This is a genomic window from Pseudocitrobacter sp. RIT415, assembly GCF_003057695.2.
GTDB lineage: Bacteria > Pseudomonadota > Gammaproteobacteria > Enterobacterales > Enterobacteriaceae > Pseudocitrobacter > Pseudocitrobacter faecalis.
In genome coordinates this window covers 173,015-230,685 of sequence record NZ_QBJC02000004.1, presented here as the reverse complement: position 1 = coordinate 230,685, position 57,671 = coordinate 173,015, and the positions used below count along the sequence as shown (strand labels likewise).

The window sequence follows — 57,671 nt, the reverse complement described above, 5'->3', positions numbered from 1 at the left end:
GCGTCGGTGCTGGTTTCTGTAGTACTTATTGTGATGGTAGCGGCTCTCTTTTATAAAGACTACGCCTCACTGTTCCGCAACAATAAGGAGCTGGTGAAGTCACTTAATCCTTCTAACAGCATCACCGCGATCAACTCCTGGTATACCCACAATAAAATGGATAACCTACCGCTGGTACGCATCGGCGAAGACGCAAAACAAAAAACGTCGATGCAAAACGGGCCGCGTAAGAACCTGACCATTTTGATTGTCGGCGAAACTTCACGCGCAGACGATTTCTCCCTCGGCGGCTATTCACGCGAAACCAATCCACGACTCGCGCAGGATAACGTCGTCTATTTTCCCAGAACCACGTCCTGCGGTACCGCCACCGCCGTTTCAGTTCCGTGCATGTTTTCTAATATGCCGCGGGCCCATTATAACGAGCAACTGGCTCATCATCAGGAAGGCCTGTTGGATATCGCGCAACGCGCAGGTATTCAGGTACAGTGGAATGAGAATGATGGCGGATGCAAAGGCGCATGCGATCGTGTACCGCATCAGAATATGAACGCACTAAACTTACCTGGTCAGTGTATTGACGGTGAATGTTATGATGAAGTGCTATTCCACGATCTTGCTAACGATATTGATAAATTAAACGGTGATGGGCTAATTGTGTTACACACTATTGGCAGCCATGGCCCAACCTATTACAACCGTTATCCAAAGGAATTTCGTAAATTCACGCCAACCTGCGATACCAATGAAATTCAGTCCTGCACTCAGGAACAACTGGTTAACACGTACGATAACACCGTGCTGTACGTGGATTATATCGTCGATAAAGCGATTAAATTATTGCAATCTAAACAGGATAAATTCACCACCAGCCTGGTTTATCTCTCAGATCACGGGGAATCACTGGGTGAAAATGGCATTTACCTGCACGGACTGCCCTATTCCATTGCGCCGGATACGCAAAAACATGTGCCAATGCTGGTGTGGCTGTCAGATGATTATCAGAAACGTTATGGCGTGAATTACGACTGTCTGAAAAAAGAATCGACACAAAATGAATATTCTCAGGACAATCTCTTCTCTACGATGTTGGGTATACTGGGCGTAGAGACCACTGAATATCGCGCGGCTGATGACATACTTAAGACGTGCAGAGGATAACGAAATGAAAATTTTAGTCGTGGAAGATGACGCGCTGTTATTACAGGGTTTAATTCTGGCGATGCAAAGTGAAGGTTACGCCTGTGATGGCGTAACCACCGCACGTCAGGCGGAGCTTAGCCTGCAATCCGGGCTCTACAGTTTGATTGTGCTGGATTTAGGCCTGCCAGACGAAGACGGGCTGCATTTCCTCTCGCGTATTCGCCAGCAAAAATGCAGCCTGCCGGTATTGATTCTTACCGCTCGCGATACCCTCGACGATCGTATCAGCGGCCTCGATACCGGCGCGGACGATTATCTGGTGAAACCCTTTGCGCTTGAAGAGCTCAACGCCCGCATTCGCGCCCTGTTACGTCGTCATTATAATCAGGGCGAAAACGAAATCACGGTGGCGAACATACGTCTTAACACCACGCGCCGTCAGGTCTGGCTGGACGAACAACTGCTGGAACTGACCCCAAAAGAGTTTGCCCTGCTCTCGCGCCTGATGCAGAAAGCCGGTAGCCCGGTACATCGCGAAATTCTCTACAACGATATTTATAACTGGGATAACGAGCCATCGACCAATACGCTGGAAGTCCATATTCACAATCTGCGCGATAAAGTCGGCAAGTCACGAATTCGCACGGTCAGGGGTTTCGGTTATCTTTTGGAAAACAGCGAGGTGACAGATTAACGTATGCCTCTTTTCGCAATCCGAAAATGGCCGATGCGCCATCAGCTTTTACTGACCGTCGGTATCATTCTGCTGGTTTTTCAGGTTATCAGCGTTTTCTGGCTCTGGCATGAAAGCAAGGAGCAGATTGACCTGGAGGTTGCCAGCATCCTGAAAGGCCACAACAACGCCAAACATATTCAGCATGAAGTTCGCGAAGCGGTTGCCAGCTTGCTGGTACCGAGCCTGGTGATTATTGGCCTGGCGCTGTTTGTCTGTTTGAAAGCGGTAAAACGCATTACCCGCCCGCTGTCTGACCTGCAAAAAGAGCTCGATGCGCGTACTCCGGATAATTTACAACCTATCCATCTGGAAAAAAACGTTCTGGAGGTGGATGCGGTAACATCCGCCATCAACCAACTGGTGGCGCGACTGACGCAAACACTCGATCGCGAACGATTGTTCACCGCTGATGTGGCCCATGAACTGCGCACTCCGCTGGCTGGGTTACGCCTGCATCTTGAACTCATCGAAAAAGCACATGCCATAAACATTGGGCCACTGATTCAACGTCTGGATCAAATGACTAACAGCGTCACGCAGTTACTGCAACTTGCGCGCGTCGGCCAGTCATTTTCTGCCGGGAGCTATCAGCGCGTTGAGTTAATGGCGGATGTCATTTTGCCGCTGAAGGATGAGCTTGAATCGATGCTGAAAGGACGCGAACAGACGCTGGTAATAACCGAAAACGTCCCCCCCACTGTGGTTGCAGGCGACGCCACATTGATAAAGGTGATGGTGCGTAACCTCGTCGAAAACGCGTATCGCTACAGCCCCACCCATTCAACCATTACCCTGTCGGCTGCCGCATCACCGACGCCAATGTTAGTTGTCGAAGATGAAGGTCCAGGCATTGATGAATCGAAAGTGGGCGAACTAAGCCAGGCGTTTGTACGCATGGACAGCCGCTATGGCGGAATTGGGCTGGGGTTAAGTATTGTCACGCGTATTGCACAACTGCACGAAGCAGCATTTTATTTGCAAAATCGCGAAGAGAGAAGCGGCACGCGGGCGTGGATTGCCTTCACACCCGCGAACCTGAAACCGAAGTTAAAAAGTCAGAACCCAGTGGCAGAGAAAACCAACGACAATCAGGCCGGAAAGTAACACAGTTAGAGATTGCTGAACGTTTAGATTTGACATGGAACTCTCCTCTTATTGATGAGGAAATTATCCATGTTGCATATTAAGCAAACATTAAGGCTGGCATTGCTCCATGTGATGCCAGCCTCAGTTTTTGAGGTTATGACGCAGCGATAAACAATTCACGTAGCTGATGAAGTTTATCGCGGATCTCGGCGGCTTCTTCAAATTCCAGATTCTGCGCGTGCTGCAACATTTGCGCCTCCAGAGACTGAATTTGCTGCTGTAATGCTTTCGGCGTCAGCACCTGATCCGCTTCAACAATTTGCGCACTGCCGCGAGACTTGCCACGACCTTTGGTTTTGGTTTTCGCCAGCCCCTCACCCAGCGCCAGAATATCGACCACTTTCTTGTTCAGACCCTGCGGAACAATACCGTGCTCGTCGTTGTAACGCTGCTGCTTCTCACGACGACGTTCTGTTTCACCGATAGCCTTCGCCATCGATGGTGTGATTTTATCGCCATACAGAATGGCTTTACCGTTGATGTTACGCGCGGCGCGCCCAATGGTCTGGATAAGCGAGCGTTCGGAACGCAGGAAGCCCTCTTTATCGGCATCCAGAATCGCCACCAGCGACACCTCTGGCATATCGAGACCTTCTCGCAACAGGTTGATGCCCACCAGCACATCGAACTCGCCAAGCCGCAAATCACGAATAATTTCCATACGCTCGACGGTGTCGATATCTGAGTGCAGGTAGCGCACACGTTCACCGTGTTCTTCAAGATATTCGGTGAGATCTTCCGCCATCCGCTTGGTCAACGTCGTGACCAGCACGCGCTCGTTAATCGCCGTGCGCAGGCGAATTTCCGATAGCAGGTCATCGACCTGCGTCGCCACCGGACGCACTTCAATCACGGGATCCAATAGGCCAGTAGGACGCACCACCTGATCGATAACGTCGCCGCCGGATTTCTCCAGCTCATAGTTCCCCGGTGTCGCAGACACGTAAATCGTTTGCGGCGCGAGGGCTTCAAACTCTTCAAACTTCAGCGGGCGGTTATCGAGTGCTGACGGCAGACGAAAACCATACTCTACCAGCGTCTCTTTACGCGCCCGGTCGCCGCGATACATGCCGCCAATTTGCGGAATGGTCACGTGGGATTCATCAATGACCAGAAGGCCGTCCGCCGGAAGGTAGTCAAACAGCGTCGGCGGCGGTTCACCCGGCCCGCGTCCCGAGAGATAACGCGAGTAGTTTTCAATGCCCGAGCAGTAGCCCAGTTCATTCATCATTTCGAGGTCAAACTGCGTGCGCTGGCTGAGCCGCTGCTCTTCAAGCAGTTTGTTGTTTTCCAATAACACTTTACGGCGATCCACCAGTTCGTCTTTGATCTCTTCCATCGCCTGTACGATGCGCTCACGCGGGGTGACGTAGTGCGTTTTGGGATAGACCGTAAAACGTTGAATGGTGCCCTCTACGTGGCCCGTCAGTGGGTCAAACAGCGACAGGCGCTCGACTTCTTCATCAAACAGTTCAACGCGCAGCGCCAGGTCTTCTGATTCCGCCGGGAAAATATCGATAACCTCGCCGCGTACGCGGAAGGTACCACGCTGGAAGGCCTGGTCGTTGCGCGCGTATTGAAGCTCGGCCAGCCGCCGCAGAATAGCGCGCTGGTCGATAATCATGCCGACCGTCAGGTGCAGCATCATTTTCAGGTAGAGATCCGGATCGCCCAACCCGTAAATAGCCGATACGGAAGCCACCACAATGACATCACGACGTTCAAGCAAAGCTTTGGTGGCCGACAAACGCATCTGTTCAATGTGTTCGTTCACCGACGCATCTTTCTCGATGAAGGTGTCTGAACTGGGAACGTAGGCTTCCGGCTGGTAGTAATCGTAGTAGGAGACGAAAAACTCAACGGCGTTTTCAGGGAAAAACTCTTTCATCTCGCCATAAAGCTGCGCCGCCAGCGTTTTGTTTGGCGCCAGCACCATCGTTGGGCGCTGGAGATCGGCAATAACGTTAGCCACGGTGAACGTTTTCCCCGAGCCGGTTACCCCCAACAGCGTTTGATGTGCGAGACCATCTTCCAGCCCCTCTTTCAGGCGCGCGATGGCATCAGGCTGGTCGCCAGAGGGTTGAAAGGCCGAATGCAATTTGAACGGTTTACTCATTAACAAGGCTACCTGGTGGCGGGTTGATCGGGCAGGTGATTAATTTTACTCCTCAGCGCAAAATTTGCCAACAAAAAACACTGGATATAAAAACAGTAACACATTATGGTATTGCTGTTACGCCGTCCTGAACCCACGTTTAGCGGCTGAAATTTGCGCTCTGGCAGGATAAAAAAACTCCCTGCCGAGGTTATCCCCAGAACTTTTTCTGTTTTAACATTTGTCAATATGTGTCATGAAACTTTTATGTCAGTGAGCCACGCTTTCAACCGGGCCATTGCTTTTATTCATCTTACTGATAATAAAAGAGAAGATTGAAAAGCCGCGTTTCGCATCAATTTACTGGCAAGCCGCGTATTCTCTCGTCTGCCGAAGGTTTTCTAACTCTAATACACAAGGTTATCCACAGGAATAGTGGATAAGTGTCTGGAGCCCCTATCCCCTGTCACTCGGGCGTTTTCGTCGATCGCCGCAAAAGCGAGGGGTAAAAATTTTTTATCGTTAAATTTTGATTTTTATCAGCGAAAATCATCATGTGCTTTCTGCGTGACGGCCTTCACATTTTCGTATAAATTTTGCACAGCATTTGCGGGTTATTGCGCCAGTGCTATGCAGTTCCCTCTCTCCAACTCATTCCTCTTTCTTAAGTTAATTCTTAAAAATCAGCCGTTATGCTGAGGAATATCCGTTCTGGCAAGAGAATTGCAATCTTCTTTCGTGACCCCGTCTTTTGGCTTGAGGAGAACACGATGTTGAGTTTGCATGCAGTCAATCATTTCTACGGAAACCAGCACACACTCTGGAACATCGATCTCGAATTGGCTTCCGGCGAGTGCACCTGCTTAATCGGCCTTCCCGGCACGGGGAAAACCACACTGGTGAACTGTATTACCGGTCATCAGCCCATTGAAAGCGGCAGCATGATTTGGCAGCAAACCGGTTCGCCCCCCTGCGATTTAATGCCCCTATCGCCCGTGCGGCGCACAACGCTTGGGATCGGGTACGTGCCTCAGGATAAACGCATTTTTTCGCAGCTTAGCGTGGAAGAGAATTTGCTGATTGCTCTCAAAGCGGCGGGGGAAAACAGCGGAACAGTGAGTCCGGAAATTTACGCACTCTTCCCCTCTCTGTATGCGCTCAGGCAACTTAAGGGCTCTGCTCTCACGGAGGATGACCGTTATCAATTAGCCCTGGCCTGCGCGATGGTCACACGGCCACGGCTGCTGATCCTGGATGAGCCGACGCGCGGCGTGGGCCACGCGTTTATCCATCGGCTGGGGGATTTGCTGCTGCGCCTGAATCGGGAGATTGGGCTGACGATATTGCTCGCAGAACAGCAGCTTCCGTTTATTCAGCGCGTGGCAGACCGTTTCTGCCTGTTACATCGCGGCAGAAACGTGGCCCAGGGCGGCGTGGCGCAGCTTGATGAGCAGTTGATTAAAACGTGGATGACGCCCGGGACAGGGCACTGAGGTCAAGATACTGACCCAGGTCGTGCTCTGCCAGCGTCGCGCCCAGCCAGGGGATTTCGCCCAGCATCGGCGCATCAATCATCCGTTGCAGCGTCGCCAGATAGGGCTGGTGACGCTTCCCTGGCTGCTCGACATCATTGGCTATCCAGCCCGCCAGCTTCAGGCCAGCCTGCTTGACGGCCTGCACGGTCAGGAGCGCATGGTTGATACAGCCCAGCTTCATGCCGACCACCAGAATCACCGGCAATTGCTCGCGCTGCACCCAATCCGCAAACGTCAGATGGGGCGAAAGCGGCGTATACCAGCCACCCGCGCCTTCCACTAATACCCAATCCGCCTGCGCTTCCAGCGTGCGCAGACCCGCCGACAGAACATCCGCTTCGATCGGGCGCTGTTCCACCTCGCTGATAATGTGCGGCGACGTGGGTTCAGCGAAGGTGTAGGGATTCACCACGTCATAGGCCAACGGCAGCACGCTATTGCGCTGCAATGCCAGCGCATCACTGTTACGCAGTCCGTCAGGCGTTTCATCGCTGCCAGAAGCGACAGGTTTGTAGCCTGCTGTCCGGTATCCGAGTGCCCGCGCGGCCTGTAGCAGTGCTGTGCTGGCCACCGTTTTCCCCACTTCCGTGTCAGTGCCGCTAACAAAATAACGTTTAATCACGCGTAATCACTCCAGAAAAAAGATGGTAGGTCAGCGGGCATTGCCCCTCAACTTTTGGCCACGCCAGCTGCAGCTGCTGAAGTTTGCTGCGGGTTAACGGCTCGCGCGCCCGGCCTTCATGCAGATGCGTCGCGCCAATGCCTTTCAAAGAGCGCATCGCGCTCAGCGCATCAGGGAAGAGCAGCGTTATTGAGCGGGCACTACTGTGCTGCTGCCAGCCCGCCTGCGCCTGTCGAAGTGTCTCCTCCGGCAGAAAACGGTTCGCATGGGGGTGCGCATCCACCGCCTGCCAGGCCTGATTCAGCTCGGGCAACGATCCAGCGGTCAGCGTGGTGAAGGCCAGTACGCCACCGGGACGCAACTGGCGATAAAGCTCGGCCAGCGCAATGCGGATATCGCTGCACCACTGCACAGCAAGATTGCTCCACACCAGGTCAAACCCGGCGTCGGGCAACGGAATGGCTTCAATATCCGCCTGCAAGTAGTGCTGTGCCGCCTGCTGCTGGCGCGCCTGCACAAGCATTTCAGCGCAGAGATCCAGCGCGGTGACTTCACAGCCCTGTTCACGCCAGTAGCGGCTATAGCTACCGGGGCCGCAGCCGGCGTCCAGTACACGGGCAAACGTGCGCACCGGGAGTTGTTCAAGCAGATGTGACGCGCTCTGGCGCTGAAGTTCGTTAAACTGGTGATAGTGCGTCGCCGCGCGGCCAAAGGCCGCCGCCACCGCCTGTTTATTCACGGACGCCATGCAGCACCTCCAGCAATGTGTCGATATCTTCTCGTGTATGTGCCGCCGTGAGGGTTAAACGCAAACGCGCGGTTCCGGCGGGTACGGTCGGTGGGCGGATTGCCGTCACCCAACAGCCTTTTTCGCGCAGCGTTTTCGCCAGGGCAAGCGTACGCGCGTTCTCGCCGACAATCAGCGGCTGAATAGCGCTATCCGATGGCGTGAGTTGATAGTCCAGCCCCTGCGCGCCCGCGCGAAAATGTGCGATATGCTGCGCCAGGACTTCCCGCCGCTCGTCGCCCTCACTGCTGCGAATCACGTCAAGAGACGCACGCAGCGCCACCGCTTGTGCCGGGGGCATCGAGGTGCTGTAAATCAGATGACGGGCAAACTGCAGCAGATAATCAGCCAGCGATTCATTACACAGCACCGCCGCACCGCTCAGGCCAAAGGCTTTACCGAAGGTCACCACCAGCAACTCAGGACGCACGCCCTGTTGCCAGCAACTTCCCCGCCCCTGCGGGCCCTTCACGCCGATACCGTGCGCGTCATCCACCATCAGCCATGCGCCTGCCTGCGTGGTCTCCTCAGCGACGTTCGCCAACGGCGCGCTATCGCCGTCCATGCTGAAGACACCTTCGGTCACCACTAGTTGCTGCCCCTCGACAGCACTGCTCAGCAAACGCGCCAGATGCTGGCTATCGTTGTGCTGAAAACGGCGTAGCGCCGCCGGGTTTAGCGCCGCAGCTTCCAGCAGCGAGGCATGGCTTAAACGATCGGCGACGATCCGGTCTTTTTCACTCATCAGCGCGGCGATCACCGCCTGATTGGCGGCGAAACCAGAGATAAACAGCAACGCGCGCGGATAGCCCAGCCACTGGGCGAGTTCATTTTCCAGATCGCGATGGGCGTGACTGAACCCGGTGACGTGACCAGAACCGCCGCTGCCTGTGCCGTACTGTTCCGCGCCCTGTTGCCAGGCGCGGATCACCTTAGGGTGCTGGCTCATCCCCAGATAGTCATTACTGGAGAAATTGCGGTAGCGCTGACCTTCACACTCCAGCCAGCGCCCGGCGCCCTGAGCCAGCGGCACACGACGACGCAAGGCATCTGCCTCTCGCCGTTGCGCTAAGGCGCTATCGATGCGTTGCTGCCAGCTCATACCGCCGCCGCGTTGTAATACGTTTCGGTATCCGGCGTCATCAACGCCTGCTCCAGGCGCTGCTGCTGTTCGTTATCGCCCGCGGTAACGGTGGTTTGTTCCGGGTTCAGGCCCAGCTTGCGGAACAGTTGCAGGTCTTTATCTTCTTCCGGGTTCGGCGTCGTCAGCAGTTTGCAGCCGTAGAAAATCGAGTTCGCCCCGGCCATAAAGCACATCGCCTGCGTTTGCTCGTTCATCTGCTCACGTCCGGCAGAAAGGCGCACGTGCGAGGTCGGCATCATGATGCGCGCCACGGCGATAGTGCGAATAAAATCAAAAGCATCAACATCTTCGTTATCCGCAAGCGGCGTGCCCTTCACCTTCACCAGCATGTTGATAGGCACGCTTTCCGGCGGCGTCGGCAGATTCGCCAGTTGCAGCAGCAGGCCCGCGCGATCGGTAACCGTTTCGCCAAGACCCACAATCCCGCCGGAACAGACTTTGATACCGGCATCGCGCACTTTATCCAGCGTATCGAGGCGCTCCTGATAGCTGCGGGTAGTGATGATATTGCCGTAGAATTCCGGCGAGGTGTCCAGGTTGTGGTTGTAGTAGTCGAGCCCCGCCGATGCCAGGCGCTGCGCCTGCGAATCGGACAACGTTCCGAGCGTCATACAGGCTTCCAGGCCCATCTCTTTCACGCCCTGCACCATTTGTTCAAGGTAAGGCATATCGCGCTCGTGCGGGTTTTTCCACGCCGCGCCCATGCAGAAACGGGTGGAACCGGCGAGCTTCGCCTTGCGGGCCGAATCCAGCACCTGCTCCACTTCCATCAGGCGCTCGCTCTCCAGCCCGGTTTTATAGCGCGAGCTTTGCGGGCAATATTTGCAATCTTCCGGGCATGCGCCGGTTTTAATCGACAACAGGGTGCTGACCTGCACCTGGCGCGGGTCAAAATGCTGACGATGGATCTGCTGCGCTTCAAACAGCAAATCAAGCAACGGTTTCTCAAAAAGTTCGGTGACCTGCGACATTGTCCAGCGTAAAGGGTTAGCCATTGGCTTCTCCGGGGGTTTTGTTAATTTTCGGATCGGTTTATACTCGTAAACCTAAAACTTTTCAAAATGGTTTACAAGTCGATTATGACAACGGACGATCTCGCCTTCGATCAACAGCATATCTGGCACCCCTACACCTCGATGAGCGCCCCGCTTCCCGTATACCCGGTGGTTTCCGCACACGGCTGCGAGCTACAACTGGCGAGCGGCGAACAACTGGTTGACGGCATGTCATCGTGGTGGGCCGCAATTCACGGCTACAATCACCCGCGTCTGAATGCGGCGATGAAAGCGCAGATTGACCAGATGTCGCATGTGATGTTTGGTGGCATTACCCATCCCAGCGCGGTGGCGTTGTGCCGCAAGCTGGTGGCGATGACGCCAGAATCGCTGGAATGCGTTTTCCTGGCGGATTCCGGATCCGTGGCGGTGGAAGTGGCGATGAAAATGGCATTGCAGTTCTGGCAGGCCAAAGGCGAACCACGCCAGCGTTTCCTGACCTTTCGCAACGGTTATCACGGCGATACCTTTGGCGCGATGTCGGTCTGCGACCCGGACAACTCCATGCACAGCCTGTGGAAAGGCTACCTGCCGGAAAACCTGTTCGCGCCAGCCCCCGCCAGCCGCTTTGACGGTGAATGGGATGAACGCGATATGGTGGCATTTGCCCGCCTGATGGCCGCGCATCGTCATGAAATTGCGGCGGTGATCCTCGAACCCATTGTGCAGGGCGCGGGCGGGATGCGTATGTATCATCCTGAGTGGCTCAAACGTATTCGTAAGATGTGCGACCGGGAAGGCATTCTCCTGATTGCCGATGAAATCGCGACCGGATTTGGCCGCACCGGAAAACTGTTTGCCTGTGAACATGCGGGTATCACGCCTGATATTCTCTGCCTGGGGAAAGCGATCACTGGCGGCACCATGACCCTTTCCGCCGCGCTCACCACCCGGCTGGTGGCTGAAACCATCAGCAACGGCGAAGCGGGCTGCTTTATGCATGGCCCAACCTTTATGGGTAATCCGCTGGCTTGCGCGGTAGCGACGGAAAGCCTGGCAATTCTGGAGAGCGGGGAATGGCAGCAGCAGGTTGCAGCGATTGAAGAACAGTTATGTCGTGAACTTGCCCCGGCGAAAAGCCTGGCGCAGGTGGCGGATGTTCGCGTGCTGGGGGCGATTGGCGTCGTGGAAACTCGCAAACCGGTGAACATGGCCGCCTTGCAACGCTTCTTTGTCGAACAGGGCGTGTGGATCCGCCCGTTTGGTAAGCTTATCTACCTGATGCCGCCGTATATCATTTCCACAGACCAATTAAGTCGCCTCACCCGCGCGATGTGTGAAGCGCTGGATACTGACACATTTTTTATCGATTAATGCCCGGTAAATGTGCCTCTCTAAGGCTACACTGCTTTATTAATCAGTAGATTAAGGAGGCAATGATGATTTTAGTCAGTCATGACCTGCGTGAGGGCGAAAAACTGCCGCAACGTCAGGTGTTTAATGGCATGGGCTATGAAGGTGACAATCTCTCTCCGCATCTGGCGTGGGATGAAGTTCCGCCAGGCACCAAAAGCTTTGTGGTGACCTGTTTCGACCCTGATGCGCCGACCGGTTCCGGCTGGTGGCACTGGGTCGTGGCAAACCTGCCTGCCGATACGCGCGTGCTGCCGCAGGGCGCGGGTTCCGGCATTGCCGCTCTGCCGGAAGGTGCCGTTCAGACGCGCACCGACTTCGGTAAAGCGGGCTACGGCGGTGCCGCGCCGCCGAAAGGGGAAACGCACCGCTATATCTTTACCGTCCACGCGCTGGATGTGGAACGCATCGACGTTGACGAAAACGCCAGCGGCGCGATGGTTGGCTTTAACGTCCATTTCCATACGCTCGGCAGCGCTTCAATTACGGCCCTGTTCAGCTAATCGGATTGCCGGAATGTATTGCTACATTCCGGCCCTAATCCTGTCTAAAAAACCTTTTACATCAGTCACTGCGCTTTTTTGTGCAGCACATCTTCCCGTTTCGCTCAACTTAGTATAAAAAGGCTGGTTTAAATGGAACCCTTTTACTCAACTAGCCTGGAGCAACATGAACACTTTATCGGTTTCCCGTCTGGCGCTGGCATTGGCTTTCGGCGTGACACTGACTGCTTGCAGCTCAACCCCTGCGGATCAACGCCCGTCTGAACAGGCCGCACCGGGGACGTCATCCCGTCCGGTTTTATCCGCAGATGAAGCGCAAAACTTCGTTGCCGCACGTTACTTCACTGCCCTCGATCCTAATGGCGCGGCCTGGTCGCCGTCTTCTATTAGCACCCCGGCTCAACCTGATTTCGTTGTCGGCGCAGCGGGCCAGCAGGGCGTAACGCACACCTCCATCCAGGCCGCCGTCGATGCCGCCATTGCGCGTCACAGCAGCAAGCGCCAGTACATTGCGATTATGCCGGGCGAGTATCAGGGTACCGTCTATGTTCCAGCGGCTCCGGGCAGCATCACGCTGTACGGTACGGGCGAAAAACCGCTCGACGTGAAAATTGGCCTGGCAATCGACTCCGAAATGGCGCCTGCCGCCTGGCGTCATCTGGTCAACCCGGCCGGAAAATACATGCCGGGCAAACCGTCCTGGTATATGTATGACAACTGCCAGAGCAAACGTAGCGCAACCATCGGCGTGATGTGTTCAGCGGTCTTCTGGTCACAGAACAACGGCCTGCAACTGCAGAATCTGACCATTGAAAATAACCTTGGCGACAGCGTCGATGCCGGTACGCATCAGGCAGTGGCTCTGCGCACCGATGGTGATAAGGTACAAATCAATAAGGTGAACATTCTGGGCCGCCAGAATACCTTCTTTGTGACCAACAGCAGCGTCAACAACCGCCTGCAAAACGACCGTCAGACCCGCACACTGGTGAGCAACAGCTACCTCGAAGGGGATGTGGACATCGTTTCTGGCCGTGGCGCCGTGGTATTCGATAACACCGACTTCCGCGTGGTGAACTCGCGCACTCAGCAGGAAGGCTACGTCTTCGCACCGGCGACTCAGTCAAATATCTATTACGGTTTCCTGGCTATCAACAGTCGCTTTACCGCGTCCGGCGATAACGTTGCACAACTGGGCCGCTCTCTGGACGTTGATGGCAACACCAACGGTCAGGTCGTTATTCGCGACAGCGTAATCAACGAAGGCTTTAACATGGCCAAACCGTGGGCCGACGCGGCAATCTCCAAACGTCCATTCGCAGGTAACACCGGCGCGAAAGACGATAAAGGGAATGTGCAGCGTGACCTGAACGACCGTAACTTCAACCGCATGTGGGAATTCAACAACCGCGGCGTGGGAAGCACGCTCCTGGCAGAGCCGAAGCAGTAAGCTTTACGGTTAGCAAAATTGCCTGATGCGCTACGCTTATCAGGCCTACTATCGGTGTATTTGTAGGCCGGATAAGGCGAAGCCGCATCCGGCATGAACAAAGCGCACTTTGTTAACGAAAAAACCTCGCCGCGGCGAGGTTTTTTATTATCAGCATAAGCTCAACGCTTAATACGCGTTAACCACCACCCACATTGGCCCCTGCCCGACAGCATAACGGCCCTTCTCTTCCAGTAAACCTTGTTCACCTTTGATTTCATACACCGCGATATGATGCGATTTCTGCCCGGCGGCAATCACATATTTACCACTGTGGTCGATGTTGAAACCGCGCGGCTGGGTTTCCGTCGGCTGGAAACCTTCTACTGCCAGCACGCTGCCATCTTCAGAGACGCTGAAAACAGTAATCAGACTGGAAGTACGGTCGCAGGCGTAGAGATGACGACCGTCCGGCGTAATGTGGATATCTGCCGCCCAGCGGGTATCGGAGAAATCAGGCGGCATCATATCCAGCGTCTGTACGCACTCGATTTTGCCGTAGGGATCTTTCAGCTCCCACACATCAACCGAGCTGTTAAGCTCGTTCACGCAATACGCGTACTGCTGATTCGGATGGAACACCAGATGACGCGGGCCCGCCCCTTCAACGGTGGTGACTTCAGCAGGCTCCTGCGCAACCAGATGCCCGTCGTCGCTCAGGGTAAACAGGCAGATGCGATCCTGCTTCAGCGCCGGAACCCACAGGGTACGGTTATCCGGGGAGATGTTCGCCGAGTGACAGCCTTCCAGCCCTTCAACAACATCTACTGTTTCGCGCGGAATACCGTCTTCCAGACGCGTCACGCTGACGCACCCGGCATTATAAGAACCACTGAAGACGAAGTTACCCTGGCGATCGGTTGAAATATGCGTCGGGCTGCCCGGTAGCGGCGCTTCGGCGGCAAATGTCAGTGCACCATCGTCCGGGGCAATACGATAGGCCAGCACGCGAAATTCCGGGCGTACGCCCACATACAGATAACGTTTATCAGGACTTACCACCATCGGCTGCACCTGACCCGGTACATCCACCACCTGAACCAACGTCAGGTTGCCATCATGGCCCAGCGACCAGACGTGGATCTGCTGGCTTTCGGGGCTGGCGGTATAAACGGTTTGTTTCATGACTACACCTCAGAAAATGGAAATCCATTCTACTCCAATAGGTTAACGAATATTGAAGCATAACGTTCAAACGACAATCAGCGATACAACACACCATAACGCGACAAGGAAATCAATAATTTAGCACATCATTTCTTCTGCTTTATGCAAGATTAAAAGTATAGACCCTGCATCTCCACAAGCGTGGACAGGCCCGGTCACAGGCGCTGAAGCGTCGTAAGGAACTTTTTTAGCACTTCCGAGCGAACAATCCGGTGGCACACCAACGTCAGCTCGCTCTCGTTGAGCCTATCAATAATGTCAATATAGGCCACATTTTCCAGGCGTACGGCGGTTGCAGAGATCGGTAGCAGCGCAATACCCAATCCTGCTGAAACCAGGCTGATGACCATAGAGACTTCAGTCGCGTATTGTACGACTCTCGGATGAAAACCCGCCTGACGACACGCATCATGAAAATATTGCTCCAGACCGATACCCTCAGGATCGCGCAGCGTTATCCACTCATCGTCCTTGAGAGAAGCGAGCGTTAGCGCCGCCGAACCGGCAAGAGGATGCTGACAAGGCAGCGCGAGGACGGTTTTCTCTGAGGCGAAGGTTTTACATTGCAACTCTTCAGGTAATAAAGGTAATGGCGCACGAATAATAGCCGCATCCAGTTGGTTTCTTTGTAGCGAGGCGTACAGCGTTTGTACATTCCCCGTGGTCAGCGAAAGCGTAATATTCGGCCACTGCGCATGTAACGTGCGTAAAACTGCAGGCAGTTTTTCATCGAGCATCGCGCTTGAGACACAGCCCAGATTCAATACCCCTTGCTCGCCACGTGCGGTTTGGCGGGCATCAAGGATGGCCTCGTCAACCATATGCAGCGCGACTTTCGATTTCTGCAGAAAGGCTTCACCCGCCGGAGTCAGCGTTAAACGGCGGTGCGCGCGATGAAAGAGCGTAACCCCGAGACGTTCTTCCAGCGTTTTGATCTGCTGGCTCAGCGCAGGCTGCGCCATATTCAGGCGCTCAGCAGCCCGGTGCATGTGCAGCTCTTCGGCAACGGTAATAAAGTGGCGCATGAGTCGAAATTGCATCAGCCACTACCTCATAAAATTGATATGAATTTTATTATCAATTTAGCATTAATGATGCAATTGATGACATTCCTCTTTCGCATAAAAATAGGGTTATTCATTTTAAGGAGGATGTATGGAACAGCAGATTAACGATTTGAGAAGCGCCATTGCCGTGTTACAACAGCATGAAGGCCAATACAGAGAAACAGACCATCCGGTTGATCCTAAAGCAGAACTCGCCGGCGTTTATCGCTACATCGGCGCGGGCGGTACGGTAAAACGCCCTACCCGAACTGGCCCGGCGATGATGTTTAATAGCATTAAAGGCTACCCTGATTCGCGTATTCTGGTCGGGATGCACGCCAGCCGTGAACGCGCAGCGCTGCTTCTCGGCTGCAAGCCTTCCGAACTGGCACAGCATGTGGGTCAGGCGGTAAAAAATCCCATCGCGCCGGTCGTGGTTCCTGCCGAACACGCACCATGCCAGGAGCAAGTCTGGTACGCTGATGACCCTGACTTTGACCTGCGCAAACTGCTTCCCGCCCCCACCAACACGCCCATTGATGCCGGGCCTTTTTTCTGCCTGGGCCTGGTTTTAGCCAGCGATCCGCAGGACGCGTCGCTGACGGATGTCACTATCCATCGCCTGTGTGTACAGGAACGGGATGAACTGTCGATGTTCCTGGCCGCAGGACGGCATATCGAAGTCTTCAGAAAAAAAGCAGAAGAGGCCGGTAAGCCTTTACCGGTGACCATTAATATGGGGCTCGATCCAGCAATTTATATCGGTGCCTGCTTTGAAGCGCCGACCACGCCGTTTGGTTATAACGAATTGGGCGTTGCGGGTTCGCTTCGTCAATCTCCGGTCGAACTGGTGCAGGGCGTGGCGGTAAATGAAAAAGCGATCGCCCGCGCGGAAATTATTATTGAAGGGGAATTACTGCCAGGCGTTCGCGTTCGTGAAGATCAGCACACGGATTCCGGACACGCGATGCCGGAGTTTCCCGGTTATTGTGGTGAAGCTAACCCTTCCCTGCCGGTCATCAAAGTGAAAGCGGTCACCATGCGTCGTCAGGCTATCCTGCAAACACTGGTCGGGCCCGGAGAAGAGCATACAACGCTTGCCGGTCTGCCCACGGAAGCCAGCATCCGAAATGCCGTGGAAGAGGCCATTCCTGGTTTCCTGCAAAATGTCTATGCGCATACGGCAGGCGGCGGTAAATTCCTGGGGATTTTGCAGGTCAAAAAACGTCAGGCTTCCGATGAAGGACGCCAGGGGCAAGCCGCGCTCATTGCACTTGCCACCTATTCCGAGCTCAAAAATATTATTCTCGTCGACGAAGATGTCGATATCTTTGATAGCGATGACATCCTTTGGGCGATGACGACACGCATGCAGGGCGATGTCAGCATTACGAACTTACCGGGGCTCAGGGGTCATCAGTTGGATCCTTCCCAGTCACCTGAATACAGTCACTCTATTCGCGGTAACGGCATTACCTGCAAAACCGTGTTTGACTGCACGGTACCCTGGGCGCTGAAATCAAAATTTGAACGCGCACCCTTTATGGAACTGGATCCCACCCCCTGGGCACCGGACTTATTTGAGAAATAATGGACGGGTCGTCATTTTAGCGGGCAATGCGGAATTTGCCCGCGCCATTTTGCTGCACAGGCGAGTCGGTGTACCATCCTGGGCAGTGATTTTAATCTGACTTGAGACCCTACTATGACTGCACGTGTGATTGCCCTGGATCTGGACGGTACCCTACTCACTCCGAAAAAAACGCTCCTGCCTTCCTCGCTGGAAGCGCTGAAGCGCGCGCAAGAGGCGGGATACCAATTGCTCATCGTCACCGGGCGCCATCACGTTGCCATTCACCCGTTTTATCAGGCGCTGGCGTTAGAAACACCGGCAATTTGCTGTAACGGCACCTATTTGTATGATTATCATGCGAAAAAAGTGTTAGAAGCCGATCCTATGCCGGTCGACAAAGCACAGCAGCTTATCGCGATGCTGGATGAATATCACATCCATGGCCTGATGTATGTGGATGACACCATGATGTATCAGTATCCCACCGGGCATGTCGTACGTACCAGCAACTGGGCGCAGTCTTTGCCGGAAGCACAGCGTCCGTCCTTCACCCAGGTCGATTCTCTGGCACGGGCCGCGAGCGAGGTGAAAAACGTCTGGAAATTTGCCCTGACCGATGAAGACCTGCCGAAACTGAGAAAATTCGGCGAGCAGGTTGAAGAGACGTTACAGCTTGAGTGCGAATGGTCATGGCACGATCAAGTGGACATCGCTCGCCAGGGAAACAGCAAAGGCAAGCGTCTAACCCAGTGGGTGGAATCACAAGGGTTGTCGATGAAAGACGTCATCGCGTTTGGCGATAACTTCAACGATATCAGCATGCTGGAGGCGGCTGGAATGGGGGTAGCGATGGGAAATGCCGACGACGCGGTGAAAGCGCGCGCCAACGTGGTGATTGGCGATAACACCACCGATACCATCGCCGAATTTATCTATACCCGCTTGCTGTGATCAGGCAGTAATCGACACGCTCTTGATTTGCGCATAGAGCCATTGGCCTGGCTTCACCGCCAGGTCATCCCTCGCCCACGGGCTAATCCGCGCCCACAGCGTTCTGCCGCTGACGTCTAACTGCACTTCCACTTGGCCATTATTATCGTAACATTGCATCACTTTGGCGTGCAGCACGTTGCGGATACTGGTATGCGGTGAGGGTTGCAGTACCAGCGAAACATCCGTTGCCTGAATACGTACGCGCACGGCAGAGTGAAGCGGGCGCTCAAGTTTATTCACCCACACATGCTGATCGCCCAGCGCCAGAGCGGTCATCGCGTAATGCGGATGATGCTCCAGCACCGTGACGCGTAAAATCGAACTTTGCTGATCCTGCGGCAGCCAGGGATGCATCACGCTGCTGCCCCAGACTTCCTCCAGATTACCGAAGGCTTTAACCTGACCGGCTTCCAGTACCAGCACTTTGTCCGCCAGATGAAGAATTTCATCCAGCGAGTGGCTGACATAAAGCATCGGAATATTAATCTCACGCGCCAGGCGTTGCAGATACGGCAGCAGCTCGCGTTTACGCGGAATATCCAGCGAGGCGAGCGGTTCATCGAGTAGCAGAAGTTCTGGCGCGGTGAGCAGCGCCCGACCAATCGCCACGCGCTGTTTCTCGCCACCGGACAGGCTTCCGGGCAGACGCTCGAGCAGTGCTTCAATCCCCAGCAGCGCCACCAGTTTATCAAACTGGCTCTCCATGCTTTTAGCCATGCCATACCGCAGATTGCCGCGCACTTTATAGTGAGGAAAAAGACGCGCATCCTGGAAGACATAGCCCACGCGGCGTTTTTCCGGGGCCAGGCAGATGCCTTTTTCGGCATCATTCAGCACACGATCGTTAAGCACTATGCGCCCTTTCTCGGGGCGAGTCAGACCGCTGATGGCATTAATTAGCGACGTTTTCCCCGCGCCGGATACGCCAAATACGGCGGTGATCCCACTGGCAGGCAGCGATTCATGAATAGTCAGGCAGTGCGAGCCCAGCGTTTGGCTAAAGTTCAGTTCGAGCATGCGTTACGCCCCAATCCGTTGACGGCTCACGCGCGCCAGCCATTCTGAAATCATCAGAGAAATCAGCGCCAGCGCAATCGAGATAAGACACAGCCTTGCCGCCGCGCTTTCACCACCAGGCGTTTGAATCAGGGTGTACATGGCGGAAGGAATGGTGCGGGTTTCGCCAGGGATATTGGAGACAAAGGTAATGGTTGCCCCGAACTCGCCCAGCGAGCGGGCAAACGCCAGTACGGTGCCGACGATGATTCCGGGTAGCATCAGCGGCAACGTAATGGTGCAAAACACCCGCCAGCGCCCCGCGCCCAGCGTTCTTGCTGCCTGTTCCAGTTTGATGTCCACCCCTTCCAGCGCCAGACGAATCGCGCGTACCATTAGCGGAAAAGACATCACCGCTGCGGCCATCACGGCCCCGCGCCAACTGAAAGCAAAGGTCAGGCCGAACCAGTCATAAAGCCAGGCACCGATAAAACCGCGTCGCCCCATCGCCACCAGCAATAAATAACCCACCACCACCGGCGGCAACACCAGCGGAAGATGGATGAATCCATCGAGTAAGGCTTTACCGGGGAAATTACGCCTCACCAGCAGCCAGGCAAAGAAGATACCAAAGGGCAAACTGAATAACACCGCGAGAGTTGATACTTTCAGGCTCAGCAACACCGCCTGCCATTCGGGATCCGTCAATATCATTGTTGTGTGGTAAATCCGTAACGTTTAAAGATGGCTGAAGCCTGCGGCCCTTGCAGATAGTCGTAGAACGCGGTCACGGTAGCCTTTTTATGACCGTCGATAATCGCCAGCGGGTATTCCACTCTCTTATGGGAATCTTCCGGGAACGTACCGACCACTTTCACGCCTTTGCTGGCCACAGCGTCAGAGCCGTAGACGATACCCAGCGGTGCTTCGCTGCGCTCTACCAGCGCCAGTGCGCCACGCACATCTTCCGCCGGGGCCAGTTTTGGTGACAGGGTATCCCAGGCACCCAGTTTTTGCAGCGCTTCTTTCGCATAAATGCCCGCCGGCACGTGATCCGGATCGCCTACCGCCAGACGTCCGTCCTTCAACAGGTTCGTCCAATCGGTTTTGGCATTAATGGTTATATCGCCCTGCGCGCTGGCCTTAGGCGCGACCACCACCAGACTATTGCCGAGCAGCGTTTTGCGCGTCGCCGTGTCGATAGACTTTTTATCTACCGCGTAATCCATCCATTTCTGGTCGGCAGAAATAAAGAGATCCGCAGGTGCCCCCGCTTCAATCTGACGCGCAAGCGTAGAAGAAGAGGCAAACGAAGAGACGACATCCACGTTCTTCTCTTTCTTATACGCTTTGGCAATATCCTGCATTGCATTCGTCAGCGATGCTGCAGCGAAAACGGTGATTTTGCCGTCATCCGCCAGGGCGTGGCCCGCCACTGAGAGCGCAAGCGTAGTCCCTGCAACCAAACGTAACCATGAACCTGCCATTTGAAACTCCTGTGAATATCGTTGTATATCGACAAATATAGCGACAAGCCAGACCGTTTCCTAGCGTTAATTCATTACTTTTAAGGGGTATTATCGGCAAAAATGCGGGGAGCTTGAAAGCAAAACGCCCGGTATAGACCGGGCGTTGGGGGAAATCAGTGGTTCTGCGGGCGATTATCTTTGTGACCAACGCCAGAAAAGACGTTGAACACTTCACCGAGTCCGTAAATCGCCCCCATAATGATTGCCATTACGATAGGTACCATGATTACGGCAAAAACCAGACTTTTCAGCAGTTCTAACATGGTTTACTCCAGACATTACGTTTACCTTATTGTAACCATCTTCAGGAGAAAAACACTCCCTTTTGTGCGATGCGCTTTGCCCTTGCCATCATTTCAGTCACAATAACCCCTTTTTCAGGACGCTCTTTATGCAGGCAGAAATTCTCCTCACCCTCAAGCTTCAGCAACGTCTGTTTGCCGACCCGCGTCGCATCTCGCTGTTGAAACAAATTGCGCAAACCGGCTCCATCAGCCAGGGCGCGAAGAACGCCGGCATCAGCTATAAAAGCGCCTGGGATGCCATCAATGAAATGAATACGTTGAGCGAACAGTCTCTGGTGGATCGCGCAACGGGCGGGAAAGGCGGCGGCGGCGCGGTGCTGACGCGTTATGGCCAGCGTCTTATTCAGCTTTACGACCTGCTGGCACAAATTCAGCAAAAAGCGTTCGACGTGCTGAGCGATGATGACGCCCTGCCCCTCGATAGTCTGCTGGCCGCCATTTCCCGTTTTTCCCTGCAAACCAGCGCCCGCAACCAGTGGTTTGGTACCGTCACCCGTCGCGACCACCAGCAGGTGCAGCAGCATGTGGATATTTTATTGGCCGACGGTGAAACCCGTCTGAAAGTTGCCATCACCGCGCAAAGCGGCGAACGCCTTGGTCTGGATGAAGGCCAGGAAGTACTGGTGCTGTTGAAGGCGCCTTGGGTCAGCGTTACGCGCGATCCGTCGCAAGCCCGCGATGCGGACAACCAGCTTGCCTGTCGTATCAGCCATATCCAGCGCGGCACCGAACAGTGCGAGGTACTAATGACGCTGCCGGACGGGCAGACTCTGTGTGCGACATTGCCGCTAAAGAAAGCCGAAGAACTGGAAGAAGGTGCCGAGGTCACAGCATATTTTAATGCTGACCGCATCATTCTCGCCACGTTGTGCTGATGCCATTGACATCATGATGTGAAAGACGTATCCCTGATAAAAATCGCTGCAAAAAATGGGATACACAATGTCATCATTGCAAATTTCGCAAGGCACGTTTCGTCTTAGCGACACCAAAACGCTAAAAATTGAGCAACTGACCCTGCGCGCCGGTGAAAGCTGGGCGTTTGTCGGGAGCAACGGTAGCGGCAAATCAGCACTCGCCCGTGCGCTGGCGGGAGAACTGCCGCTCCTTTCCGGAACCCGCACGTGTCAGTTTACACGTATCACCCGCCTCTCCTTCGAGCAATTGCAGAAACTAGTGAGCGAGGAATGGCAGCGCAACAACACGGATTTGCTCAGCCCCGGCGAGGATGACACTGGCCGCACTACCGCAGAAATCATTCAGGATGAGGTCAAAAACGCGACACGTTGCGCAGCGCTCGCCGACCGTTTTGGCATCAGCCATTTACTGGAAAGGCGCTTTAAATATCTCTCTACCGGCGAAACGCGCAAAACCCTGCTGTGTCAGGCGCTGATGGCGGAACCCGATTTATTGATCCTCGATGAGCCGTTTGACGGGCTCGACGTTGCCTCCCGCCAGCAACTGGCAGAGCATCTCGCCAGCCTCAGTGAGGCCGGTTATACGCTGGTGCTGGTTCTCAACCGCTTTGATGATATCCCCGATTTTGTGCCCTTTGCCGGGGTGCTGGCCGAATGTTCACTCATCGAAACTGGCGAAAAAAATGCGCTGCTGGCGCAAACGCTCGTCGCCCAACTGGCACACAGTGAAAAACTGAGCGGCATGACTTTGCCCGAGCCTGACGCCCCTTCTGCACGTTTGCTGCTTGCCGACGATGAAGCACGCATTGTGCTGCGTGACGGCGTCGTCTCCTATAACGATCGGCCCATTATCAATCACCTGAGCTGGACAGTTGGGCCCAACGAGCACTGGCAGATTGTCGGCCCTAACGGTGCGGGGAAATCGACGCTGTTAAGCCTGGTGACAGGCGACCATCCGCAGGGTTACAGCAACGACCTGACGCTGTTTGGCCGCCGTCGCGGCAGCGGCGAAACCATCTGGGATATCAAGAAACATATCGGCTACGTCAGCAGTAGTCTGCATCTGGATTACCGCGTTAGCACCACGGTACGTAACGTCATTCTTTCCGGTTATTTTGACTCCATCGGCATTTACCAGGCGGTGTCGGATAAACAACGTAAGCTGGTCGATCGGTGGCTCGCGATTCTCGGTATGAATGCGCGTACCGCCGATGCGCCGTTTCACAGTCTGTCATGGGGACAGCAGCGGCTGGCGCTTATCGTTCGTGCGCTGGTCAAACACCCGACGTTGCTGATTCTTGATGAACCACTGCAAGGGCTGGATCCGCTCAACCGCCAGCTGGTGCGCCGCTTTATTGATGTGTTGATCAGCGAGGGGAAAACGCAGTTACTGTTTGTCTCACACCATGCGGAAGATGCGCCAGACTGTATTACCCATCGATTGGAATTTATTGCCGAGGGTGAGGGATATCGCTACCAGGTAGGTAAAATATAAATATCAGGGTTCCCTTTGAGGAGCCCTGATTATATATAAAGGCAACCTTAATCCTGTATTAACAAAATCTAAAAAGTGAAAACAGAGCGTCAGGAATAGAATCCCAACGCTCTTTTAATTTTAGCGCTGACAATGACGTCGGCTGTGTTATTTACAGGAAAATACATGAATCTGTCGTTTAGGTTTCCCCACGCACATTGCATTTTTTTCAGTTTCCTTTTTGCATTATCTTTTCAGGTTTTTGCGGCGAATCAACCAGAACCGCAGCAAGCCGAAGACCCCGCCGAGATTGCCTTTGCCGCCATGCAGCGTGTAGCGGTTCCCGGCCCGGCGACCATCCCATTGGGCAAAAAAGCCTCCATTCAATTACCCAAAGATTATGTCTATTTCCCGCCGAAAGAATCGTCCGTATTTATGACGGAGCTGGGAAATTACGTCGACGATGAGAATTTTTATGGTTTGGTGTTCCATAAAAATATCGATGGCTTTATTTCTATTGATTATGACAATTCCGGTTATATCAAAGATGATGATGCAAAAGACTGGGATGCCGATGAATTACTCAAAAGCCTGCGTGAAGGAACAAAAGAGGGCAATAAAGATCGCGTGAAAAAAGGAATTCCGGCAATAGAGGTCATTGGCTGGGTCGAAAAACCCACCTATGATGCTACAACTCACCGTTTAATCTGGTCTGCCGCGCTGCAAGACATTGGCAGCAATGTGCCCGTGAACGAACAAGGCGTTAACTACAATACTTATTTGCTGGGTCGTGAGGGTTACTTCGAGCTGAATCTGATTACCGATCGCGGCAGCGTGGAAGCCGCCAAACCGTTGACGAAAACGCTGCTTAATACGGTCAGCTTTAACCAGGGTCAGCGTTACAGCGACTACAACGCTAAAACCGATAAACTGGCTGAATATGGTTTGGCCGCACTCATTGGAGGTATTGCCGCGAAAAAAGTTGGCCTGTTGGCGATGATTGGCATCACGCTGCTTAAATTCTGGAAAATTGCTATGTTTGGCCTGATTGCCGCAGGGGCAGGGCTGAAACACTTGCTGTTCCGTAAAAAATCTGACGACTAATCACCCCCTCCCCGGTTGCGCCAGTGCGGCTTGACTGCGCGGGCGCAACGTCAGACGTTACACAAAAAATCAGTGCCCATTTTTAAGATTTATACGATAAGACGTAACCAACTGATAAATAAAAAATATTAACTAACATCGCGTTGATTTATTCAGTGTAAACGATTCCACTAATTTATCCCATGTCACACTTTTTCCTTCTCTGGTATGCTATCTTCATTACATACCATATGCCTAATGGAGCGAAAAATGAGAGTACTGGTTACGGGTGGTAGCGGTTACATTGGAAGTCATACCTGCGTGCAACTGCTGCAACAGGGCCATGATGTCATCATTCTTGACAACCTGTGTAACAGCAAACGCAGCGTCCTACCGGTGATCGAACGTCTGGGCGGCAAAAAAGCCACGTTCGTGGAAGGCGATATTCGCGATGAAGCATTGATGACCACGATCTTAACCGATCATGCCATCGAGGCGGTGATCCACTTCGCGGGTCTGAAGGCTGTTGGCGAGTCGGTACAAAAACCGTTGGAGTATTATGACAATAACGTCAACGGAACACTACGACTGGTTTCTGCCATGCGTACCGCGAATGTCAAAAACTTCATTTTCAGCTCCTCTGCGACCGTTTACGGCGACCAGCCTAAAATCCCTTACGTTGAAAGCTTCCCTACCGGCACGCCGCAAAGCCCGTATGGCAAAAGCAAACTGATGGTTGAACAAATTCTGACCGACCTGCAAAAAGCGCAGCCGGACTGGAGCATTTCGTTGCTGCGCTACTTTAACCCGGTGGGCGCACATGCGTCTGGCGATATGGGTGAAGATCCGCAGGGCATCCCGAATAATCTGATGCCGTATATCGCGCAGGTTGCCGTTGGCCGCCGCGAATCGCTGGCCATTTTCGGTAACGACTACCCCACGCCTGACGGCACGGGTGTACGCGACTACATCCACGTGATGGACCTCGCCGATGGCCACGTCGCCGCGATGGAAAAACTGGCGAACAAAGCCGGTGTGCATATCTATAACCTCGGTGCCGGCGTAGGCAGCAGCGTGCTTGACGTGGTGAACGCCTTTAGCAAAGCCTGCGGCAAACCGATTAACTACCATTTCGCTCCGCGTCGCGATGGCGACCTCCCGGCCTACTGGGCCGATGCCTCCAAAGCTGACAAGGATCTGAACTGGCGCGTAACCCGTAATCTCGATGAAATGGCGCAGGACACCTGGCACTGGCAGTCCCGTCATCCTCAGGGATATCCAGACTAAGGATTTGTGATGACGCAATTTAACCCCGTCGATCATCCCCACCGCCGTTATAACCCTTTAACGGGGCAGTGGATTTTAGTTTCACCGCATCGCGCAAAACGCCCCTGGCAAGGGGCGCAAGAGACACCGTCAAAACAGACGCTGCCCGCGCACGATCCGGACTGTTTTTTATGCCCGGGCAACACCCGGGTGACGGGTGACAAAAACCCCGACTACACCAGCACTTACGTCTTTACTAATGATTTCGCCGCGCTGATGACCGACACGCCGGATGCGCCGGAAAGCGACGATCCGCTGATGCGCTGCATGAGCGCGCGCGGCACCAGCCGCGTAATCTGCTTCTCGCCAGATCACAGCAAAACGCTGCCGGAATTAACGCTACCCGCATTGCAAGAGGTGGTGAAAACCTGGCAGGAACAAACCGCCGAGCTGGGGCAGATGTACCCATGGGTACAAGTCTTTGAAAACAAAGGCGCGGCGATGGGCTGCTCAAACCCACATCCGCACGGTCAGGTCTGGGCCAATAGTTTCCTGCCAAACGAAATCGAACGCGAAGATCGCCTGCAACGTACCTATTTTGCCGAGCAGGGTTCTCCGATGTTGGTCGATTACGTTCAGCGTGAACTGGCAGACGGCAGCCGTACCGTGGTGGAAACCGAACACTGGCTGGCTGTAGTGCCTTACTGGGCGGCCTGGCCGTTTGAAACGCTGCTGCTGCCGAAGACACATATTCTGCGCATCACCGACTTAACGGCTGCCCAGCGTGACGATCTGGCGCTGGCGCTGAAAAAACTCACCAGTCGTTACGACAACCTGTTCCAGTGCTCCTTCCCCTACTCCATGGGCTGGCACGGTGCGCCGTTTAATGGCGAAGAAAATCCGCACTGGCAGCTGCACGCGCACTTCTACCCACCGCTGCTGCGCTCCGCCACCGTGCGTAAATTTATGGTTGGCTATGAAATGCTGGCAGAAACTCAGCGCGACCTGACGGCAGAACAAGCCGCCGAGCGCCTGCGCGCGGTCAGTGATATCCATTTTCGCGAGTCCGGAGAATAACAATGAGTCTGAAAGAAAGAACACAATCCCTGTTTGCTGAAAAATTTGGCTACCCTGCTACTCACGTCATCCAGGCTCCAGGCCGCGTTAACCTGATTGGCGAACACACTGACTATAACGACGGTTTTGTGCTGCCTTGCGCTATTGATTACCAGACGGTGATCAGCTGCGCACCACGTCAGGATCGCACCGTTCGCGTGATTGCTGCCGATTACGATGACCAGACCGACGAGTTTTCTCTCGATGCGCCTATCGTCACGCATGACAGCCAACAGTGGTCTAACTATGTGCGCGGCGTGGTGAAACATCTGCAAAAACGCAACGCGGGCTTCGGTGGTGCGGATTTAGTGATTAGCGGCAACGTGCCGCAGGGTGCGGGCCTCAGCTCTTCCGCCTCGCTGGAAGTGGCGGTCGGCACCGTGTTCCAGCAGCTGTATCATCTGCCGCTGGATGGCGCGCAGATTGCGCTAAATGGTCAGGAAGCCGAGAACCAGTTCGTGGGTTGTAACTGCGGCATCATGGACCAGCTGATTTCTGCCCTGGGTAAAAAAGATCATGCGTTGCTGATCGATTGCCGCACATTAGGCACCAAAGCGGTGTCTATGCCTAAGGGCGTAGCAGTGGTTATCATCAACAGTAACTTCAAACGCACGCTGGTCGGTAGCGAGTACAATACGCGCCGCGAACAGTGTGAAACGGGTGCACGTTTCTTCCAGCAGCCCGCCCTGCGTGACGTGACGCTGGATCAGTTCAACGCGGTCGCCAGCCAGCTTGATCCGATCGTTGCAAAACGCGTGCGTCACGTGCTGACGGAAAATGCCCGCACAGTCGAAGCCGCCGAGGCGCTGGAAAAAGGCGACCTGAAGCGTATGGGTAAACTGATGGCAGAATCTCACGCCTCTATGCGTGACGACTTTGAAATCACCGTACCGCAAATTGATACTCTGGTTGAGATTGTAAAAAACACAATTGGCGATCAGGGCGGCGTACGTATGACTGGCGGCGGTTTCGGCGGCTGCATCGTGGCGCTGGTGCCAGAAGAGATGGTGGATGCCGTACAGCAGGCGGTGGCCGATCAGTATGAAGCCAAAACCGGTATCAAAGAGACGTTCTACGTCTGCAAACCTTCACAAGGAGCTGGACAGTGCTAAGCGAAACACCAACCCTGGCCCCCGACGGCCTTCCCTACCGCCTCGTCACTCTGCGCAATGCGCAGGGTGTTGTGGTGACACTCATGGACTGGGGCGCGACGCTGCTCTCGGCCCGTATTCCGCTGGCGGATGGTTCAATCCGCGAGGCGCTGCTTGGCTGCGCCTCTCCGGAACAGTATAGCCAGCAGGCCGCCTACTTCGGCGCATCCATTGGCCGTTACGCCAACCGTATCGCTAAAAGCCGCTTTACGCTGGAGGGCAAAACCTATGCGTTGACCCCAAGCCAGGGCGAAAACCAGCTGCACGGCGGCACCGAAGGGTTTGATAAACGTCGCTGGGCGATCAGTAACCAGAATGATAACGAGGTGCTGTTCACGCTGACGTCCGACGATGGCGACCAGGGTTTCCCCGGCACACTTAACGCCTCAGCGCTTTATCGCCTGACAGAAGATAACCGTATCGCTATCGAGTATCGTGCAACGGTCGATAAAGCCTGCCCGGTGAACATGACCAACCACGTCTACTTCAACCTGAATGGCGAACAGAGCGATGTTCGCAGCCACAAGCTACAGCTACTGGCGGATGCTTACCTGCCGGTGGATGAAATGGGTATTCCCCACGACGGCCTGAAGGATGTGACGGGCACCAGCTTCGATTTCCGCCAGCCAAAGGCAATATCCACCGATTTTCTGGCCGATGGGGATCAGCAGAAAGTAAAAGGTTACGATCACGCCTTCCTGTTACAGGCGAAGGGGGATGCTTCTCAGGTTGTCGCCCGCCTGTGGTCGCAGGATGAGAAATTGCAGATGAAGGTCTATACCTCAGCGCCTGCGCTGCAATTTTACTCTGGCAACTTCCTCGACGGCACCCCATCACGCGGCAGTGAACCTTATACCGCCTGGCAAGGTCTGGCGCTGGAAAGCGAGTTCCTGCCCGATAGCCCGAATCACCCGGAATGGCCGCAACCCGATTGCGTGCTGCGCCCTGGTGAAGAGTATGTGAGTTTGACGGAATATCAATTTATTGCCGGATAACGTCCTGGCCGAGTGTTGTTCTGACAGTCGGCCATGATTTTTTTTCGCATATTGCTGAATTTAACAGCAGATACAGACAAATTCACAACCCTGCATTCACAACCACCTTACACTCAGCCGCTATTTTCGCTATGGTTATGCATAAGCGTTGCCGTCGAGCCGATCGCGGCAATATAATGAGAATTGTTATCATTCAAATAAAGCTTGAGGAGTGAGAGTATGGCTGTAACTAAGCTGGTACTGGTTCGTCACGGTGAAAGTCAGTGGAACAACGAAAACCGTTTTACCGGTTGGTATGACGTTGACCTGTCAGAGAAAGGCGTTGGCGAAGCGAAAGCGGCCGGTAAACTGCTGAAAGCTGAAGGCTACACCTTCGATTTTGCTTATACCTCTGTGCTGAAACGTGCCATTCATACGCTGTGGAACGTACTGGACGAGCTGGATCAAGCGTGGCTGCCGGTAGAGAAATCCTGGAAACTGAACGAACGTCATTACGGCGCGCTTCAGGGTCTGAACAAAGCGGAAACCGCAGCAAAATATGGTGACGATCAGGTGAAACAGTGGCGTCGTGGCTTTGCCATCACTCCGCCAGAGCTGACCAAAGATGACGAGCGTTATCCGGGCCACGACCCGCGTTATGCCAAACTGACCGATAAAGAGCTGCCGGTTACCGAAAGCCTGGCGCTGACCATCGATCGCGTTGTGCCATACTGGAACGAAACCATTCTGCCACGCATTAAAAGCGGTGAGCGCGTGATCATCGCCGCTCACGGTAACTCCCTGCGTGCGCTGGTGAAATACCTGGATAACATGGGTGAAGAAGAGATCATCGACCTGAACATCCCAACCGGCGTACCGCTGGTATATGAGTTCGACGAAAACTTCAAGCCGATCAAACACTACTATCTGGGCAATGCTGACGAAATCGCGGCGAAAGCGGCGGCCGTGGCAAACCAGGGTAAAGCGAAGTAATTCGCCACAATCGGGCAGCTACGGCTGCCTGATTACTTTTCTATCACCCCATCCAGAATCACCTGCGCTTTTCCCTGCGAACAATGCTCAATTCGCCCGCGTACGCCGTATACTTCGGCCAGACTTGCTGGGGTAATGACCTTTTCGGGTGCACCGCTGGCAATCAATTTCCCCTGTTTAAGCATCAGCACTTGCGCCGCATGGTGTAAGGCAATGTTAATATCATGAACGACAACCAGTGTGACCATCTTACGCGTCTGCGTCTGGCGTTGAATCACATCCATCACGTGAAGCTGATAGTTGAGATCGAGGGCACTGAGCGGCTCATCGAGCAATAAAAGCGAGGGGCGACGAATCAGCGACTGGGCAAGTCCGACCAACTGCTTTTGCCCTCCGGAGAGTTGGTCGAGATAGTGCAGCGCCAGATGCGAAATTCCTAACGCTTCCAGTAGGCCGATAGCCTGCGTTCGCTCTGGTTCACCCCCCGATGCACGTTGGGCGACAATCACTGACTCCAGCACCTGTAAATGCACGCCCTGAGGTAAAGATTGCGGCATAAACACCACGTTATCCGCCCGGCGGGCAAAGGGTAGTGTCAGCAAATTCACGCCATCTAACCGTGCCTCACCGCTGGCGCGGTTAAGTCCGGCCAATGCACGCAGAAGCGTCGATTTTCCACAACCGTTCGGGCCCAGTAAAATCGTCACCTCCCCACGCCTTAGGGTTTCAACATTCAGATTCTCAATAATTTGTCGTTTTGCGTAGCCTGCATTCAGCCCGTTTATCGTTAGCCCACTCATGACATATTTCCTCTGTGGCGCATCACGATACTTAAAAAGAAAGGCACACCTACCAACGAAGTCACGATACCGACGGGCAGGATCACACCTGGAATAATATTCTTCGACGCTATTGATGCCAGCGACAGCACCAGCCCCCCCACCAGCACACTGCCCGGTAAATAAAAACGGTGATCTTCTCCCAGTAACAGACGCGCAATATGCGGCGCAACCAACCCGATAAAGCCAATCGGCCCGACAAACGCCACCGCGAGTGCCGCCAGCAGACTGATGCGCAGCAACGAGCCCAGCCGCAACCGGCGAACGTCTATCCCAAAACTCATCGCTCTCTCTTCACCCAGTCGTAACGCCGTGAGTTGCCAGGCGCGACACATCGACCACGGCAAGATAATCGCCATCGCCGCACCCAGTACCGCCAGTTTTTCCCAGGAGGCGCGGGCCAGGCTGCCCATTGTCCAGAACACTAGCCCCTGTAACGTATCTTCATCGGCAACAAACTGAATGATGGAAACCAGCGCATTGAAGGTGAAAACCAGTGCGATACCAAACAGAACCACCCCGGAGCTCGGCACGCGTGTCCAGCGGGTCAGGCCGTCAAGTAACAGCGCCGAAAGCAATGCAAAGAGAAATGCATTGGCAGGGATAAACCAACTCTCCGCCACCCCGGGAATGCCGATGCCCAGCACAATCGCCAGCGCGGCACCAAAGGCAGCCGCGGACGATACGCCCAGCGTGAACGGACTTGCCAGCGGATTGTTGAGGATAGTTTGCATCTCTGCGCCCGCCAGCCCCAACCCCATTCCCACCAACAGGGCCATCAGCGCATACGGCAAACGAATATCCCAGACGATAACGCGTATACCGGTTGGTGCGTCAGCAGGGTGAATCAGCGTTTGCAACAGGGAATGAACAGAGAGCCCGGACGGGCCGAGCGTAAAATCGAGCAGCAGCGAGGCAATAATAGCGATAAAAATAGCCACCAGAATCGCCAGACGCTGACGGAGCACCTGCCGGTAGCGGGTCTCCACCGGCAGGGTATTTTCCATCACAGACATCATTTTCCTTACCGCACATTAGCGTGACGGATTGAGCACATCATCCACCTGCGCATCACTCAGCGTCAGGCCAAAGAATTGCTGATAAAAATCATGCGTTTCTTTATGCATATCCACATCACTAAAGCGTTCCGGATAGAGTGTTTTCGCCAGCCACAGGAACTGTAACGCCTCTTCGCTGGTTTCCCGACACCACCAGAACATCCCTTTTGGGTTCACGTAAACGCGGTGATGGATCACGGCGTCTATGCCCGCCCACTGAGGCGACGTGAGGATAGACTCGGCGTCGCGTTTATTCATGGCCACAATCACCGCTGGATTGGCGGTGACGATGTTTTCCATCGCCACTTCACCAGAGCGATTCTGCTTCGTGCCACCGAACCAGTTTTCAGCAATATTTTTGCCGCCTGCCAGATCTATCCAGTCCTGATTCAGCGATGGCCTGCCCGTGGTGGTTAGCGGATTTCCCATACTGTGGTAGAGCGATACGCGTTTAGCCGCAGGAAGATCTTTCAGACGCCCGGCAACCAGCGCCACATTGCGGTCAAAGTAGCGTTGATAGGCCTGCGCTTTTTGTTGTGCATCCGGCCCCAGCACGGCTGCCGTTTGCTGCACGCGATGGGTCAGTGCCTGCATGGAATTAGCCTCGAACGCCAGCACCTGCACGCCCGCCTGTTCCAGCAAATCCTGTTGCGGCACCACCATGTTATGCGGCACAAACAGCGTATCTACGCCCAGCGAAATAATTTGTTCCGGGTTAATTTCGTGACCGCTGTTGACGCTCACTATCGGTACCTTTTCAATGCCGGGCAGGCTCTGGCGAAACAGGGGGATTTTTTTGGCAATTATCGATGTGCCAACAATGTTATCGCCATAACCCAGCATGGCGATAATGGTGTTTTGCGCAGGCCACGGCGACGCAATACGCACCTCCTTGTGCGTATTTTCTGCCTGCAGGGTGGCCGCCAGAAACAGCGCCAGCGCGGGGAGTAAACGAGAAAATTTCATTACCTGTCCGTTAGAAATCAAAGGTCACGGAAGCACGAACTTCACGGCCGCTGCCGATAAACGCGCTCGGAGAGCCGTTATCGCCATCGGTGCCTGACGGGAAGATAGACGCCCAATAATGTTTATCAAACACGTTGTTTACCACCACACGGAAGGTTGTCGGCACGTTACTCACTTTGGTGGCGTAACGCGTGCCCAGATCCCAGGTGGTGTAGCTGCTGGCATAAGACGTGTTGGTATCGTTCGCCGCACGTTTTCCCGTGTAGTGAACATTGGCGCTGTAAACCCACTGCGGGATTGACGGCAAGCTGTATTCTGCCAGCAGGTTAGCCTGTACTTTCGGCACGCCGACAACTTGTTTGTCCTGGGTGGCAGAACTGGCGGTATCTTTCAGTTTCGGATCGAGGAAGGTGACGCCACTATAGATGTTCAGCCCCTGCCATACGTTCCCGGACGCGGTCAGTTCCAGGCCGTTGTTAACCTGATTGCCCTGTTCTTTATAGACGTTATCCGTGTCGAGATAGGCAAACGGACGTTCCAGGCGGAACAACGCCGCGCCCAGATTCATCCCGGCAACGTCAGATTTCAGGCCCACTTCATACTGTTTACTGCGATACGGGTCGAGCGTCTGACCTGCATTTTTCACGCTATCGTCTGTGGGTGCAGTCCCGCCCTGCTCCAGCGAATCGGCATAGCTAACGTAAGCCATGGTGTTGGGTGTGATTTTGTACATCAGCGCCACGTTCGGGCTTAAACCGTCTTCATCGACCTGGCTGGTTTCATTACCGTGATTATCGTAGTTTTTGGTCTGTAACCAGCTCTGGCTCAGGTAGAACATCGCTGACCATTGTGGCGTAAAGGTCACGGTGTCACCGAGCGTGATGCTCTGCTGGGTGTTCACGCTGGAACGATAACGCGGGCCACCGGTTCTGATTTTGCCATCGCCCTGTTCTTCCATACCGTCCGGGTTATACATATTGGTGGTCGCCCAGCTGTAGCTGGAACCCGTGCCTTTCGCACTGTACAGCGACCAGACATAACCGGTAGTAGAAAGAGAAAGGTCGTGACCGATAGATCCGGTATCGATATGGCCGTTCAGCCCGGCGGTGTTGCTCAGCACACGGAAACGCCCGGCGGCGGTAGAATCCTTCATTGAGCGTGAGATATCGCCCTGGCTGTTGAGGATTTTACTGGAGACGCTGCGCATTGCGCGGTCGGCTTGCTGCCAGCCCACACCTGCATTCATTGACCAGTCATCGTTAAAGTAGTGAATCAAACGTGTGCTGATGGTATCGGTCGTCAGGTCGTTACCTGCCGTACTCAGTGCCAGATTTTTATCTTTTGGATTTGGCGCGGAAGGCAGCTTGACGTTCGGGCCGTAGCTAAAGCTGCCAGCATAGCCTTTCTGAATAAACTCATAGTGGCTGGCATCCAGTTGTAACTGTGTACCCGGCTGAATATTCCAGTCGAGTGCCACGGAAACCAGCTTGCGGCGCAGCGTGCTGTCATCAACATTGCCCTCGCCTTCCTGATCCAGCAGGTTGACGCGGTAACCAAAGCGTTTTTCATCATCAAAATGACCGCCCAGATCGGCATGACCCGTAAATGCGCTGCGGCTTTGGTAACCGAGCGTGACCTTACGCAGCGTCTCTTCGGTTGGACGTTTCGCCACAAAGTTAAACTGCCCTGCAGGGCTTGCCGGGCCGTACAGCGCACCGGTCAAACTATTGAGCACATCCATACGTTCCAGCATTTCAACCGGAAACGCCGTTGTCGATACCACGTTCAATCCGTCAAGACGGCTGTTGGCAACCACGCTCCCCTGCATACCGCGGCTTTGCGGGCGGCCGACATCCATCCCGCCACGCGCCTGCATCTGCGTACTCGGAGAATATTTCAGCATCTCACTGACGCTCTGCGCCTGCTGATTTTCAATCATCTCTTTGGTGACGGTGGTGGAAGAATACGGTGTATCAACCCAGGATTTTGTACCCAGCGGGCCAACATCAATATCATTCGTTTTGAACCCCGCTCCGGCAGCAGAATCAGTTGTATCAGCCGCAGTGTTACCGGTGACAACCATTTCATCTTCAGGAGTGGAACTGGACGCGGCATGCGCGTGAAGCGGTGCCAAAGACGCTAATGCTGGCAGAAGCGCAGCGAGTGTTATTTGAGTTTTCATGTATCACTAGTCGTTATATAAAACTCTATATTACGATCGAGGGAAACAAATATTTATGATCAAGATCACGCTGAAATAGCACAATTAGCTCACTAACCATTCATGGTTATAATATTTCGAGCATAAAAAAACCGGCTCAAGGCCGGTTTCGAGGAGATTTTATCCGTTAACCGCGACGCGCTTTTACCGCTTCTGCTAGCTGACGCAAAATGGTTTCAGTATCTTCCCAGCCAATGCAGGCATCGGTAATACTTTTACCGTAAACCAGTGGCTCGCCGTTGTCCGGGTTCTGATTGCCTTCCACTAAATGGCTTTCAATCATCACGCCAATAATGGTTTTCTCGCCGCCTGCGATCTGCTGGCAGACGTCCGCGCCCACTTCCATCTGTTTTTTGAACTGCTTGCTGGAGTTGGCATGGCTGAAGTCGATCATCACTTGCGCAGGGAGATCGGCTTTTTTCAGCGATTCTTTAACGCTCGCCACGTGAGCGGCACTGTAGTTCGGCTCTTTGCCGCCGCGCAGGATGATGTGACAGTCGCCGTTACCGCTGGTGTTAACGATAGCGGAATGCCCCCATTTGGTGACAGAGAGGAAGCAGTGCGGCGCCCCCGCGGCATTGATGGCGTCAATGGCCACTTTCATGGTGCCATCGGTACCGTTTTTGAAACCGACCGGGCAGGAAAGGCCAGAGGCCAGTTCACGGTGCACCTGAGATTCTGTGGTACGCGCGCCAATTGCGCCCCAGCTCATTAAATCGGCCAGGTACTGTGGGGTAATCATATCAAGAAACTCACCCGCTGCCGGCAGACCCGTATCGTTGATATCAAGCAGCAACTTACGCGCGATGCGCAGGCCGTCGTTGATTTGATAACTGTGATCCATATGCGGATCGTTAATCAGCCCCTTCCAGCCCACCGTGGTGCGCGGTTTTTCAAAATAGACACGCATAACGATTTCGAGCGAATCATTCAGCTCTTCACGCAGCGCCAGCAGGCGTGACGCGTACTCTTTCGCTGCGGACGGATCGTGGATAGAACACGGGCCAATCACCACCAGAAGACGATCGTCGTTGCCTTTCAGGATTTTATGAATCGCTTTGCGCGCACGGGAAACCGTATTAGCAGCGTTTTCTGTGGCGGGGAATTTCTCAAGGAGTGCGACCGGAGGCAATAACTCGTTGATCTCTTTAATACGTAAATCGTCGTTCTGATAATTCATGTTCGTTCCAGTGTTGCCATACTTATATGATTGAATGCAATCCCCTCAATCTATAACTTTCACCAGAAAGTGTAAACGGGGTTTTACACTTTGCGCAGAATAATCCTGGAATTACCCTAAAAAACGCCAGAAAGTAGCGAATAACGAGATCTAACCTACAATTTTTAACTGTAAAGACTCTGTTTTATTATTTTTTCGAGATTCTCTACTGGCTTAATCCGCCTGTGACGACATCTTTAACCATGCCTGCCACCCTCGCTGGCATAAGTACGTCGGAAGATGCTATCCGGTACTGAATACATAACAGGAGCACCTTATGAAAACGACTAAACTGGCCACACTTCTTCTTACCGCTACCCTGAGTCTCGCCAGTGGCGCGGCTCTGGCTGCCGATGCGGGCGCGCAAAGTAATAATGGTCAGGCGAATGCCGCCGCTGACGCCGGGCAGGTCGCCCCTGATGCAAAAGAAAACGTTGCACCAAATGGTGTTGATAATAGCCAGATTAACACCGGCTCTGGCGGCACTATGCTCCACCAGAATGGGTCGGCCAGCGGCCATGACGGTATGACCAAAGATGAAGTGCACAAAAATTCCATGTGCAAAGACGGTCGATGCCCGGATATCAACAAGAAAGTTGAAACCGGTAATGGCGTCAATAACGATGCTGAAACCAAAACGGACGGTACCACTCAGTAACGTACTGATACGCGTCGCTAACAGGAGAGCTTATGCTCTCCTTTTTTATTTTGTTGGCGCAAAAAAGGTATGATGTCATACAGTTAACAAAAGCATAAAAACGGATGACATTATGGCGCACTCACACTCGCACACTTCCCCTCACCTGCCCGAAGACAAAAACGCCCGCCGATTGCTGCTGGCATTTGTTATCACCGCTGGTTTTATGGTGGTGGAAACTATTGGTGGGGTCATTTCTGGTTCGCTGGCGCTACTGGCTGATGCCGGGCATATGCTGACCGACTCCGCCGCGCTGCTGTTTGCGCTGCTGGCCGTCCACTTTGCACGCCGTCCGCCCAATGCCCGCCATACGTTTGGCTGGCTGCGCCTGACAACCCTCGCAGCCTTCGTGAACGCTATCGCACTGGTGGTCATTACCATCCTGATCGTCTGGGAAGCGATTCAACGCTTCTATCATCCGCAGCCCATCGCCGGGGCGACCATGATGATCATTGCCGTCGCGGGCTTGATTGCCAATATTCTTTCGTTCTGGATCCTGCATCGTGGTAGCGAAGAGAAAAACCTCAATGTTCGCGCAGCGGCACTACACGTGATGGGCGATCTGCTGGGATCGGTGGGCGCGATTGCGGCCGCGGTGGTGATTATGATGACGGGATGGACGCCTATCGATCCGATTCTGTCCGTGCTGGTCTCGTGCCTGGTGCTGCGTAGCGCGTGGTCGCTGCTGAAAGAGAGCGTTAATGAACTGCTGGAAGGCGCGCCGCGGACGATGGACGTTCAGGCGCTGAAACGCGATCTGCGCCGGGCCATTCCCGAAGTTCGCGACGTGCACCATGTTCATGTCTGGCTGGTAGGAGAAAAGCCGCTTATGACACTGCATGTTCAGGTGGTACCGCCACACGATCATGATGCGCTTCTGGATCGCATCCAGCACTTTCTTGAACATCACTACCAGATTGAGCACGCGACCATCCAGATGGAGTATCAGCCCTGTAGCGGCCCGGAATGCCATCTCAACGAGACGACAGCCGGACACGGGCATCATCACCATCATTAATGAGAAAACGCGCGAGAGCCTCGCTCACGCGCGCTGTTCATCCACAGTCGACTACCGTTAAGCGCGATAAAGGTCAAAATCAGGTATTCCAGCGACATGGCGTACACGCCCTGCAAGGCAAAAATCACCACGCTGATCACGTTGATGATCACCCACAGCAGCCAGTTCTCCACGTATTTGCGTGTCATCAGCACCATCGCCACAATCGACAACACCATCATGCAGGAATCCCAGAACGGGAAGGCGTCAGGCTGCAGCGTGGGCTGGGTGACGTTCAGGCCAAAGAACTGCATCACGTTCACCGCCACGCGCGTCAGGAAAGCAAACACCGGGTCGATATAAACCGTCATCAGGCCAATCGCCACCACACAGGCTGCCAGCCAACCGATGGCTTTCGGCTTTGGTAGCCAGCGAATTTGCAGTTCCGCTTCATGCTGAGTCGTTTGCCGCGACCAGGCATACCAGCCATAAATATTTGCCGCAAAGAAGAAGAGTTGCAGCAGCAGGCTGGCATAGAGCTGAATCTGGAAGAAAATAATCGCGAACAGAGTGACGTTCACCAGCCCGAAAAAGTAGTTCACGATTCTTTCCAGGCTTGCCAGCCAGATACACAGTAGCCCCGCTACGGTGCCGACGGCTTCAATCCATGAGAGATCATAACCGCCCGCGCCAATAGGGATGTGCACCAGAATGTTTTGCGTACTAAAGAAATCCATTTTATCTCCAGAGGGTTATCACGCTATCCCCGAAGTGTAGCTGCAAAATCAAGCATGCGGTTAAGCGGCACCAGTGCGCCCTGACGAAGCGTCTCATCCACATGGATTTCATGTGCGGCCCCGCCCTGCTCCAGCCCTTCAGCAATGGCTTTCAGACCATTCATCGCCATCCACGGGCAGTGTGCGCAAGTGCGGCACGTGGCACCTTCCCCCGCCGTCGGGGCCTCCAGCAGTTCTTTTTCCGGTACGGCCTGCTGCATCTTGTAAAAAATCCCACGGTCGGTAGCGACTATCAGCTGTGGGTGCGGCAGCGTTTTCGCGGCGTTGATGAGCTGGCTGGTTGAACCTACGGCATCAGCCATGTCGACAATTGCCTGGGGTGACTCCGGGTGTACCAGAATGGCCGCCTGGGGATACAACGCTTTCATGCGCGCCAGCGCCTGGGTTTTGAATTCATCATGGACGATACACGCGCCCTTCCAGCACAGTACGTCTGCACCGGTCTGTTTCTGCACATAACTGCCAAGGTGGCGATCCGGCGCCCAGATGATTTTTTCCCCTAAACTATCGAGATGCTCAATGAGTTCGACTGCGATGCTGGAGGTTACCACCCAGTCCGCACGCGCTTTCACCGCGGCAGAAGTATTGGCATAGACCACGACAGTGCGATCCGGGTGCGCATCACAGAAGGCGTTAAATTCTTCGATGGGGCAGCCAAGATCGAGCGAACACTCCGCGTGCAGTGTGGGCATGAGAATGGTTTTCTCAGGGCTGAGGATTTTCGCCGTTTCGCCCATAAAACGCACCCCTGCGACCAGTAACGTAGTTGCGGGATGCTTTGCGCCAAAACGCGCCATCTCCAGAGAGTCAGAGATGCATCCCCCCGTCTCTTCCGCCAGTTGTTGAATTTCCGGGTCGGTGTAGTAATGCGCCACCATCACCGCGTTGCGTTCTTTCAGCAGGCGTTTGATTTTTTCGCGGTAGAACTGCTTTTCATCCACGCTGAGGGCCACCGGCTTCGGCGGGAAGGGGTAAATTGCGGCTTCTGGGTCAAACATCACGCTCATCATGCTGTCTCGTTTTACTGACTTAACGAAATTGCCGATAACAGGCGTATAAAACGCATCAATCGGGCACCGGTGTTTTACATGCTAAACAAGATAGCTGAAATAAGGGGAAAAGTCGTGAGGATTTTATTGCTTGCGGTGTCGGGTGCGCTGCGCTTACCCGACCTACAAGGCCGGCGCGGGCAGCGAGGTGTAGGCCTGATAAGCGAAGCGCCATCAGGCATTTTCCAAACCGCAGATAGCAAAAAAGCGCCTTTAGGGCGCTTTTTTACATTGGTGGGTCGTGCAGGATGACTCGCTTCGCTCGCCCTTCGGGCCGTCGCCGCAGGCGGCTCCGTTGTTTCGCTTCGCTCAACACCGAACCTGCTGCAGGTTCGAATCGTATAAACCGCAGATAGCAAAAAAGCGCCTTTAGGGCGCTTTTTTACATTGGTGGGTCGTGCAGGATTCGAACCTGCGACCAATTGATTAAAAGTCAACTGCTCTACCAACTGAGCTAACGACCCCTTGCGGGATTTTACTCTTTAATCATTCAGGATGGTGGGTCGTGCAGGATTCGAACCTGCGACCAATTGATTAAAAGTCAACTGCTCTACCAACTGAGCTAACGACCCATTCGGGTGTTGCCTGAAAGATTTTTACTCGGTTACCAATTTAAAATTGGTGGGTCGTGCAGGATTCGAACCTGCGACCAATTGATTAAAAGTCAACTGCTCTACCAACTGAGCTAACGACCCGAGTGGTGGGTGATGACGGGATCGAACCGCCGACCCCCTCCTTGTAAGGGAGGTGCTCTCCCAGCTGAGCTAATCACCCGATACTGCGCTGGATACTACAAACTACTTCCACCAACCCCACCTGAAATGATGGTGGGTCGTGCAGGATGTCGGCTTCGCCTCGCCCTACGGGCCGTTGCTACGCAACGTTATCCTTCACGGTTAACATCATCATTCGATGTTAAAGTGGTGGGTCGTGCAGGATTCGAACCTGCGACCAATTGATTAAAAGTCAACTGCTCTACCAACTGAGCTAACGACCCGGTGGTGGGTGATGACGGGATCGAACCGCCGACCCCCTCCTTGTAAGGGAGGTGCTCTCCCAGCTGAGCTAATCACCCGATACTACGCTGGATACTGCTTTAAGTGGTGGGTCGTGCAGGATGACTCGGCTTCGCCTCGCCCTACGGGCCGTTGCTGACGCAACGTTATCCTTCACGTTTTACTACCGCTTCCACCAGAACGATTGGTGGGTCGTGCAGGATTCGAACCTGCGACCAATTGATTAAAAGTCAACTGCTCTACCAACTGAGCTAACGACCCACTTTTACGTTGTTTTCGAGATGTTTAATATCCCGTTGCAACGGCGGCATATATTACTGATTTCAGAATTGAGCGCAACAAATATTTCGACGAAGATCACTTAAGTGCTTATGTTTCATGCGGCATGACCAGAAATAACGCGATTCCTGGTCATGCTTCAGGCATTACATCCCACTAAGGCGTTTCTGAGCCTGTTTGGCCCCATCGGTGCCTGGGTACTTCGCAACCACCTGCTGGTACACTGCTTTCGCTTTCGCAGTATCCCCTTTGTCCTGCATGATCACCCCGACCTTAAACATCGCGTCAGCCGCTTTCGGTGATTTCGGGTAGTTTTTCACCACGGAGGCGAAATAGTACGCCGCGTCGTCTTTTTTACCCTTGTTGTAATTCAACTGACCGAGCCAGTAATTGGCATTCGGCTGATACGTTGAATCAGGATATTTTTTGACGAAGTTCTGAAACGCCGCCATTGCGTCGTCCTGGCGAGAGGAATCCTTCACCAGTGCAATCGCTGCGTTGTAGTCCGTATTCGCGTCACCCGTTTGTACTGGCACACCCGAGGCCGCAGCGCTGGCAGCTGGTGCCGCCGTCGCCGTAGAACTACCGCTCTGGTCACCGGACGCCTGCTGCGTCTGTGTGCCAGCGCCGCCGCTCGTCAGACTGTCAATCTGCAGCAGGATCTGCTTCTGGCGCTCAACAATCTGGTTCATCTGGTACTGACTTTCCTGGATTTGACCACGCAGGGAGTCGATATCAGATTGGTTGTCAGAGAGTTGTTGCTGGAGTTGAGTCAAAAGTTGACTGTGAGCATTAGAAATACGCTCAAGGGAAGTGACGCGGTCTTCGACCGAGCCTGAGCCGACACTACTGATTGGCGCCTGAGCATTAGCGGCCCAGGGGGCCGCTATGCCAACCAGTAACGACAGACTCAACATGTGATGTCTGAAGTTACTGCTCATGCAATTCTCTTAGTAAACCAGTACGGCACGACGGTTTTTGGAGTAAGCCGCTTCGTCATGACCCAGTACTGCAGGTTTTTCTTTACCGTAAGAAACGATGGAGATCTGGTCAGCAGAAACGCCTTTACCCTGCAGGTACATTTTAACAGCGTTAGCACGACGTTCGCCCAGGGAGATGTTGTACTCAGGCGTACCACGTTCGTCCGCATGACCTTCTACGGTGACTTTGTAAGACGGGTTGCTACGCAGGAAGTTAGCGTGTGCATCCAGCATTGCAGCGAAGTCAGAACGGATATCGTATTTGTCCAGATCGAAGTATACGATGTTGTTCTGCTGCAGCTGTTGCATCTGCAGACGAGCCTGCTCTTCGGAGGACATATTGCCGCTGCCGTTTGCGTCCATACCTGTGCCAGCGCCGTTCAGCATGCCGCCTTCGCTGCCATCGTTGCTTGCATTCTTGTTAGAAGAACACGCCGCGATCGCCATTACCGGCAGAGCCAGCATCAGTCCTTTCAGCACTTTGTTCAGTTGCATTTCTTTGATTCCTTTAATAATTCAATTATTTATTATTACAGATACGGCGACCAGGCAGGGAATTTTACCTGTCCATCAGTTGCCGGAAGACGCGCTTTGAAACGCCCATCTGTAGAAACCAGATTCAGCACGGATCCCATCCCCTGAGAAGAGCTGTAGATTACCATAGTGCCGTTAGGTGCCAGACTTGGCGTTTCGTCCAGGAACGTTGACGACAATACTTGTACGCCACCCGCTACCAGATCTTGTTTGGCAATGTGCTGCTGACCACTATTGGAGCTGACCATTACCATAAACTTACCGTCGCTGCTCACATCCGCGTCCTGGTTCTGAGAACCTTCCCAGGTAATACGCTGCGGCGCACCGCCGTTAACATTCACTTTATACACCTGCGGACGACCGGCCTGGTCAGAGGTAAAGGCCAGATTCTGGCTGTCCGGGAACCAGGTTGGTTCGGTGTTATTACTGCGACCGTCGGTTACCTGACGGATCTGGCCAGAGCCGATATCCATCACGTACAGGTTCAGGCTACCGGTTTTAGACAGGGCAAACGCCAGTTTGCTGCCATCCGGTGAGAACGCTGGCGCACCGTTGTGACGCGGGAACGACGCAACCTGACGTACCGCACCGTTAGACAGCGTCTGAATAACCAGCGCTGAACGGCCGCTTTCGAAGGTAACGTAAGCCAGTTTAGAACCGTCCGGAGACCACGCCGGTGACATCAGCGGCTGCGAAGAACGGTGAACCACGAACTGGTTGTAGCCATCGTAGTCAGATACGCGCAGTTCATACGGGAACTGACCGCCGTTAGTCTGCACGACATAAGCGATACGAGTACGGAACGCACCTTTAATACCGGTCAGCTTCTCAAACACTTCGTCACTGGCAGTATGGCCCGCATAACGCAGCCATTGCTTGTTCACTTTGTAGGAGTTCTGCGCCAGAACGGTACCCGGCGCACCGCCGGTATCAACTAACTGATAGGCAACAGTATAGCTGCCATCAGCGTTAGGTGAGACCTGGCCGACGACAACCGCGTCAATACCCAGCGCAGACCATGCCGCAGGTTGAACGTCCTGCGCGGTGCCAGGCTGCTGTGGCAGTTTGGCTCGGTCTAACGGGTTAAATTTACCGCTGTTACGCAGGTCAGCGCCGACGATACCGCCGACATCTTCAGGCGCGGCGCCAGGGCCTGCCCACTGGAACGGAACCACGCCAATAGGACGCGCCGAGTCCACCCCTTGGGTGATCTCGATACGTACTTCTGCGTGCAGCACTGCTGCCCACAGCATTAAGAAACCAAATGCTACTCGTAATGCCTGCTTCATCATATCTCCCTTATCTGGACGAAAAGCCCACGATAATTTAGCAGAATGTTAACAAACTCAAATACACAAAACTACCAAAACCCTGCGACTGCGCTGCCTTTATTTTCCCCATTTACATGGGGAAAATATAACTTAAGGTTTGAAGTCCAGTGGTGCATTTTTGAACGTTTCCCATACCGCTTGTGAAGGCGGTTTGGGGAATTTGGTCATCCGACTGGTTGCTGCCAGCATCTGCTGACAAAACGCCGGATCGCCGCCTTCCTGTTTAACGGTCAATACAGTTCCATCCTGCGCCAGGTTTACACGTAGCGTACAGGTTTTACCTTTGTAGGTATCCCAGTCATAGAGATGCCCACGGATCGCGGCCTGAACCTGTGCGATATAGGACGCGATTTCTGCCTGAGACGCACCACCCTGCCCCGGCTTATTACCTTTAGCAGGAGATGAGCCTCCAGCGGTACCACTGGTGTTACCTTTCGGCGCATTCTTACCTGAGCTGAGATCGCCCAACAGGTCGTCAACGCCGGAAGCGGCAGCGGCTTTATCTGCTGCTGCTTTCTTAGCTGCAGCCGCTTTGTCGGCAGCTGCTTTATCCGCTGCTGCTTTCTTCGCTGCAGCGGCTTTATCGGCAGCCGCTTTTTCTGCTGCTGCTTTCTTATCAGCAGCCGCTTTCTCAGCCGCAGCTTTCTTGTCTGCTGCCGCTTTCTCGGCGGCGGCAGCTTTTTCCGCTGCGGCTTTTTCAGCGGCAGCGGCTTTCTTCTCAGCCTCTGCTTGCGCTTTTTTGGCAGCCTCGGCTTCGGCCTTTTTCGCCGCTTCTGCTTCGGCTACTTTTTTCGCGGCAGCAGCCGCTTTGGCCGCTTCCGCTTCTGCTGCTTTCTTCGCATCAGCAGCCGCTTTTTTCGCAGCTTCTGCTTCGGCTTGTTTCTGCGCGTCAGCCGCCGCTTTGGCCGCATCGGCTTGCGCTTTCTTCGCAGCATCTGCTGCCGCTTTCGCGGCTTCTTCAGCCTGTTTCTGCGCGTCAGCTTCAGCTTTCTTCGCCGCTTCGGCTGCTTCTTTTGCTGCCTCTTTCGCCTGAGCGTCTGCTTTTTCTTTCGCTTCAGCCGCTGCTTTTTCGGCAGCTTCTTTGGCTTCTTTTTCTTTTTGCTGCTGCGCTTTTTTCGCGGCGTTATCGGCCTGCTGTTTAGCGCTGGACTTCTGCTGCTTCTGGTAATTCTCAACCACCGCACCAGGATCGACCATCACGGCGTCGATAGCCGAACCACCGCCGCCACCGGCCGCAGCATCCATGTGCTCATCGAACGAACTCCAGATGAGTGCTGCAAACAGAATGACGTGCAGCACTGCTGAAATAATTATCGCTCGTTTAAGCTTGTCGTTTTGTTCGGTTGCCTTTGACACTCTCGGTTCCCAAAAACTGCTCGCCCGTTAGCCTGTAAGCGTTGCCGATGTGCATGCAACGCTTACAAACCACACGCAGAGAGTTAGATCGGTTGGGTCATTAATCCAACAGATTTCACACCTGCGCTGTGTAACAGGTTTAGCGCTTTAATTATTTCATCGTAAGGCACGTCTTTCGCGCCCCCAATTAAGAAGACCGTTTTCGGATTGGCCTGCAGGCGGCTTTTCGCTTCCGCGATAACCTGCTCTGGCGGCAGTTGATCGGAGCGATCCTTTTCAACCACTACGCTGTACTGCCCCACTCCCGAAACTTCGATGATCACCGGTGGATCATCGTTGCTGCTAACGGCCTGCGATTCGGTTGCATCCGGCAGATCAACCTCCACGCTCTGCGTGATGATCGGCGCTGTCGCCATAAAGATCAGCAACAGCACTAACAACACATCCAGCAGCGGAACGATGTTAATTTCGGACTTCAGTTCGCGACGTCCGCGTCCACGTGCTCTGGCCATGGCTTACCCCTTGTTGCTCTCGCTAACGGTAAACGCCTGACGGTGCAGAATGGCGGTGAACTCTTCCATAAAGTTGTCGTAGTTCAGCTCCAGTTTGTTAACGCGCTGGTTCAGACGGTTGTAAGCCATAACCGCAGGGATTGCGGCAAACAGGCCAATCGCCGTGGCGATCAACGCTTCTGCGATACCCGGCGCAACCATTTGCAGCGTTGCCTGTTTCACCGCGCCCAGCGCGATAAAGGCGTGCATGATCCCCCAAACGGTACCGAACAGACCGATGTACGGGCTGATGGAGCCGACGGTGCCAAGGAACGGAATATGCGTTTCCAGCGTTTCCAGTTCACGGTTCATGGAGATACGCATCGCACGCGACGCGCCTTCAACCACGGCTTCCGGCGCATGACTGTTTGCACGGTGCAGACGGGCAAACTCTTTGAACCCGCTGTAGAAGATTTGTTCTGAACCGGCCAGACTATCGCGGCGTCCCTGGCTCTCCTGATAGAGGCGAGAGAGTTCGATTCCGGACCAGAATTTATCCTCAAACGTTTCAGCTTCACGCGCCGCCGCGTTAAGAATACGGGTCCGCTGGATGATGATGGCCCAGGATGCGATTGAAAAACCAATCAAAATCAACATGATAAGTTTAACCAGAAGGCTCGCCTTCAGGAACAAATCAAGGATATTCATGTCAGTCACTGCTTAAACTCCGCGACAATAGACTTGGGAAGCGCACGAGGCTTCATGATGAGTGGATCAACACAGACAATCAGTACTTCAGCTTCGTTCAGCACTTTATTCTCAGCGTTGACAATCCGCTGCGTGAACACGAGTGACGTGCCGCGCATTGATGTAATTTCCGTCTGGACTTCGAGCATATCGTCGAGCCTTGCCGGCGCAAAATACTCCAGCGTCATTTTACGCACCACAAACGCGACGCGCTCTTCCAGCAACACTTGCTGGCTGAAATGATGATGACGCAGCATCTCTGTGCGTGCTCTCTCATAGAAAGCGACATAGCTGGCGTGGTAAACCACACCACCGGCGTCGGTGTCTTCATAATAGACCCGAACCGGCCATCGAAATATATACTTATTCATTCGTACTGCCTCTTCGTTGGCTGCATCCCTCACCCCGCTCACTTACAGACGTAAGCTCCCGGGGATTCGCGAATTTGCCGCCATGATGCAGCACGAATGACGTTGTATATAGCGTTGTATTCACTTTACATCCCGGTAATGCAAAAAATTTTGAGCTTTTGAACTTCGCTACTATACGCGCGGTAATCGTGGTTTGGAATGGGGTGAGGTAAACGGAGAGTAAATTTTTATGGGCTATTGCAAGCCCATAAATATTTGCGGATGTTTCCTGGTTACAGGAAGAAAAAAATCAGACCTGCAAGAAGGACTAAATCGGCGATAAGCGGGCAGAAAATCCCTTGCCAGTGGAGTGCGCGAGGACGAAAACCCACGCCATGAATGACGCCTGCACAAACGGCCCACATCAGCAGAAAACCGTGCCAGATTTCAAGCTCGCTGGTCTTCGCCGCGAAACGCGTCGGGTCCCAGAAGATGCAACCTGCCAGCAGCAGGGCCATAACAAGGGAAAGCGCCCTCAGGGGGCGCTTATCCATTATCGCGTACAGCGTTGCGATAATTTTCATCACTATTTTTCTTCACCTGCTTTGGTCGCTTCGACGTGTTCCAGCGCCAGCGCAGTGATTATCCCAAAGGCACAGGCAAGAAGCGTTCCTAAAATCCATGCGAAATACCACATTTTAAGCTCCTTACTTAGTACAGAGAGTGGGTGTTGCGTTCAATGTCTTCTTTGGTGATACGACCAAACATTTTCCAGTAGCACCAGGTGGTGTACAGCAGAATGATTGGAACGAACACCGCAGCGACATAGGTCATCACGCTCAGCGTCAGCTGGCTGGACGTTGCATCCCACATGGTCAGGCTCGCGTTAAACATCGTGCTGGACGGCATGATGAACGGGAACATGGCAATACCGGCGGTCAGGATGATGCACGCCAGCGTCAGTGAGGAGAACAGGAACGCCCATGCCCCTTTATCCAGACGCGTCATCAGGATAGTCAGCAGCGGAAGCACCACACCCAGAACCGGAATCGCCCACAGCGCCGGCATGTTGTTGAAGTTGGTCATCCATGCGCCCGCTTCATGTGCAACTTCTTTAGTCAGCGGGTTGGAGGCGGCAGTGTGATCCATAACCGATTTCACCACGTAGCCATCGATGCCGTAGTAGACCCAAACGCCTGCCAACGCGAAGCACACCAGTGTGACCAGTGCCGCCACCTGAGAGGTGGTGCGGGTACGCAGATGCAGTTCGCCAACCGTACGCATTTGCAGGTAGGTTGCGCCCTGCGTCAGGATCATCCCCACGCTCACCACACCTGCCAGCAGGCCAAACGGGTTCAGCAACTGGAAGAAGTTACCGGTGTAGTAAAGACGCAGATACTCATCAATGTGGAACGGTACGCCCTGCAGCAGATTACCGAAGGCCACGCCAATCACCAGCGGTGGAACGAAGCTCCCCACGAAGATGCCCCAGTCCCACATGTTGCGCCAGCGGGTGTCTTCAATTTTCGAACGGTAGTCAAAGCCCACCGGACGGAAGAATAAAGACGCCAGCACCAGAATCATCGCGACATAGAAGCCGGAGAACGCCGCAGCGTACACCATCGGCCAGGCAGCAAACAGCGCGCCGCCGGCAGTGATGAGCCATACCTGGTTTCCGTCCCAGTGTGGCGCGATGGAGTTGATCATGATTCGACGCTCGGTGTCATTACGACCGAGGAAACGGGTGAGCATGCCCACCCCCATGTCGAAGCCGTCAGCGACTGCGAAACCAATCAGCAAGATGCCGATTAGCAGCCACCAGATAAAACGCAATACTTCATAATCGATCATTTGACGACTCCTGTCTTAGCGTGCCGGCTGAGTAGTCGCGGTGGACTGCTCAAAGTGATAGCGACCGGTTTTCAGGCTGCTTGGCCCTTTGCGTGCGAACTTGAACATCAGGAACAGTTCGGCCACGAGGAACAGCGTGTAAAGACCGCAAATCAGCACCATTGAGAAGATAAGATCGCCTGCTGTCAGCGAAGAGTTCGCCACAGCGGTTGGCAATACTTCACCAATTGCCCACGGTTGACGGCCATACTCGGCGACAAACCAGCCCGCTTCAACAGCAATCCATGGCAGCGGTAAACCGTAGAACGCCGCACGCAGCAGCCATTTTTTCTCACCGATGCGGTTACGAATCACGGTCCAGAAGGAGGCACCGATAATCAGCAGCATCAGCACACCGCACGCCACCATGATACGGAAGGCAAAGTACAGAGGCGCGACACGTGGGATAGAGTCTTTGGTCGCTTTGGCGATCTGCTCTTCTGTCGCATCCGCCACGTTCGGCGTATAGCGTTTCAGCAGCAGGCCATAGCCCAGATCTTTCTTCACATCGTTAAACTGTTCACGCACAGCCGGATCGGTTGCGCCGGAACGCAGCTGTTCGAGCAGCGAGTAGGCTTTCATCCCGTTACGGATACGCTCTTCGTGCTGCACCATCAGTTCTTTAAGACCGGTAACCTGTTTATCAACAGAACGGGTCGCGATGATGCCCAGCGCGTAAGGAATTTGAATCGAAAGATGGTTTTCCTGCTTATCCTGGTCAGGAATCCCAAACAGCGTGAACGACGCCGGCGCAGGCTGGGTTTCCCATTCTGCTTCGATGGCCGCCAGTTTGGTTTTCTGCACGTCGCCCATTTCGTAGCCGGATTCATCACCCAGAACGATAACGGAAAGAATTGCCGCCATACCAAAGCTTGCTGCGATAGCAAAAGAGCGCTTAGCAAACGCGAAGTCACGACCTTTGAGCATGTACCAGGAACTGATTGCGAGCACGAACATCGCGCCGGTGACGTAACCTGATGCCACGGTGTGAACGAATTTCACCTGGGCTACCGGGTTCAGTACCAGCTCGGAGAAGCTCACCATCTCCATACGCATGGTTTCAAAGTTGAAGTCCGACGCGATTGGGTTTTGCATCCAACCGTTTGCCACCAGGATCCACAGCGCGGACAGGTTTGAACCCAACGCCACCAGCCAGGTTACCGCCATGTGTTGCACTTTACCCAGGCGATCCCAACCGAAGAAGAACAGACCTACAAAGGTGGATTCGAGGAAGAAGGCCATCAGACCTTCAATGGCCAGCGGTGCACCGAAGATATCGCCCACGTAGTGGGAGTAGTAAGACCAGTTAGTCCCGAACTGGAACTCCATGGTCAGGCCGGTGGCCACGCCCAGTGCGAAGTTGATACCAAACAACTTGCCCCAGAACTTGGTCATATCTTTATAAATCTGTTTGCCGGAAAGGACGTAGACCGTTTCCATGATGGCCAGCAGGAACGCCATACCGAGCGTCAGTGGCACAAAAAGGAAGTGGTACATCGCGGTCAAGGCAAACTGTAAGCGCGACAGTTCGACTATATCTAACATCATGACTCCTTGCTCATCGCATGAAGACTCCGAGAATGAACCTGCGGACAGGGTTCATACACATGCCCCAATACAAATTTATTTGCGCCCTCCCCCACTGCTGACCGTTCGCGTTAGCCGATATCAGTCGTGAGCAAAGGTTACAAATACGTTAAAAAACAACTCAATTGATCCCTAAAATATATTACTCTGTAATATCCTTACAATAAACAGGTTTTTATTGTATTAGATTTACGATTTTCGACGGTGATCAATTTATAGCTAATCAGGCGGGTTGCAGCCACTTTGATCCAGGACAATTTAACCACTTTTATGGTGCATATCCAGTTTTTACGCATTGATATAAATCAATTTTATTTATATTTGTTAATTATGTTTTTATTAGATGTGATCAGTGAAACGAATGTTACAGATATGTTTAAAAAATATCTCGGGAAATTTTCATCGTGGGGTAATGCGAAAAAAGAGGCGAGAGTTTTTAACGGCGGAATAGTTTTAAAAAATGAAGTGATACAGAATAGTTAATGTTAGCCGACTCACAGTATTTTGCCAGGAAACCTGAACCTTTTTTGAATAATCACATTTTATTCACTTGAAATACAGACTAAATTAACACCACAACTTTATTATTCAAAAAAGAGGCAAATTCGGTCAGGCCGATGTTTGCCTCTCTTCAAACTTATTTTATAAGCGACACGCTAAAGGTACGCGACTGGCAAGGAAGAAACCGCACGCTTGCCTGACTAACATCTCCCCGGTTTGCGCCTGCCAGCGCCTGTTCATCCATCCCCGTTTCAACGCTCGCCACCTGATGGTGATTGAAGGCAACCTGCGCATCGGTGGACTCTGTCGCTGACGGATTATAGAGCCGAATAATCAGTTCTGGCCTGTCTTCCGCTTTCTTCAACGCGCTGAGTGCACAGCCTACGGACGAGAGCGTGAGAAGGCTATAGTGCTCCGGCACAGTCATGGCCGCGCGATTAAGTTTCATCGCATCCCACGGTATTTTGTTATAGCACTGCACGGGCGTAAGCCAGCTACGCGCCTGCTGCGCCACCCCCGCATTCAGCGGTGTCCCGCTATATGGCCACAGGCTGAAGCGGCATTGCAACGTGCCGCGCAATTGCGAATCTGGCACTGCCATTTTTATGCCCGATGGTCGGCCAGGACGCAAAAGCAGATCCTCTTTACCCAGCAGCCCTACGCCACGCATTAGCGTTAACGCGAAAGCGCTGTTCTCTTCGCCGATAATTTCCACCTCCCGCAGCCCTTCACTGAACAGTGCGATACCGTTAACCCCGTGCTGTAACGCCGCGTAATTAAGGAAATTCCAGACCGGTACCGGGGCTTCTTTCCAGCCTTCCTGTTCCCACTCATGCATGGCTTCATCTTTGACCGGGCGCATCATCGAACCAAACTGGGTGTCGGTGAGCACCGTTTGCGCGCGATACGGCACAGGCAGGCGAACGCGTAAACGATGATCGTCGGCCTGATTAACGACCTGCACGTCAAAATCAATACGCTTACTGTTGTCGCTCAGCGTAATGGAGGTTTCAATTTCAACATGCCCGCTACGCTTGCGGGCGGTACGTTCGGCCAGATTGAGTGGAACGGCCAGCGTACTGCGTAGAATCATTTTGCTGCGCCAGCCTTCCTGCACGATCTTTACCTCATGTGGATACGCAGCAGACGTTAATATCCAATCTTCTCTCGGCGGAGAATAGTCATATTCATCGCCATCATCACCGCTCTCTTCGAACTCCAGCGCCCGGTCGTAGACCAGCCCGCTCTCTTTATCTTCCATTCTGAGCGTACCGTCGGCATTGAGCGAGATACGCCATGCCGCATTTTCCAGCATCGGACTCGCCGCACTAGAGACGTTTTTCACCTCACCCGTCTCGCCTGCAATCACCCGCAGCGAAACGTACCCCATCGCCGGGAGCACCCGCCGCAGTTGGATGTCATACTCCATAAACGGCTCATAATTCCCGTAGTGGACAATCTGCCTGTCAATCAAGCCAGGGTCGATTTCGCGGCTGGCGCGAATAAAGTACGGCACCGCCTCACCCTGCTCATCCACCAGCCGGAACCTGCTTGCGCGCAGACGAATCGTGGTGTCGAAAACTTCGTCGCGCGGCCATGGCATCAGGTTGAACAACCCCAGCCGGTCGTGTTCGCAGGCGGGCATGTTGTCGACAATTTTTCGCAGATAAAAACGAATCAGGTTATCCGCCATATCTTCCGCCAGCCAAAAACGCGCGGCTATCTCCTGATGGACTTTATCGCTACAGCAGCAACCAATACTGTCGTGGGCGTGATTTTTGAGGATCGCTTTCCACATTTTCTCCAGCAGGCCATGGTGATAGTCAAAGCCCAGCGACCAGGCAATCGTGGCAAGGGGTTCGAGGACATTGACGATTTTGTTTTCAATGCGCGCATGCGCAATTTTGATATCCATGCGCGTCGAGCCAATGGTGCGATGCACGCGCATATATTTACCGTCGTTGAACTCACCTTTCAGCGTCGCCAGCTTCTCGCGTTGCGCTTCGATACGTTCAAAAACCTTTTCAAAACGGCTCATCACAAATTCACGTTGCGGGTAGATTTCCCGCAGTTTGTCCATCACCGCAAAGATATTTTGCTGTAGTGGCATCTGGTCGTGGCCGTTAGGCAGCAGAATCTCTTTGGTGATTGAGGCGTTTTCCAGCACCGAAAAGTAGCTATCCAGACGCTTACGCAGCCCAGCCTCATCATCAGGTAAGTACTTACCAATGGCGTAACCCAGCGGCAGCACCTGTGCCACCACTTCGCTGCCATCCTGACTTTGCCAGAGAAACTCGGTTTTATCGGTGCCGTGACGCTCAGAGCAGCCTCGCCAGAACATGGCACGCGTAATTCCAAAACCGTTATAGATATGCGGCAGTTGACCGGACATACCAAACGAATCAGGCAGATAACCAATTTTCATCGGCTCGCCAAACGCCATGCAGTCGCGCATCCCGTACATCAGGTTACGGACGATGGACTCCCCGGCGACAACGGTTGTGTCGGTCTGCGTGTACCAGGGGCCAATAATCAGTTTGCCCGCCTGAACCAGCGCTTTGACACGCTCGCGGTTTTCCGGCACCACAGCGAAGTAATCTTCGAGAATCGCTGTCTGCCCGTCCAGCACGTAATATTTGTATGCGTCATCCTGTTCCAGGCGGTCAAGAATTTCCGCCATATTGTTAACCAGTAAAATCCGCGACTCTTCGGTGGTGAAGTACCACTCTCTGTCCCAATGCATGTGCGGCGTAATGTGAACGCGAGATACAGCTTTCATCTTCGTTTCCTGAATGAATTAATTATTAATCAATGGATTGTGTACTGTAGGCGCCGGCCTGAATTGCCTGACGTCGCCACAGCACCAGAATGCAGGTTGAAATGGCTGTTCCTACCAGCGCCGCGCCAAACCAGCCGCCTGCCGCCAGGACGCGACCCAGTCCGCCATCCTGCAATAAAAAGAGAGAAAAGATGCCTGCGCCAGGCGTTTGCAGGCCAATGTTCATCGCGCCGACGATCGCGCCCGTCGCCATTGAACCGATCACAAATGAGCCGATCACCCGCAGCGGATCTTCAATCGCCATGGGGATCGCCCCTTCGGTGATACCCGCCAGGCCCAAAAGCCATGTCGATTTTCCCGTTTCGATCTCAAACGATTTGAACTGCCGTGGCGCGATCATCGTGGATGCGGTAACGGTAAAGGCGGAGACCATTTTGACCGATGCGAAGATGGCGTACGGGCCATACACACCATTTGCCATCGCCCCGAGACAGAAGGCATAAGCGGCTTTATTTACCGGCCCCCCGAGGTCAAATGAACACATAAAACCAAGGATGGCACCCAGTACCAACGCATTACTGCCAGAGAGACCATTCAACCAGGCTGTAAGGCTGCTGTTGATCCAGGCAACAGGCTCACCGATAACAAATAGCATCAGGCTACCCGCAGCCAGCGTGCCGATGACCGGGTAGAGATAGAACGTCAGAAAGCCGTTAAAACGACTGCTCAGGCGAATATGATTTTTCACCCAACGCATCAGATAACCTGCGATCAACCCTCCGGCAATCGCCCCTAAAAACCCTGAACCAATCATGTTGGCAGCAAGACCTGCGGCAAAACCGGGCGCCAGCGCGGGTTTATCGGCGAGGGAATAGGCGGTATAGGCAGCCAAAACGGGTACCATCAGAATGCCGAGCAGGCCGCCCCCGAGTTTGCGGTAGAGCCATAACCACGAGTTCTCCTGCTCGAAGAGATGCTGTAAATCAAACATTTGTGCGAGCAACACCGCCACGGCCAGAACGGTGCCACCGGCCACAATCAACGGTACGGCAAAAGAGATGCCACTGAGCAGAGCCTGTTTTAATTCCGTTTTAACATCGTGCCGGGTCGTCTCCTGAACGACCGTCGCTCGTTTTTCGTCGACCGGTTCTAACGCCAGCGCCTGATTTATCAGCTTTTCCGCATGCTTAATCGGCTCGGCAACCGGTACGCTTAACGAGGGAATAGCGCGAAATCGCTCAACATCTTTAATCGCAACTTCAGCCGCAAAAATCGCCGCCTGCGCCGTTGACAGTTGCTCGGGCGTCAGTCGCCCTTCAATCCCGTTCGCCCCCTGCTTTTCAACCACCACGCGCACACCCAGTTTATGCCCGGCCTTTTCCAGATACTCCGCCGCCATATAGGTGTGCGCAATGCCCGCCGGGCAGGCTGTCACGCAGACAATCAAAGGCGTGTCGTCTGACAGGGATGACGTCTTCTCAGGCGTGGTCAGGGAAAGTGCTGACAATAACGCCTGCGGCGTCGTCGCATTCATCACCGCCGCCCGCACATCATCATCAACCAACGCACTGGTAAGCTGGGTGAGGATCTCAATATGCGTCGAGCCCGCCTCTGATGGCGGAATCGCCAGTAGAAAAATAAGCTCAACGCTCTCCGGGCCGTCTACGCCTTCCCACTGCAATGGCTCGATTAAGGTCGCTACGGCGAAGGCCGCTTCTTTTACCGCAGCGCTTTTACCATGTGGCACCGCCAGACCTTCACCCAGCGCGGTCGGCCCGATGCTCTCTCGATGAAAGACTTCCTGTAAATACGTTTGGAGATCATCAATTTTACCCAGCTCAGCCAGCCGCTTCGCCAGTTCGCAAATGGCCTCATCCCGGCTGTTAAACCGGGCGTTCAGGCAAATTGCACTGGGGTGTGTCAACGCCATCAGATTCATCACGTTCCATCCTCTGCTATGAAATCTGCGCCTCGTTGCGCAGAAAACATGCATTTTGCCCAGGAATTTAATACCTTTACGTGATCAATTTCACTTTACACGCAAAATTTGTATTTAATTTGTATTGTTTACTATTCCCGCTAACCGCGCATAATGAGCCAGAATCGTATTATTTTTCTGATACATCCTTGGGCTGAATGATCATGAGTAAAAAACCCCTCTACAGGCAGATTGCCGATGCCATACGCCTGCGAATTGAGCACGGCGAGTTAAAAGCGGGAGATGCCCTGCCCACCGAAGCCGCGCTTCAGACAGAATATGGCGTGAGCCGGGTAACGGTGCGTCAGGCGCTTAAACAGCTTACCGAGCAAAAGGTGATTGAAAGTATTCAGGGCAGCGGAAGCTACGTGAAAGAGGAACGGGTAAATTATGATATTTATCAACTCACCGGCTTCGATGAGAAACTGGCCGACCGTCAGGTAACGACCCACAGCGAAGTGCATGTTTTTGAAGTCATTGGTGCGGATGAATCACTGGCTTCGCAATTGCAACTCAAAACAGATGATAAAATCTGGCATGTGAAGCGTGTGCGCTTTATCAAACATAAACCGGTCGCCATGGAAGAAACATGGATGCCATTATCACTCTTTCCAGACCTGACATGGTCTGTGATGGAAGGGTCTAAGTACCATTTTATTGAAGAGATCAAAAAGCAGGTCATCGATCGGAGCGAACAAGAAATTGTGCCGATTATGCCAACAGATGAGATTGCCGGGATCCTGAACATCGACCCAACAAAACCGATTCTGGAAAAAATATCACGTGGTTTTCTACAAGATGGACAAATCTTTGAATATAGCCGGAATGTATTTAATAGCGACGACTACCGCTTTACGTTGGTAGCCAGACGCCGCCATTAAAAAAGGCCATCATAAGATGGCCAACCATGTCGAAATCGAACATATAAGGCTCCCCTGCTTCATATTTCTCGAAGCTTACCGGGGAGCGGAGAGGATTTTTATCCCAGAACTACTTTCAGGGCTTCGCCGATATCGGCCAGGCTGCGAACGGTACGAACGCCAGCCGCTTCCAGTGCAGCAAACTTCTCGTCTGCCGTGCCTTTGCCGCCCGCAATGATGGCGCCAGCGTGGCCCATACGTTTGCCTTTCGGCGCGGTAACGCCCGCGATATAGCCGACAACCGGTTTGGTGACGTGATCTTTAATGTACGCCGCCGCTTCTTCTTCCGCGCTACCGCCGATCTCACCGATCATGACGATCGCTTCAGTCTGCGGATCTTCCTGGAACATTTTCAGGATATCGATGAAGTTAGAACCCGGGATCGGGTCGCCGCCGATGCCCACACAGGTGGACTGGCCGAAGCCGTAGTCAGTAGTCTGTTTAACGGCTTCATAAGTCAGGGTACCAGAGCGGGAAACGATGCCCACTTTGCCCGGCTTATGAATGTGGCCTGGCTGGATGCCGATTTTGCACGCGCCCGGGGTGATAACGCCTGGGCAGTTCGGGCCAATCATGCGCACGCCTGCTTCGTCCAGTTTCACCTTCACGGTCAGCATATCCAGCGTCGGGATACCTTCGGTGATGGTGATGATAAGCTTAATGCCTGCATCGATGGCTTCCAGAATGGAATCTTTGCAGAACGGTGCCGGAACGTAAATAACAGAGGCGGTTGCGCCGGTTGCTTCTACGGCTTCGCGCACGGCGTTAAATACTGGCAGACCCAGATGCGTGGTGCCACCTTTGCCTGGCGTTACGCCGCCAACCATCTGCGTACCGTAAGCGATCGCCTGTTCGGAGTGGAAAGTCCCCTGGCTACCGGTGAAGCCCTGACAGATAA

Annotated in this window: 52 protein-coding genes, 7 tRNA genes and 1 other RNA gene (2 of these 60 running past the window's edge); 20 read left to right on the top strand and 40 right to left on the bottom strand. The window is 53.7% G+C overall.

All coding sequences use genetic code 11. The features are described 5' to 3' along the window. The 3 genes in view from eptA to pmrB are tightly spaced (at most 4 nt apart) and all read left to right on the top strand, a layout consistent with a single transcriptional unit that may run on beyond the window. Positions 1-1,161, top strand: partial view of a phosphoethanolamine transferase EptA gene (gene eptA / locus DBY68_RS06640; protein WP_108473832.1) — the 3' portion only. It extends 474 nt beyond the left edge of the window; only the last 1,161 of its 1,635 coding nucleotides appear in the window; its start codon lies off the left edge, out of view; the stop codon is at positions 1,159-1,161. 4 nt (positions 1,162-1,165) lie between these two features. Then, positions 1,166-1,837: a two-component system response regulator PmrA gene (pmrA, locus tag DBY68_RS06635; RefSeq protein WP_108473833.1), complete on the top strand. Its 672-nt coding sequence runs from the start codon at positions 1,166-1,168 to the stop codon at positions 1,835-1,837. Between the two features lie 3 nt (positions 1,838-1,840). Next, the gene (gene pmrB, locus DBY68_RS06630) at positions 1,841-2,983 is read left to right on the top strand and encodes a two-component system sensor histidine kinase PmrB (RefSeq protein WP_108473834.1); all 1,143 of its coding nucleotides are present in this window, start codon (positions 1,841-1,843) and stop codon (positions 2,981-2,983) included. 136 nt (positions 2,984-3,119) lie between these two features. On the opposite strand, the gene uvrB is transcribed toward pmrB, so the two are convergent. After that, entirely contained in the window at positions 3,120-5,141 is a 2,022-nt protein-coding gene (gene uvrB / locus DBY68_RS06625) for an excinuclease ABC subunit UvrB (RefSeq protein WP_108473835.1), read from the bottom strand. A gap of 749 nt (positions 5,142-5,890) precedes the next feature. Here uvrB and DBY68_RS06615 point away from each other — a divergent pair. Beyond that, entirely contained in the window at positions 5,891-6,613 is a 723-nt protein-coding gene (locus DBY68_RS06615; protein WP_108473836.1) for an ATP-binding cassette domain-containing protein, read from the top strand. Here DBY68_RS06615 and bioD read toward each other — a convergent pair. Genes bioD through bioB form a run of 4 tightly spaced genes read right to left on the bottom strand, consistent with a single transcriptional unit; the run spans position 6,579 to position 10,203 of the window. After that, positions 6,579-7,277: a dethiobiotin synthase gene (bioD, locus tag DBY68_RS06610; RefSeq protein ID WP_108473837.1), complete on the bottom strand. Its 699-nt coding sequence runs from the start codon at positions 7,275-7,277 to the stop codon at positions 6,579-6,581. The genes DBY68_RS06615 and bioD overlap by 35 nt on opposite strands. Further along, complete coding sequence (gene bioC / locus DBY68_RS06605) at positions 7,270-8,025, bottom strand: malonyl-ACP O-methyltransferase BioC (RefSeq protein WP_108473838.1); 756 nt, start codon at positions 8,023-8,025, stop codon at positions 7,270-7,272. Before bioC ends, bioD begins: the two co-directional genes overlap by 8 nt. Then, positions 8,009-9,166: an 8-amino-7-oxononanoate synthase gene (gene bioF, locus DBY68_RS06600; RefSeq protein ID WP_108473839.1), complete on the bottom strand. Its 1,158-nt coding sequence runs from the start codon at positions 9,164-9,166 to the stop codon at positions 8,009-8,011. The genes bioC and bioF overlap by 17 nt, the downstream gene beginning before the upstream one ends. Then, positions 9,163-10,203: a biotin synthase BioB gene (gene bioB, locus DBY68_RS06595; protein WP_108473840.1), complete on the bottom strand. Its 1,041-nt coding sequence runs from the start codon at positions 10,201-10,203 to the stop codon at positions 9,163-9,165. The genes bioF and bioB overlap by 4 nt, the downstream gene beginning before the upstream one ends. An 84-nt stretch (positions 10,204-10,287) precedes the next feature. Between bioB and bioA the strand changes: the two genes are divergently transcribed. The 3 genes from bioA to DBY68_RS06580 all read left to right on the top strand — a co-directional run bounded on the left by bioA (position 10,288) and on the right by DBY68_RS06580 (position 13,569). Continuing rightward, on the top strand, positions 10,288-11,577 hold the full coding sequence (bioA, locus tag DBY68_RS06590; protein ID WP_108473841.1) for an adenosylmethionine--8-amino-7-oxononanoate transaminase: 1,290 nt from the start codon (positions 10,288-10,290) through the stop codon (positions 11,575-11,577). 65 nt (positions 11,578-11,642) lie between these two features. Next, entirely contained in the window at positions 11,643-12,119 is a 477-nt protein-coding gene (locus tag DBY68_RS06585) for a kinase inhibitor (protein ID WP_108473842.1), read from the top strand. Positions 12,120-12,285: 166 nt separating this feature from the next. Next, positions 12,286-13,569: a putative acyl-CoA thioester hydrolase gene (locus tag DBY68_RS06580; RefSeq protein ID WP_108473843.1), complete on the top strand. Its 1,284-nt coding sequence runs from the start codon at positions 12,286-12,288 to the stop codon at positions 13,567-13,569. A gap of 168 nt (positions 13,570-13,737) precedes the next feature. Here the strand turns inward: DBY68_RS06580 and pgl are convergent, their stop codons facing one another. Both pgl and DBY68_RS06570 read right to left on the bottom strand, forming a co-directional pair. Then, positions 13,738-14,733 (bottom strand): 6-phosphogluconolactonase, encoded by a 996-nt coding sequence (gene pgl / locus DBY68_RS06575; protein WP_108473844.1) that lies wholly within the window; start codon positions 14,731-14,733, stop codon positions 13,738-13,740. Positions 14,734-14,930: 197 nt separating this feature from the next. Continuing rightward, complete coding sequence (locus DBY68_RS06570; protein ID WP_108473845.1) at positions 14,931-15,815, bottom strand: LysR substrate-binding domain-containing protein; 885 nt, start codon at positions 15,813-15,815, stop codon at positions 14,931-14,933. Between the two features lie 115 nt (positions 15,816-15,930). Between DBY68_RS06570 and DBY68_RS06565 the strand changes: the two genes are divergently transcribed. Both DBY68_RS06565 and DBY68_RS06560 read left to right on the top strand, forming a co-directional pair. After that, on the top strand, positions 15,931-17,412 hold the full coding sequence (locus DBY68_RS06565; protein WP_108473846.1) for a UbiD family decarboxylase: 1,482 nt from the start codon (positions 15,931-15,933) through the stop codon (positions 17,410-17,412). Between the two features lie 114 nt (positions 17,413-17,526). Further along, entirely contained in the window at positions 17,527-18,345 is an 819-nt protein-coding gene (locus tag DBY68_RS06560) for a pyridoxal phosphatase (RefSeq protein ID WP_108473847.1), read from the top strand. On the opposite strand, the gene modC is transcribed toward DBY68_RS06560, so the two are convergent. The 4 genes from modC to DBY68_RS06540 all read right to left on the bottom strand — a co-directional run bounded on the left by modC (position 18,346) and on the right by DBY68_RS06540 (position 21,175). After that, entirely contained in the window at positions 18,346-19,404 is a 1,059-nt protein-coding gene (modC, locus tag DBY68_RS06555) for a molybdenum ABC transporter ATP-binding protein ModC (protein WP_108473848.1), read from the bottom strand. Positions 19,405-19,407: 3 nt separating this feature from the next. Further along, a complete protein-coding gene (modB, locus tag DBY68_RS06550) occupies positions 19,408-20,097 on the bottom strand; it encodes a molybdate ABC transporter permease subunit (protein WP_108473849.1) in 690 nt (229 codons plus the stop codon). Then, positions 20,094-20,870 (bottom strand): molybdate ABC transporter substrate-binding protein, encoded by a 777-nt coding sequence (modA, locus tag DBY68_RS06545; RefSeq protein ID WP_108473850.1) that lies wholly within the window; start codon positions 20,868-20,870, stop codon positions 20,094-20,096. The genes modB and modA overlap by 4 nt, the downstream gene beginning before the upstream one ends. Positions 20,871-21,025: 155 nt before the next feature. Further along, on the bottom strand, positions 21,026-21,175 hold the full coding sequence (locus DBY68_RS06540; protein ID WP_108473851.1) for an AcrZ family multidrug efflux pump-associated protein: 150 nt from the start codon (positions 21,173-21,175) through the stop codon (positions 21,026-21,028). Positions 21,176-21,303: 128 nt separating this feature from the next. On the opposite strand from DBY68_RS06540, the gene modE reads away from it, so the two are divergent. From modE to gpmA, 8 genes are all read left to right on the top strand, one after another. Further along, positions 21,304-22,092: a molybdenum-dependent transcriptional regulator gene (modE, locus tag DBY68_RS06535; protein WP_108473852.1), complete on the top strand. Its 789-nt coding sequence runs from the start codon at positions 21,304-21,306 to the stop codon at positions 22,090-22,092. A 67-nt stretch (positions 22,093-22,159) separates the two neighbouring features. Next, on the top strand, positions 22,160-23,629 hold the full coding sequence (gene modF / locus DBY68_RS06530) for a molybdate ABC transporter ATP-binding protein ModF (RefSeq protein WP_108473853.1): 1,470 nt from the start codon (positions 22,160-22,162) through the stop codon (positions 23,627-23,629). Positions 23,630-23,794: 165 nt separating this feature from the next. Next, positions 23,795-24,712, top strand: coding sequence for a DUF2167 domain-containing protein (locus DBY68_RS06525; protein WP_108473854.1), 918 nt, complete (start codon positions 23,795-23,797; stop codon positions 24,710-24,712). 249 nt (positions 24,713-24,961) lie between these two features. Further along, complete coding sequence (gene galE / locus DBY68_RS06520; protein ID WP_108473855.1) at positions 24,962-25,978, top strand: UDP-glucose 4-epimerase GalE; 1,017 nt, start codon at positions 24,962-24,964, stop codon at positions 25,976-25,978. Between the two features lie 9 nt (positions 25,979-25,987). Then, positions 25,988-27,034, top strand: a complete 1,047-nt coding sequence (galT, locus tag DBY68_RS06515) for a galactose-1-phosphate uridylyltransferase (RefSeq protein ID WP_108473856.1) — start codon at positions 25,988-25,990, stop codon at positions 27,032-27,034. A gap of 2 nt (positions 27,035-27,036) precedes the next feature. Then, a complete protein-coding gene (gene galK / locus DBY68_RS06510; protein WP_108473857.1) occupies positions 27,037-28,185 on the top strand; it encodes a galactokinase in 1,149 nt (382 codons plus the stop codon). After that, positions 28,179-29,219 carry a galactose-1-epimerase gene (galM, locus tag DBY68_RS06505; protein WP_108473858.1) on the top strand — a complete coding sequence of 347 codons (1,041 nt, stop codon included), beginning with the start codon at positions 28,179-28,181 and terminating at the stop codon, positions 29,217-29,219. The genes galK and galM overlap by 7 nt, the downstream gene beginning before the upstream one ends. Positions 29,220-29,438: 219 nt before the next feature. Next, positions 29,439-30,191 (top strand): 2,3-diphosphoglycerate-dependent phosphoglycerate mutase, encoded by a 753-nt coding sequence (gene gpmA, locus DBY68_RS06500; RefSeq protein ID WP_015965286.1) that lies wholly within the window; start codon positions 29,439-29,441, stop codon positions 30,189-30,191. A gap of 32 nt (positions 30,192-30,223) precedes the next feature. Here gpmA and DBY68_RS06495 read toward each other — a convergent pair whose 3' ends face one another. From DBY68_RS06495 to aroG, 5 genes are all read right to left on the bottom strand, one after another. After that, positions 30,224-30,991, bottom strand: coding sequence for an ABC transporter ATP-binding protein (locus tag DBY68_RS06495; protein WP_108473859.1), 768 nt, complete (start codon positions 30,989-30,991; stop codon positions 30,224-30,226). After that, on the bottom strand, positions 30,988-32,046 hold the full coding sequence (locus tag DBY68_RS06490) for an iron ABC transporter permease (RefSeq protein ID WP_108473860.1): 1,059 nt from the start codon (positions 32,044-32,046) through the stop codon (positions 30,988-30,990). Before DBY68_RS06490 ends, DBY68_RS06495 begins: the two co-directional genes overlap by 4 nt. A gap of 18 nt (positions 32,047-32,064) precedes the next feature. Further along, entirely contained in the window at positions 32,065-33,054 is a 990-nt protein-coding gene (locus tag DBY68_RS06485) for an ABC transporter substrate-binding protein (protein WP_108473861.1), read from the bottom strand. Positions 33,055-33,064: 10 nt separating this feature from the next. Then, positions 33,065-35,236, bottom strand: coding sequence for a TonB-dependent siderophore receptor (locus tag DBY68_RS06480; RefSeq protein WP_108473862.1), 2,172 nt, complete (start codon positions 35,234-35,236; stop codon positions 33,065-33,067). A 166-nt stretch (positions 35,237-35,402) separates the two neighbouring features. Further along, positions 35,403-36,455 (bottom strand): 3-deoxy-7-phosphoheptulonate synthase AroG, encoded by a 1,053-nt coding sequence (aroG, locus tag DBY68_RS06475; protein ID WP_108473863.1) that lies wholly within the window; start codon positions 36,453-36,455, stop codon positions 35,403-35,405. A 316-nt stretch (positions 36,456-36,771) separates the two neighbouring features. Between aroG and DBY68_RS06470 the strand changes: the two genes are divergently transcribed. Next, entirely contained in the window at positions 36,772-37,152 is a 381-nt protein-coding gene (locus DBY68_RS06470; protein ID WP_108473864.1) for a YbgS-like family protein, read from the top strand. Between the two features lie 112 nt (positions 37,153-37,264). Continuing rightward, positions 37,265-38,209 (top strand): CDF family zinc transporter ZitB, encoded by a 945-nt coding sequence (gene zitB / locus DBY68_RS06465; RefSeq protein WP_108473865.1) that lies wholly within the window; start codon positions 37,265-37,267, stop codon positions 38,207-38,209. Here zitB and pnuC read toward each other — a convergent pair. From pnuC to mngA, 23 genes are all read right to left on the bottom strand, one after another. Beyond that, positions 38,206-38,925: a nicotinamide riboside transporter PnuC gene (gene pnuC, locus DBY68_RS06460; RefSeq protein ID WP_108473866.1), complete on the bottom strand. Its 720-nt coding sequence runs from the start codon at positions 38,923-38,925 to the stop codon at positions 38,206-38,208. The genes zitB and pnuC overlap by 4 nt on opposite strands. 23 nt (positions 38,926-38,948) lie before the next feature. Further along, positions 38,949-39,992, bottom strand: a complete 1,044-nt coding sequence (gene nadA, locus DBY68_RS06455; protein WP_108474098.1) for a quinolinate synthase NadA — start codon at positions 39,990-39,992, stop codon at positions 38,949-38,951. 274 nt (positions 39,993-40,266) lie between these two features. Then, positions 40,267-40,398, bottom strand: a non-coding RNA gene (locus tag DBY68_RS06450) — RtT sRNA. Between the two features lie 24 nt (positions 40,399-40,422). Next, positions 40,423-40,498: transfer RNA gene (locus tag DBY68_RS06445), tRNA-Lys, on the bottom strand. 32 nt (positions 40,499-40,530) lie between these two features. Beyond that, positions 40,531-40,606: transfer RNA gene (locus DBY68_RS06440), tRNA-Lys, on the bottom strand. A gap of 47 nt (positions 40,607-40,653) precedes the next feature. Further along, a tRNA-Lys gene (locus DBY68_RS06435) sits at positions 40,654-40,729 on the bottom strand. Positions 40,730-40,732: 3 nt separating this feature from the next. Next, a tRNA-Val gene (locus tag DBY68_RS06430) sits at positions 40,733-40,808 on the bottom strand. 147 nt (positions 40,809-40,955) lie between these two features. Continuing rightward, a tRNA-Lys gene (locus tag DBY68_RS06425) sits at positions 40,956-41,031 on the bottom strand. A 2-nt stretch (positions 41,032-41,033) separates the two neighbouring features. Continuing rightward, positions 41,034-41,109, bottom strand: a tRNA-Val gene (locus tag DBY68_RS06420). Between the two features lie 126 nt (positions 41,110-41,235). Next, positions 41,236-41,311 (bottom strand) — tRNA-Lys (locus tag DBY68_RS06415). 164 nt (positions 41,312-41,475) lie between these two features. Beyond that, entirely contained in the window at positions 41,476-42,270 is a 795-nt protein-coding gene (gene cpoB / locus DBY68_RS06410) for a cell division protein CpoB (RefSeq protein WP_108473867.1), read from the bottom strand. 9 nt (positions 42,271-42,279) lie between these two features. Next, positions 42,280-42,804 (bottom strand): peptidoglycan-associated lipoprotein Pal, encoded by a 525-nt coding sequence (gene pal, locus DBY68_RS06405; RefSeq protein WP_015965297.1) that lies wholly within the window; start codon positions 42,802-42,804, stop codon positions 42,280-42,282. A gap of 35 nt (positions 42,805-42,839) precedes the next feature. Further along, a complete protein-coding gene (gene tolB / locus DBY68_RS06400; RefSeq protein WP_108473868.1) occupies positions 42,840-44,132 on the bottom strand; it encodes a Tol-Pal system beta propeller repeat protein TolB in 1,293 nt (430 codons plus the stop codon). 132 nt (positions 44,133-44,264) lie between these two features. Beyond that, positions 44,265-45,530, bottom strand: coding sequence for a cell envelope integrity protein TolA (gene tolA, locus DBY68_RS06395; protein WP_108473869.1), 1,266 nt, complete (start codon positions 45,528-45,530; stop codon positions 44,265-44,267). 83 nt (positions 45,531-45,613) lie between these two features. Then, positions 45,614-46,042: a colicin uptake protein TolR gene (tolR, locus tag DBY68_RS06390; RefSeq protein WP_015965300.1), complete on the bottom strand. Its 429-nt coding sequence runs from the start codon at positions 46,040-46,042 to the stop codon at positions 45,614-45,616. 3 nt (positions 46,043-46,045) lie between these two features. Further along, on the bottom strand, positions 46,046-46,738 hold the full coding sequence (gene tolQ / locus DBY68_RS06385) for a Tol-Pal system protein TolQ (protein ID WP_015965301.1): 693 nt from the start codon (positions 46,736-46,738) through the stop codon (positions 46,046-46,048). Beyond that, on the bottom strand, positions 46,735-47,139 hold the full coding sequence (gene ybgC, locus DBY68_RS06380) for a tol-pal system-associated acyl-CoA thioesterase (protein ID WP_015965302.1): 405 nt from the start codon (positions 47,137-47,139) through the stop codon (positions 46,735-46,737). Before ybgC ends, tolQ begins: the two co-directional genes overlap by 4 nt. Before the next feature lie 272 nt (positions 47,140-47,411). Beyond that, positions 47,412-47,702, bottom strand: a complete 291-nt coding sequence (ybgE, locus tag DBY68_RS06375; protein WP_108473870.1) for a cyd operon protein YbgE — start codon at positions 47,700-47,702, stop codon at positions 47,412-47,414. A gap of 2 nt (positions 47,703-47,704) precedes the next feature. Beyond that, positions 47,705-47,815, bottom strand: a complete 111-nt coding sequence (cydX, locus tag DBY68_RS06370; RefSeq protein WP_015965304.1) for a cytochrome bd-I oxidase subunit CydX — start codon at positions 47,813-47,815, stop codon at positions 47,705-47,707. 14 nt (positions 47,816-47,829) lie between these two features. Further along, positions 47,830-48,969, bottom strand: a complete 1,140-nt coding sequence (cydB, locus tag DBY68_RS06365; RefSeq protein WP_015965305.1) for a cytochrome d ubiquinol oxidase subunit II — start codon at positions 48,967-48,969, stop codon at positions 47,830-47,832. Positions 48,970-48,984: 15 nt separating this feature from the next. Then, a complete protein-coding gene (gene cydA / locus DBY68_RS06360) occupies positions 48,985-50,553 on the bottom strand; it encodes a cytochrome ubiquinol oxidase subunit I (protein WP_108473871.1) in 1,569 nt (522 codons plus the stop codon). A 679-nt stretch (positions 50,554-51,232) separates the two neighbouring features. Beyond that, the gene (mngB, locus tag DBY68_RS06350) at positions 51,233-53,875 is read right to left on the bottom strand and encodes a mannosylglycerate hydrolase (RefSeq protein ID WP_108473873.1); all 2,643 of its coding nucleotides are present in this window, start codon (positions 53,873-53,875) and stop codon (positions 51,233-51,235) included. A 25-nt stretch (positions 53,876-53,900) separates the two neighbouring features. Beyond that, positions 53,901-55,814 (bottom strand): PTS 2-O-a-mannosyl-D-glycerate transporter subunit IIABC, encoded by a 1,914-nt coding sequence (gene mngA / locus DBY68_RS06345; protein WP_199538653.1) that lies wholly within the window; start codon positions 55,812-55,814, stop codon positions 53,901-53,903. 203 nt (positions 55,815-56,017) lie between these two features. On the opposite strand from mngA, the gene DBY68_RS06340 reads away from it, so the two are divergent. Then, positions 56,018-56,734, top strand: a complete 717-nt coding sequence (locus DBY68_RS06340) for a GntR family transcriptional regulator (RefSeq protein WP_108474099.1) — start codon at positions 56,018-56,020, stop codon at positions 56,732-56,734. Positions 56,735-56,832: 98 nt separating this feature from the next. On the opposite strand, the gene sucD is transcribed toward DBY68_RS06340, so the two are convergent. Next, positions 56,833-57,671, bottom strand: partial view of a succinate--CoA ligase subunit alpha gene (sucD, locus tag DBY68_RS06335; RefSeq protein WP_108473875.1) — the 3' portion only. The gene runs 31 nt beyond the window's last position; only the last 839 of its 870 coding nucleotides appear in the window; its start codon lies off the right edge, out of view — the gene reads right to left on this strand; it ends in the stop codon at positions 56,833-56,835.

Bases quoted from the DNA above. Each gene is read 5' to 3' on its own strand.
- cydB (WP_015965305.1), bottom strand. From the start codon at position 48,969: ATGATCGATTATGAAGTATTGCGTTTTATCTGGTGGCTGCTAATCGGC.
- pmrA (WP_108473833.1), top strand. From the start codon at position 1,166: ATGAAAATTTTAGTCGTGGAAGATGACGCGCTGTTATTACAGGGTTTA.
- galT (WP_108473856.1), top strand. From the start codon at position 25,988: ATGACGCAATTTAACCCCGTCGATCATCCCCACCGCCGTTATAACCCT.
- modF (WP_108473853.1), top strand. From the start codon at position 22,160: ATGTCATCATTGCAAATTTCGCAAGGCACGTTTCGTCTTAGCGACACC.
- tolR (WP_015965300.1), bottom strand. From the start codon at position 46,042: ATGGCCAGAGCACGTGGACGCGGACGTCGCGAACTGAAGTCCGAAATT.
- zitB (WP_108473865.1), top strand. From the start codon at position 37,265: ATGGCGCACTCACACTCGCACACTTCCCCTCACCTGCCCGAAGACAAA.
- ybgE (WP_108473870.1), bottom strand. From the start codon at position 47,702: ATGAAAATTATCGCAACGCTGTACGCGATAATGGATAAGCGCCCCCTG.
- DBY68_RS06525 (WP_108473854.1), top strand. From the start codon at position 23,795: ATGAATCTGTCGTTTAGGTTTCCCCACGCACATTGCATTTTTTTCAGT.
- cpoB (WP_108473867.1), bottom strand. From the start codon at position 42,270: ATGAGCAGTAACTTCAGACATCACATGTTGAGTCTGTCGTTACTGGTT.
- uvrB (WP_108473835.1), bottom strand. From the start codon at position 5,141: ATGAGTAAACCGTTCAAATTGCATTCGGCCTTTCAACCCTCTGGCGAC.
- pmrB (WP_108473834.1), top strand. From the start codon at position 1,841: ATGCCTCTTTTCGCAATCCGAAAATGGCCGATGCGCCATCAGCTTTTA.
- cydX (WP_015965304.1), bottom strand. From the start codon at position 47,815: ATGTGGTATTTCGCATGGATTTTAGGAACGCTTCTTGCCTGTGCCTTT.
- aroG (WP_108473863.1), bottom strand. From the start codon at position 36,455: ATGAATTATCAGAACGACGATTTACGTATTAAAGAGATCAACGAGTTA.
- galK (WP_108473857.1), top strand. From the start codon at position 27,037: ATGAGTCTGAAAGAAAGAACACAATCCCTGTTTGCTGAAAAATTTGGC.
- nadA (WP_108474098.1), bottom strand. From the start codon at position 39,992: ATGAGCGTGATGTTTGACCCAGAAGCCGCAATTTACCCCTTCCCGCCG.
- galE (WP_108473855.1), top strand. From the start codon at position 24,962: ATGAGAGTACTGGTTACGGGTGGTAGCGGTTACATTGGAAGTCATACC.
- DBY68_RS06485 (WP_108473861.1), bottom strand. From the start codon at position 33,054: ATGAAATTTTCTCGTTTACTCCCCGCGCTGGCGCTGTTTCTGGCGGCC.
- DBY68_RS06490 (WP_108473860.1), bottom strand. From the start codon at position 32,046: ATGTCTGTGATGGAAAATACCCTGCCGGTGGAGACCCGCTACCGGCAG.
- modB (WP_108473849.1), bottom strand. From the start codon at position 20,097: ATGATATTGACGGATCCCGAATGGCAGGCGGTGTTGCTGAGCCTGAAA.
- DBY68_RS06580 (WP_108473843.1), top strand. From the start codon at position 12,286: ATGAACACTTTATCGGTTTCCCGTCTGGCGCTGGCATTGGCTTTCGGC.
- pgl (WP_108473844.1), bottom strand. From the start codon at position 14,733: ATGAAACAAACCGTTTATACCGCCAGCCCCGAAAGCCAGCAGATCCAC.
- mngB (WP_108473873.1), bottom strand. From the start codon at position 53,875: ATGAAAGCTGTATCTCGCGTTCACATTACGCCGCACATGCATTGGGAC.
- DBY68_RS06540 (WP_108473851.1), bottom strand. From the start codon at position 21,175: ATGTTAGAACTGCTGAAAAGTCTGGTTTTTGCCGTAATCATGGTACCT.
- DBY68_RS06585 (WP_108473842.1), top strand. From the start codon at position 11,643: ATGATTTTAGTCAGTCATGACCTGCGTGAGGGCGAAAAACTGCCGCAA.
- pnuC (WP_108473866.1), bottom strand. From the start codon at position 38,925: ATGGATTTCTTTAGTACGCAAAACATTCTGGTGCACATCCCTATTGGC.
- bioC (WP_108473838.1), bottom strand. From the start codon at position 8,025: ATGGCGTCCGTGAATAAACAGGCGGTGGCGGCGGCCTTTGGCCGCGCG.
- bioB (WP_108473840.1), bottom strand. From the start codon at position 10,203: ATGGCTAACCCTTTACGCTGGACAATGTCGCAGGTCACCGAACTTTTT.
- DBY68_RS06340 (WP_108474099.1), top strand. From the start codon at position 56,018: ATGAGTAAAAAACCCCTCTACAGGCAGATTGCCGATGCCATACGCCTG.
- DBY68_RS06480 (WP_108473862.1), bottom strand. From the start codon at position 35,236: ATGAAAACTCAAATAACACTCGCTGCGCTTCTGCCAGCATTAGCGTCT.
- pal (WP_015965297.1), bottom strand. From the start codon at position 42,804: ATGCAACTGAACAAAGTGCTGAAAGGACTGATGCTGGCTCTGCCGGTA.
- DBY68_RS06495 (WP_108473859.1), bottom strand. From the start codon at position 30,991: ATGAGTGGGCTAACGATAAACGGGCTGAATGCAGGCTACGCAAAACGA.
- gpmA (WP_015965286.1), top strand. From the start codon at position 29,439: ATGGCTGTAACTAAGCTGGTACTGGTTCGTCACGGTGAAAGTCAGTGG.
- DBY68_RS06615 (WP_108473836.1), top strand. From the start codon at position 5,891: ATGTTGAGTTTGCATGCAGTCAATCATTTCTACGGAAACCAGCACACA.
- mngA (WP_199538653.1), bottom strand. From the start codon at position 55,814: ATGAATCTGATGGCGTTGACACACCCCAGTGCAATTTGCCTGAACGCC.
- DBY68_RS06560 (WP_108473847.1), top strand. From the start codon at position 17,527: ATGACTGCACGTGTGATTGCCCTGGATCTGGACGGTACCCTACTCACT.
- modC (WP_108473848.1), bottom strand. From the start codon at position 19,404: ATGCTCGAACTGAACTTTAGCCAAACGCTGGGCTCGCACTGCCTGACT.
- bioF (WP_108473839.1), bottom strand. From the start codon at position 9,166: ATGAGCTGGCAGCAACGCATCGATAGCGCCTTAGCGCAACGGCGAGAG.
- DBY68_RS06470 (WP_108473864.1), top strand. From the start codon at position 36,772: ATGAAAACGACTAAACTGGCCACACTTCTTCTTACCGCTACCCTGAGT.
- cydA (WP_108473871.1), bottom strand. From the start codon at position 50,553: ATGTTAGATATAGTCGAACTGTCGCGCTTACAGTTTGCCTTGACCGCG.
- modA (WP_108473850.1), bottom strand. From the start codon at position 20,870: ATGGCAGGTTCATGGTTACGTTTGGTTGCAGGGACTACGCTTGCGCTC.
- DBY68_RS06570 (WP_108473845.1), bottom strand. From the start codon at position 15,815: ATGCAATTTCGACTCATGCGCCACTTTATTACCGTTGCCGAAGAGCTG.
- tolB (WP_108473868.1), bottom strand. From the start codon at position 44,132: ATGAAGCAGGCATTACGAGTAGCATTTGGTTTCTTAATGCTGTGGGCA.
- bioA (WP_108473841.1), top strand. From the start codon at position 10,288: ATGACAACGGACGATCTCGCCTTCGATCAACAGCATATCTGGCACCCC.
- modE (WP_108473852.1), top strand. From the start codon at position 21,304: ATGCAGGCAGAAATTCTCCTCACCCTCAAGCTTCAGCAACGTCTGTTT.
- ybgC (WP_015965302.1), bottom strand. From the start codon at position 47,139: ATGAATAAGTATATATTTCGATGGCCGGTTCGGGTCTATTATGAAGAC.
- DBY68_RS06565 (WP_108473846.1), top strand. From the start codon at position 15,931: ATGGAACAGCAGATTAACGATTTGAGAAGCGCCATTGCCGTGTTACAA.